The organism is Pontivivens nitratireducens (genome assembly GCF_014235845.1).
Lineage (GTDB): Bacteria > Pseudomonadota > Alphaproteobacteria > Rhodobacterales > Rhodobacteraceae > Pontivivens > Pontivivens nitratireducens.
The window spans coordinates 56261-111281 of the sequence record NZ_JACJUQ010000001.1; the positions used below are offsets into that span (position 1 = coordinate 56261).

A 55021-nucleotide genomic window follows, 5' to 3' on the forward strand; every position below is an offset into this window, starting at 1 on the left:
AGGATTCTGGCCGCCCGCAATGTGTCGAGCCGGGCGAGTGGCATCTCCGCCATTCTGCCCGATATCGCGTCGCGCAGGGCGCGCGCGCGGGCATCGCGCTGCGGATCCGGCGCGGCCTCGGCCAGCAGGGCCAGCAGTTCCAGTGCAGACCCTTCGCCCGAGGGCGTCGCGCCGTCCTCCGTTTCCAGAACGGCTCCCAGCGGCCCATCGGTGCTGAGTGCAAGCCGTGCATCAAGGGTAAAGCGATCGAGGATCAGGTCTGCGATCACCTGTGCCACGTCTATCCGACCCAGCGCAAAGGCGCCCAGACCCAGCCACGCATAATCCGACAGGTTCGCCTCCTCCCGCCGCCGTCCGTCCATGTCGAGCCGGGCCAGCGCCCCAACCGGGCCCAGGCGTTCGAGCACGGCATCGAAGGCCCGTCCGGCTGCATCCATCCAGTCCGGCCGGTCGAAGGCCACTGCCGCCTCCGCCATCGCGCGGATCATCAAGCCGTTCCAGCCGCCGATGACCTTCTCATCGCGCAGGGGGCGCGGACGCGCGTCGCGCCGGATGCGCAGATCGTCCAGCGCTGCATCCAGCCGCGCGATGTCCTGCACCTCGCCGCGCAGATGGGCCACCGGACCTGCCTCCAGCGTCGCAGCCTCGCGCAGGCCCAACGTTTCGATCACCCAGTCATCCGCGATTTCAGCCGGGGGCCAGACGTAGAACGCGCCTTCCTCCAGCTTGCCCAGATCGTTCAGACTGTCGGCATCCTCCGCCGAATAGAACGCGCCGTCCGGCGCAGTCATGTCGCGCAGGACATAGCTGATGCAACGGGCGACGGCGCGGCGCATCATCGGATCGTCGCTCACTTGCCAGCCCTGCACCAGCGCACGGGTCATCAGCGCCTGATTATACAGCATCTTCTCGAAATGCGGGGTGCGCCAGTTCACATCGACGGTATAGCGATGGAATCCGCCGCCGATCTGGTCGTGGATGCCGCCCGCGACCATCGCGGAGAGGCTGTTTCTGGCCATGTCGCGCGCCCCGGCGTCCCCGGTGCGCCGCCAGTGATCCAGCAGAAACAGCAGGTGCCCCTCCTGCGGGAATTGTGTCCCGTGGGAAAACCCGCCCTCAACCGGATTGTAGCTGCGCACCAGATCGGTCAGCGCGGCTGCGGGGGCCTGATCCAGTGCTGCGGGCGGGGCTGTCTGGGCGGGAATGCGCTGCATCGCCTCGCTCAGCTGATCGGCGACACTGGCAAACTGGCTGCGCTGCGCGCCCAGCCAGCCTTGGGTGATCGCGCCCAGAACCTGCATGAACTGTGGTTTCGGGAAATAGGTGCCGGTGTGGAAGGGCCTGCCGTCGGGCATCAACCACAGCGAGTTCGGCCACCCGGCGTGGCGGTGTTGCAGCATGGTGGCCAGGATATAGACCTGATCGACATCGGGGCGCTGCTCCCGGTCCAGCTTTACAGGGATGAACCCGGTGTTGAGCAGGGCGGCGACCTGCTCATCATCGAAACTTTCCTCCTCCATCACGTGGCACCAGTGGCAGGTGGCATATCCTACGGACAGGAAGATCGGCAGATCGCGGGCCGCGGCCTCGGCCAGGGCTTCCGCGCCCCAGGGTCGCCAGTCCACCGGGTTGTGGGCGTGCTGCACCAGATAGGGCGAGGCCTCGGCGATCAGGCGATTGGTATAGCGGGGGGCGTCGCCATCCATCAGATGCGTGCGCGGCGTATAGTCGGAGCCGCGCGCGGCCAGCGCCGCATCCAGTTCCGCCTGCAAGGCCGCGTCGCGGGTGCTGCCGGGAGGAATCGCCATCAGGAGGTCACCGCAGCACCGCAGGCGAAACCGCCCTCAACGATGGTGCCATGTTGCAGTGTGTCCGGGATCGGCGTGCCGTCCGTATCGACCGAGGGGAAGGCGAGCCGCCCCTCACCCAAGTCCAGATGCCGGGCACAGACCAGCGATCCGGGCCATGCGAAACAGTAGACCGCATCCTTGAACGTCCACCGCCCGTCCTGACAATTGCCGAACGCATCCTCATAGCGGACGGATTGCCCATCGGGCAGATAGAATTCGCGGCCGATATAACTCCCGTCAATGGAGTAATGCACCGAATTTCCCAGCGCTCGCTCCAGCCATTCGGCACGGGGGATGTCACGCGGTTCGGCAGGGCCATCCTCCTGCGCGGTCAGGGGCGCCACCGACAGGCAGAGCGAGAACAGGACCATCAGGCAAGGCGAAAACAGACGCATCGAAAACTCCGTCAAATGGATATGTGGGTATGTTCGGGGGGCCCTCAACTTGTAACCGCGGGCCCGCAGGACAGGGGAACGGTGGCGATCCGCTCAACCCTTTGCGGCAGGTCGCCCTTGGGGGTCCCGTCCGGATCGACGGCGAGGATCAGGGTCTCCTCGTTCCGATCCACATGGCGAAAGCACGACAGCGATAAAGGCCATAGGAAGCAATAGGCCGAGGCCTCCTCACGATAGAACCACTCCCCCTCCATGCAGGTGCCATCGACATGCTGAAACACGACACCTTGCCCGTCCGGGGCGTAGTACTCGCGCCCGAACGCGGTCCCGTCGATGGTGTAGTAGACGGTGCGGCCCAAAGTGCGATCCATCCATTCGTCCAAAGGTATGTCGCGCAGGGCGGGGGCCTTGGGCGCAGGTTCGACCTGCTGGGCGGTCGCGGGGCCGAGTGTCGCGATCATCACAGCCGCCATTGTGCAGATCACCGCTCGATACGAAACCGCCATGTCGTCCTCTCCCCCTTGAACCGCCGCTTTTGCGCTGTCCTGTATAACTATGGCGGCTTACTCTGTTTGCGACAATGCAGGGCTGCGAAATAGCGGATGATCGAAAATCTGGCCGCGAAAAACCGGGGGAGGTGGGGCGATGGCGTCGCTCGACAAACGTAAGGGTGTCTGGAAATCGGGGCGCGGCAAGGGGCGGCGCACGCCCAAGGGCCGGCAATACGAGGATCAGGCCCTGGCCGAGGTTCAGGCCCTGCTGGCGGATGCCCCCCGTCGTGCCGACCTGCTGATCGAGTTTCTGCATTTGATTCAGGATACTTACGGCCATCTGTCCGCCGCGCATCTGCGCGCGTTGGCCGAGGAACTGCGCATGGCGCAGGCGGAGGTCTACGAGGTCGCCACCTTCTACGCTCATTTCGACGTGGTAAAGGAGGGGGAGGTTCCGCCCCCCGCCCTGACCATCCGGGTCTGCGACAGCCTGTCCTGCGAACTGGCCGGGGCGCAGGCGTTGATGGCGGCCTTGCAGGACGGGCTGGATGCATCGCAAGTCCGCGTCCTGCGTGCGCCCTGCATGGGCCGCTGCGATGCCGCGCCTGTGCTGGAGCTGGGCCATGCGCATATCGAACACGCGACCTTGGAAAAGGCCGAGGCAGCTATCGCCGCCGGTGCGACCCACCCGACCATTCCCGAATACGAAGGGTTCGACACCTACCGCGCGGCGGGCGGCTACGACACGCTGATGACCTTGCGCAACGGGGCAAAGACCCCCGATCAGGTGCAGGAGGAGATCCTCGCCTCCGGCCTGCGCGGCATGGGCGGCGCGGGCTTTCCCTCGGGTCGCAAATGGTCCTTTGTGCGTGCAGCACAGGGGCCGCGTTATCTGGCGGTCAACGGCGATGAGGGGGAGCCGGGAACCTTCAAGGATCGCTACGTGCTCGAACGCACGCCGCACAGCTTCCTCGAAGGAATGCTGATCGCCGCCTGGGCGGTGGAGGCTACGACCTGCTATATCTACATGCGCGACGAATACCCCGCCGTGCTGCATATCCTGGCCGAGGAAATCGCTGCGCTCGAACAGGCGGGTCTGGTGGCACCGGGCTATATCGACCTGCGTCGCGGTGCGGGCGCCTATATCTGCGGCGAGGAATCCGCGATGATCGAGAGCATCGAGGGCAAGCGCGGCCTCCCCCGGCACCGCCCGCCCTATGTGGCTCAGGTCGGCATCTTCGACCGCCCGACGCTGGTGCACAATGTCGAGACGTTGCACTGGATCGCGCGCATCTGCCGTGAGGGGGCAGGGGTCTTCGCCGATCACGGTATCAATGGTCGCAAGGGGCTGCGCGCCTACTCCGTCTCGGGCCGCGTTGCCGTTCCCGGTGTCTATATCGTCGAGGCGGGCCATACCATCGCGCAACTCATAGACTTGGCCGGCGGCATGGCCGAGGGGCACGAATTTTATGCCTATCAACCGGGCGGTCCGTCCTCCGGCCTGCTGCCGGCGCATATGAACGACATCCCGCTGGATTTCGACACGCTACAGGATCACGACACGTTCATCGGCTCCGCCGCTGTGGTGGTTCTGGGGCACCGGGACAGGGCGCGCGATGCCGCCCTGAACATGCTGCGGTTTTTCGAGGATGAAAGCTGCGGGCAATGCACCCCCTGCCGCGTCGGTTGCGAAAAGGCGGTGAAGCTGATGCAGGCGGAGAGCTGGGACCGGACCCTGCTCGAAGACCTGTCCGCCCTGATGGTCGATGCCAGCATCTGCGGTCTGGGACAGGCCGCCGCGAATCCGATCCGGCTGGTGATGAAACACTTCCCGCAGGAAGTCTAACCCGGTTTCACTCTCCCGAAATATCCCCGCCGGAGGCATCCGACAGGGATTTCCTGCACATCACTGAAGGTCAGAAAACGCTTTCTGAATCCGCTCCACCGCCTCGACCACCCGCGCGCGGGGGGTGGCGACGTTGAAGCGCAGGAAGGTCTCCCCACCCTTGCCGAAACTGTCGCCATGGTTCGGGGCGACCTTCGCCTCATCCTGAACCCGGCGCTGGACCTCCGCGGCTTCCATTCCGGTCCCGGCGAAATCGACCCAGCACAAATAGGTGGAATCGAGCGGCATCGCCTGCACGCCGGGAATGGCGCTGAGGCCTTCCTCCAGAATGCGGCGGTTCCCGTCGATATAGCCGATCAGCGCGTCCAGCCAGTCGTCACCCTGCGAATAGGCCGCCGTGGTCATCAGCATTCCGAACCGGTTGGGTGAGGCACCCGCCGCCAGATGCACCTTCGCGAACTTCGCCCGCATCTCGTCATCCGCGATGACGACGTTTCCGGTCATGCCGCCAGCGAGGTTAAATGTCTTGGACGCCGCTGTCAGCGTGATCAGCCTGTCCGACAATTCCGGCATCAGGTTGGCGAGGACATGGTGCTTTTGCCCGGCGAACACCAGATCGTGGTGGATCTCGTCGCACAGCAGGATCAGGTCGTTTTCGACGCAGAACGCCGCGATGGCGCGCAGTTCCGCCTCGGTCCAGACGGTGCCGCCGGGATTGTGGGGGGAGCACAGGATGACCATCGACACCCCGTCGACCTGCGCTTTCGCTTTTTCCAGATCAATGGAGTAGCGGCCATCCACGACGTCCATCTGACATTCCACGACCTTGCGATCGTTCGCTCCGATCATCTTGGCAAAGGCATGATAGACCGGCGTGAACAGCATGATACCGTCGCCCTTCTGGGTGAAGGCCTGCAGGCATAGCCCGACACCTGCGACCAGCCCGTGCGTGGTGGACAGCCATGCCGGGTCCACGTCCCAGTCGTGCCGCCGCTTCATCCAGCCGGTTATGGCGGCGGCATAGTCCGAGGGGTCGCCGTAATAGCCGTGGATACCGTGCTGCACCGCCTGCGCCAGCGCATCGTTGACGGCTTGCGGCGGCCGGAAGTCCATGTCCGCCACCCACATCGAGATGCCGTCCTCAGCGGGGACGCCGTACAGCGCCTCCATCGCGTCCCACTTGACGGAGTGGGTGCCACGGCGGTCGATGATTTCGTCGAATGTGCTGGGGTCGATGGTCATGGGGCAGGCTCCTTCTGGCTCGACCACAGACTAGGCACAGGGCGGGCGGGGGCAAGTCCGCTTTTGTACCAGCCGATTGCACCTTTGTGCCGCTTCGCCTACATGATTCGGCATGATTAGACCGATCCTTATCCACCCCGACCCCCGCTTGAAGAAGGTCGTCCCGCCGCTCGCCGATTCCTCGGACGCGCTGCGCAAACTTGCGGACGATATGCTGGAGACGATGTATGACGCGCCGGGCATCGGCCTCGCCGCACCGCAGGTCGGTGTGCTGAACCGGATGTTCGTCATGGATTGCGCCGACGCCGAGGACGAACCGAACCCGATCGTCATGCTCAACCCCCAGATCGTCGCCGCGTCGGATGCGCTTGGCGTTTATGAGGAAGGTTGCCTGTCGATCCCCGACATCTATGCCGAGGTGACACGCCCGGCCGAGGTGACGATGCGCTGGCTAGACCTGAACGGAAACGAGCAGCAGGCCGATTTTGATGGGTTGAGCGCCACCTGCGCGCAGCATGAACTGGACCATCTGGATGGCAAGCTGTTCATCGACTACCTCAGCACGGTCAAACGCTCGATGATTACCAACAAGATGAAAAAGCTGAAAAGGGCGCGGGCCTCCTGATGGCGCGACGCCCGTTTCTGCAATGGCCCGACAAACGTCTGCGCACGGTCGCCACCCCGGTGGAGGCGATTACGGATGAGGTGCGCGCGATCTGGGATGATATGCTCGACAGCATGTATGCGATGCCGGGGGTCGGTTTGGCCGCGCCGCAGATAGGGCAAATGCAGGCATTGGCCGTGGTGGACTGTTCCCCCGGAATGGATCAGCCGGTGCGCATGGCCAATCCGCGCGTGCTGCACGCGTCCGGCCAGATGCGTGAGCATGAGGAGGCATCACCGAACCTGCCCGGCCTGTCCGCCACGATTTCCCGGCCCCGCGCCGTTACGGTGGCCTTCATGGATGAGAGTGGTGCCGAGGTGGAGCGTGATTTCGTGGCCCTGTGGGCGACCTCGGTGCAACATCAGATCGACCACCTGAATGGCAAGGTGTTCGTCGATCGCCTGGGCCCGGTGAAGCGCAAGATGTTGCTGGCCAAGCACCTCAAGGCGAAACGGCGGGGCTGACCCCGCCGTTTCCCTAAATCGTTTCCTTGAATCGCGGCGCTGCCGGATCAGCCGTACCAGTTGCCGCGCAACACATTGGCATGGTCACCAACCATCGCGGTGAACGCGTCGATATCGCTTTCGCCGTAATGGTAGGGGAAAACATAGGTCGGGCTGAAGGCCATGACCGCATCTGCCGCTGCGTCGATATCCATCGTGTAGGGCAGATTCATCGGCAGGAACGCGATGTCGATATCCTGCAGGGCCCGCATCTCCGGCGTATCCTCGGTGTCGCCTGCGATATAGACACGCGTGCCGAAGATATCCAGGATATAGCCGTTGTCGCGCCCCTCGGGGTGATATTCCAGACGGTCCTCGGTCATGTTGTAGGCCGGGATCGCGAAGATATCGTATTCTCCGGCCAGTGTGACGTCGCCATTGTCCATAACCTCGGCACGGGTCTGGAACTCCTCCAACCCGTCATACACAACCTGATTGGTGATAAAGACGGTTTTCGGGGTCGCCACGCCGCGCAGGGTCGCCATATCGAAATGGTCGCCATGGTGGTGGGTAATCAGGATCAGATCGGGCGCCGGCTTGTCCGCGTAGAGCGCTGGCTCACCGACCGGATCGACATAGATCACCATGCCCGGCACTTCCATCACGAATGAGGCGTGGTTGATCGGATGCACCTGAATGGGGCCGCCATCCGTATCGAACGAGAAGGGGCTGGAATGCGCCTCAGCGAATGCGCCGAAGGGCAGGAAGGTCGCACCGCTCAGCGCGGCGGAGGTGATGAGGAACTTGCGTCTATCCATGATGGTACTCCTGTTTTTAGGTTTCCGCGTGTAAGATAGCGCGGAAAACGAGCCTGTCGCGGGTTGCGAGCCTTACCCGATCGGTGACAAGACGTCATTTTGATGTGTTCGGGTTGAGTGAGGGAACGCTATGCGACTTGTTTTCATGGGAACTCCGGAATTTTCCGTCACCGTTCTGGACGCGTTGATTGATGCGGGTCACGAAATCGTGTCTGTCTATACTCAGCCCCCCCGGCCTGCGGGGCGGGGAAAGAAGGATCGTCCGACGCCCGTTCACCTGGCGGCGGAGGCGATGGGACTCGACGTGCGCCACCCGCGCAGTCTGCGGGGGCAGGAGGAGCGTGAGGCCTTCGCGGATCTGAATGCCGATGCCGCCGTTGTCGTGGCCTATGGCCTGATCCTGCCTCAGGCGGTGCTGAATGCGCCGCGTCTGGGATGCTTCAACATCCATGCCTCACTGCTGCCGCGCTGGCGCGGGGCCGCGCCGATCCAGCGGGCGATCATGGCGGGCGATGCCGAAAGCGGTGTGTGCATCATGCAGATGGAGGCAGGTCTGGACACCGGCCCGGTCCTGATGCGTGAGGCGACACCGCTGACGCCGCACGATACCGCCGCGACCCTGCACGACCGTCTGGCCGATATCGGCGCGCGTCTGATGGTGGATGCGCTGGCCCGGCTGCCGGACCTGACGCCCGCACCGCAACCCGAGGACGGCGTGACCTATGCCGCGAAGATCGACAAGGCCGAGGCCCGCATCGACTGGACCCGCCCCGCCATCGAGGTCGATCGGCAAATTCGCGGTCTGTCCCCCTTTCCCGGTGCCTGGACGACGCATGGGGGCAAACGCCTGAAATTGCACCTGAGCGTGTTGACCGATGGTCACGGTTCACCGGGCACCGCGCTGGACGATGCGCTGACCATCGCCTGCGGCGACGGGGCGGTCCGTCTGATCCGGTTGCAACGTGAGGGGCGCGGCGTGCAGGATGCGGATGAATTCCTGCGCGGACATCCTATATGTACCGCTGACAGATTGGGAGAATGACATGGGCTTCTTCGCCTTTTTCGGATCGATGATGCTGGGCGGAATCGTCGGATATGCGGCGGAGCGTCTGGGCTTCACGCATAACGGCTACCTGCCCTCCATCGTCATTGCGTTGGGCGGTGTCGTGCTGTTCTTCATGGTCCGTGTGATGTTCGGCATCAGCTTTGGCAGTCACGGGTTGAACGCGATCATCTCCGCCGCTGGGGCGCTGATCCTCATCCCGACGGAGGCCGCGACCCGCGCCCGGTCACGCAGCCGCACACGCAACCGGCGCAGATAGGCTACATGCGCGGCGGTCGGGAGCGATAGACCGGCGCGCGCCAGCCAAGCGCGAGCGATCCCGCCCGGATGAAAAAGGTCAGCCCCGCACAGGCCAGCGCGGAGAAGAGCGCGTTGCCCGTCGCCCAGAAGACCACCACGTCGATCGCCGCCCCGGCCAATGCCGCCGTGGCGTAAAGGTCCCGTGCCTTGAGGACCAGCGGCACCTCGTTGCACACCACATCGCGGGCCAACCCGCCAATACATGCCGTGACCATTCCCATGATCAACAGGACCGGCCAGTCGAACTCCATCCTCCGCGCCACCGCGACACCCACCGGCACGGCAACCGCCACGGCCAGCGCGTCCAGCCAGTAGAGCGCCTTTAGCCGGCTTTCCAGCATGTGGGCCGTAAAGAACACGAAGATCGCGGCCACCATCGCCACGGCGACATAGCGCGGATCAGCGATCCAGAACACGGCCTCTCGGTTCAGCAGGACGTCGCGAGCGGTCCCCCCGCCCATCGCCGTGAGGCAGGCAACGAATACGAAGCCCACCACATCCAGTTGCGCGCGGCTGGCCGTCAACGCCCCGGTCAGGGCAAAGATGAACACGGCCAGCAGATCGAGAACGACGACCAGCATGTCATGGCACCCGTGGCGCGGGACAGGCGAGGATGCCTCCGGCGGGGATATTTCGGGAAAGTGAATTGGGCACTGTCATTTCGGTTTGAAGGGCTCCATCCCCGCGCGGGCCAGTTCATCGGCGCGCTCGTTTTCCGGGTGGCCGGCGTGGCCCTTGACCCATTCCCATGAAACCTGATGGCGCTGCTGTGCGGCGTCCAGACGTTTCCACAGCTCCTCGTTCTTCACGGGTTTTTTCGCCGCTGTCTTCCATCCATTGCGTTTCCAGCCGTGGATCCACTTGGTCAGGCCATCCTTGACGTAGGACGAGTCCGTGACGATCGTGACCTCGGTCGGGCGGCCCAGCGTTTCCAGCGCGCTGATCGCGGCCATCAGTTCCATTCGGTTGTTGGTGGTCTGCGCATCGCCGCCGCTGAGTTCGCGTTCCTTGACGACCTTGTCGCCCTGCTTTGCCTGCATCAGCACGCCCCAGCCACCGGGGCCGGGATTGCCCGAGCACGCGCCGTCGGTATAAGCGAAGAATTCAGCCACGGGTCGCCTCCACATACAGGTTCGCGGTCGGTGTGCCGTCGAAGCTGACACCCTCACCCCGGGTCAGGGCGGTTACTTCGAAGCCGCCGTGGTCCAGCCTGCGGCTCAGTTCCGTTTCGGTATAGTAGGTGTAGAGACGGCCCTGCGGATCACGTGCGGCGCCCTCACCCTCCTTCAGGCCAAGATATAGCCGCCCGCCGGGGACCATCGCGTCATAGATGCGGCGCAGATGATCCGGCATCCGATCACGCGGCGCGTGCATCAGGCTGAAGAACGCCCAAACCGCATCGAAGCTGGCCTTCTCGACCAGTTCACCGAAGCTGACGAGCTCTACCTCGACGCCGTGGCGCTGCTTTGCCTGTTCCGCCAGTCCACGCGATCCGTCCATGGCGCGGGCGGCGAACCCGCGCTGACGCATCTGCGCGGTGGCCCAGCCGACCCCGCAGCCCAGATCGAGGAGTCGCGATCCCGGCGTGAGGGTGTCGAGCCATGCGCTCAACCTGGGATGAGGTTCCTCCCGTTCGGAATAGTCCGCATAGCGCGCGGCGTTGTCGTCATAAAAGGCGAGAGTTTGCCCGCGCCGCCAATCGCTCCACGCTGCGCGCAGGGCCTCGTGATCCTGAGGCTGACCGGGATATGTCGGCACGTCCGCAATCAAAGGCACCCAGGGCAGGGCCGAATCCGTCCAAAGCTCCGCCCGTGGCATCAGGTCGTGACCGGGGTCCAGCGTACCGGCCTTGAGCGACAGGAAATCGCCCCCCTCCGCCCGGCGGTTCATCAGGCGGGTGCCACAGGTGGGGCAGAAATCGCGGATCACCTTGCGACCGCTGGCGGCGACGTCGTTCCATTGCGACATTTCACCGGTCCACACTATATCACCGGGCGCCACGTAAAGGGACAACCCGAAGGCCGAACCGCTTTGCCGCTGGCAATCGGTGCAATGGCAGCGGGCGAAGCCCAGCGGCTCGCCGTGGATTTCGTAGCGTATGGCGCCACACTGGCACCCTCCGGTCAGGCTCATGCGAACGCTCCGATCAGCAGGCATATGGAAACGACGACGGTCAGCGGGATGCGCAGGCTCAACCACCACCACACCACGACGGCGCGGCGGGCGAACCAGCATTCGATCAGCAGCAATCCTGCAAAGGCATAGGTCAGGATCAGGCACGACGTCGCATCGTCCGCGACGAAGAAGAAGACGAACAGCGGGGGCAGCACGCTTGCCCCCAGTTCCATCCAACCCGGTTTGCGCCCGTGGCGAGAGGCGAACCCCCACAGGCATCCCGACATGAAGCACACGATTACGGTGCCATAGAGTGCCAGCAGCGCCCGCCCGTCCGCAGCCGTTCCACCAAATCGCCCGATCCGGGGCAGAAATTCAGGCAACGCCACGCTCATCGCCCCGGCAAGAAAGGGGATCAGCCCGGCCAGCGCAAGAATGAGCGCGGGCCTTGGAATGTCGTTCATGTCTTGCCTCCCACTGTCAGCCCCTTCGCTACACGCCCCCCCGGGCGTGGACAAGAGCGGCCGCCGCAGGATCGCGATCTGCACGGTGGCCACACGATGGCTGCAAGTGACTGAAAGTGATGGCTTCGGGGCATTCCCCCTCGCTGCACGTGAACGGCATTCTTGCCGGACATCCTTCCGAAAATACTGCCCAACGCTCCCCAGCCTGGCCAGTTTTGCGGACGTGACAACGTCCTTTCGACCTGCACCCGGTGCTCCCCAGCGCCGATCCCCTGTGCGGTCGTTGCAGGCGACCCCTCGCCTGTGCAGCATCAACCGCGGGGGGGCGATTTCGTTGCAGGTAAGATAGTTTCAATCTTTCTTAATTTGTGTGAATCTCTGGAGAAGAGCTTCAGAGCCGCACCTGTTTGCAATTGTCATCAGGGCATCCGCACCTGTGACGGGCACAATGAGGGACCGGCTTCGCGCAGGCTGGTCGAGCGGTCAGGCGGCGCTCTCGCGCAGGACGCGGGGCACCTTGAACTCCACGTTTTCCTGTGCCGTCTCCACCACTTCGACGGTCACGTCGTAGCGGGCGCGAAAGGCGTCGATCACCTCATCTATCAGCACCTGCGGCGCACTGGCCCCGGCGGTAATGCCCAATGCGGTGATGCCGTCCAGGGCACGCCAGTCGATCTCCACCGCGCGCTGGACCAGTTGCGAATAGGCGCAACCGGCGCGGGCTCCGACCTCGACCAAACGGCGCGAGTTCGAGGAATTGGGCGCGCCGATCACCAGCAGGGCGTCCACCCTGGGGGCGACGGCCTTCACGGCCTCCTGCCGGTTGGTGGTGGCGTAGCAGATGTCCTCCTTGTGCGGGCCGATGATATCGGGGAATCGCGCGTTCAGCGCCTGCACGATTTCCAGCGTGTCATCCACGCTCAACGTGGTCTGCGTGATATAGGCCAGCCGCCCCGCGTCACGTGGGGTCAGTCCGGCGACGTCCGCAGGGGTTTCGACCAGCAGAACCTCACCGGGGGGCAGTTGGCCCATGGTGCCGATGGTCTCAGGATGGCCGGCATGGCCGATCATCACCATCTGAAGGCCGTTGGCATGGTGGCGCTCCGCCTCGATATGCACCTTGCTGACCAGGGGGCAGGTGGCATCGACGTAGAGCATCTGCCGCGCGGCGGCGGCCTCTGGCACGCTCTTGGGAACGCCGTGCGCCGAGAAGATGACGGGGCGATCCAGCGGACATTCGTCCAGCTCCTCGACGAAGATCGCGCCCTTGTCGCGCAATTCGTCCACCACGTATTTGTTGTGCACGATTTCATGCCGCACATAGACGGGCGCGCCCCATTTTTCGAGCGCCATCTCCACGATCTTGATCGCGCGGTCCACACCGGCGCAGAAACCGCGCGGCGCGGCGAGGTAGATTTTCAGGGGCGGCATCGGCTTCTCCGTCATTCGCTCGGCTACATATAGCGTGCCGTGGCGGTCAGATAAACCGGGGGTCAGTCCTCGGGGCGGGGATCGCGGGGGGGGCGGCCGATCACGTCCTTGAGTTCCTCCAACTCGATGAAGTTGTCCGCCTGCCGGCGCAACTCATCCGCGATCATAGGCGGTTGCGAGCGGATGGTGGACACCACCGACACCCGCACGCCCTGCCGTTGGATGCCCGCGACCAGCGGCCGGAAATCGCCATCGCCCGAAAACAGGACCATGTGATCGATATGCGGCGCCATTTCCATCGCATCGACAGTCAATTCGATGTCCATGTTGCCCTTTACCTTACGTCGGCCCATGGAGTCGGTGAATTCCTTCGCCGGTTTCGTGACCATCATGAATCCGTTGTAGTTCAGCCAGTCCACCAGCGGCCGGATGGGGGAATATTCGTCATTTTCCAGCAATGCGGTGTAGTAGAAGGCGCGCAGCAGCTTTCCCCGGCGCATGAATTCAGTGCGCAACAGCTTGTAATCAATGTCAAAACCCAGGGCCTTCGACGCGGCATAAAGGTTCGCGCCATCAATGAACAAGGCGAGCTTTTCATCGCGATAAAACATTTTCTCTCCAATCCGATAGGCGTGTCCGCGTGAAAAATCCGGGCGGACGACTTGTGCAATATGCACACACTATGAAAAAGGGGTTGACCTGCAAAGACATATTGGAAGGGAGAGCGCCGTGATGCATCTGATCGCCCTCGGCGCCAATCTTTCCGGTCCGTTGGGCACCCCCGCGCAGACGCTGAACCGCGCCATGGATCAGGTTCAGGCCGCAGGTTTGCGCGTGACCGCGTGCAGCCCCACCTACACCACACCCGCATGGCCCGCCGGTTCCGGCCCGGATTTCGCAAATGCGGCACTGTGCGCCGAATCCATCCGGTCGCCCTATCAGGTTCTGGACATCCTGCACGGGATCGAGGCCGAGCTGGGCCGTGTGCGCGGGCGCCGGTGGGGCACGCGGATCTGTGATCTGGATCTGTTGGGCAGCGATGATTTGATCCTGCCGGATCGGGCGGAGGTTCAGAGGTGGATGGACCTTGATACGGCGAACGCACCGCCACCGGTTCCGACGGGTCTGATCCTGCCACATCCGCGCCTGCATGAACGCGCATTCGTCCTGGTTCCGTTGGCCGATGTGGCGCCCGACTGGGTGCATCCGCTGACCGGTCATACGGTGGCGCAGATGTGTGCGGCGCTGCCTGCGGATGCGCGCAGCGCCATACGTCGCGTCTGACCCGGAAATTTGGCCTTTCACCCGCCTTGCATCCCGCCCCGGCGCGCGTTACATGCATGTTTTCCCCGACCACGAAATCAGTGGAGGCCACCCCATGGCACGCGTTACAGTCGAAGATTGCGTAGACAAGGTTCCCAACCGGTTCGAGCTGGTCATGCTGGCCGCCCACCGCGCGCGTGAGCTGAGCACCGGCGCACCGCTGACCGTCGATCGCGACAACGACAAGAACCCGGTCGTCGCCCTGCGTGAGATCGCGGATGAGACCCTGACCGCCAACAAGCTGCGTGAGCAGGCGATCGAGTATTACCAGCGCCAGATCGAGGTGGACGAGCCCGAGGAAGATCAAATGGCTCTGCTGATGGGCGATGGCGGCGACAAGCCCACCGAGGACGACATGTCCGAGGAATCGCTGCTGCGCGCCCTGATGGAAGCGCAAGGCGAGAAATGATCACGATGAGAGGGCATCATGGCTGACGGCAGCACCGAAGGCCGCTCTCTCTTCCAGCCTGCTGCGGCGGACCTCGCCGCGCGGGCACGTGAATACAACCCGAACTCCAATTCCGCCCTGATCGAGGCCGCCTATGCCTATGCGCAGAATGCCCATTCCGATCAGCGCCGCCGCTCGGGCGAGGCGTATTTCACGCATCCCCTTGCCGTGGCGGAAATGCTGGTGAACCAGCAACTCGACGATGCCACCATCGTTACGGCCCTGCTGCACGACACGGTTGAGGATACAGGCTCCACCCATCAGGAGGTGACGCGCCTGTTCGGGCAGGAAATCGCCGATCTGGTCAATGGCGTGACCAAGCTGACCAAGCTGGAGCTTTCCTCCGCCGAAACGAAGCAGGCGGAGAACTTCCACAAGCTGCTGATGGCCGTGGCAAAGGACCTGCGGGTTCTGTTGGTCAAGCTGGCCGACCGCCTGCACAACATGCGCACCATCCGCCACATGCGTCCGGCAAAGCAGAAGCAAAAGGCGCAGGAGACCATGGACATCTACGCGCCGCTCGCCGGGCGGATGGGGATGCAGTCCATGCGTGAGGAGTTGGAGGATCTCAGCTTCCGCGTGCTTCAGCCCGAGGCGCGATCCTCGGTCATTCGCCGTTTCATCACGCTGAAATACGAAACCGGTGAGATCATTCCCAAGATCACCGACGATATCGAGAAGGCGCTGGCGCAGGCCGGCATCCCCGCCCAGGTCACGGGGCGTGAGAAGCGCCCCTTCTCGATCTGGCGCAAGCTCAACGACAAGAACGACCCCGAGGGCGATTTCTACCGCCTCTCCGACATCTTCGGATTTCGGATCATCGTGCAGAGCGAGGAAGACTGCTATCGCGCGCTGGGTGTGGTTCACCGCCGCTGGAACGCCGTGCCGGGGCGGTTCAAGGATTATATCTCGCAACCGAAATCCAATGGCTACCGGTCGATCCACACGACGGTTTCCGGCCGCTCCGCCCGGCGGGTCGAAATGCAGATCCGCACGCGTGAGATGCATGACGTCAACGAAAGCGGTGTCGCCGCCCACTGGACCTATCGCGACGGTGTGCGGTTCGAGAATCCGTTCGCGGCCGACCCCTTGGCCTGGCTCAAGGACCTCAGCGAGGGGTTGGCCAACTCCGACAATCCGTCCGAGTTTCTGGAGCACGCCAAGCTGGAGATGTTTCAGGATCAGGTGTTTTGCTTCACCCCCAAGGGCAAGGTGGTCAAGCTGCCGCGCGGGGCTACTCCACTGGATTTCGCCTATGCGATCCACACCAATCTGGGCAATTCCTGCGTCGGTGCGAAGGTGGACAACCGGCGCGTGCCGCTATTTACCCGCCTGCGCAATGGCCAATCGGTGACGATCATTTCCGCACCGGGGCAGAAACCGCAGGCCAGTTGGGCCGAACTGGTGGTGACGGGCCGGGCCAAGACCGCGATCCGCCGCCACGCAAAGGAAGAGGAGCGCGAGGCCCAGATCCGTCTGGGACAGGAATTCGCCCGCGTAGCCTTCGCCAAGGTTGGCAAGAAGGCCACGGACAAGGCGCTCGACACCGCGGCGGAGAGGCTGAATATCCAGGGCGGCTCCGACGAATTGCTGCGCGCACTGGGCGCGACCGACCTGTCGGGCGATGCGGTGGTTGCGGTGCTGTATTCCGAACTGGTCGATATCGGTCCCGAGGAGCGTGGAGGCGCCGATGGCGTCATCGGACTGGATCCCGGTCAGGCCGCGCGCGCGGCGCTGTGCTGCGAACCCTTGCCGGGTGAACGGATCGTTGGCATCACGTTTCGCGGGCAGGGGGTGGAGGTTCACGCCATCGACTGCCCCCGGCTGGGCGAATACGAGGAACAGCCCGAACGTTGGGTCGATCTGAAATGGGGGGTGGGCGAAAGCCTCGGCACCCATTCGGCCCGCCTGTCGATCACCATGGCGAACGATGCCGGGGTGCTGGGGCGTTTGTGCTCACTTGTGGGGGAACATAACGCCAATATCTCGGATGTGCGCATCGTTGATCCGAAACCGGATTTCTACGTTGTGGAATTCCGTGTCGATGTGCGGGATCTAAAGCACCTTTCGCGGATCGAGACGGCGATCAAGGCCGATTCGGCGGTGACAGATGTTCTGCGTCAGCGTAACCCGGGGGTCAGGCAATCCGCCTGAAACGGCCTTTGCCGACATCCGCGAAACCCCTGACCGAGGACAGGCGACATCATGGTGTTCAAGCGCAGAAAACCGCTGAGCATCCTGCAATGGGTGCGTGAGGGCATCCTGCCCCGCGCAGGTTGGCGACGGGTTGTCGAATACCTCGTCCACCGGCTGCGCCGCCTGCCGGACAGTCCGCACAAGATATCGCTGGGAATAGCCTGCGGGGTCTTTACGTCGTTTTCTCCGTTCTTCGGGCTGCACATCATCGTTGCGATGGGGCTCGCGTGGATATTGCGCGGCAATGTCCTCGCCTCGGCCATCGGCACGTTTTTCGGCAATCCCATCACGTTTCCATTTATCGCCTATATCTCGCTGGAGGTCGGACGCTGGTTGACCGGGGCGGGGGGGACCAGTGATTTCGGCGTCATCGCCCGATCCTTCGCAAATGCGGCAGAGGGGGTCTGGCTGACGACCAAGAGCTTCTTCGGCTACGGGCCGTCCTCCTGGGACAGGCTGGCCGCGTTTTTCTACGATCTTTTCCTGCCCTACCTGATCGGCGGGATCATACCGGGATTGATCGGCGGCGTGCTGGCCTATTACCTCAGCCGACCGCTGGTGCGGGCCTATCAGACCCGCCGGCGTGAGAAGAAGCTGAAACGGATCGCCGCACGCACCGCGGCGAAACAGCGTATCGCAAACGTCAACCAGCAGACCGACTGACATCAGATTATCGTAAGGAGCGATCATGCAGGACGACCGCCTCAGACTGGGAATCAACATCGACCACGTGGCCACCGTGCGCAATGCCCGGGGCGGCTACGTTCCCGATCCGCTTCGCGCCGCGAAGCTGGCCGAGCGGGCCGGTGCCGACGGTATCACCGCGCATCTGCGAGAGGATCGACGCCATATCCGGGACGCCGATATTGACGCTCTTGTCGCGGAACTCAGCGTGCCACTGAACTTCGAGATGGCCGCGACCGATGAGATGCACGCCATCGCCCTGCGTCACAAGCCGCACGCAATCTGCCTGGTGCCTGAGCGGCGCGAGGAACGCACGACCGAGGGCGGGCTGGAGGTCGCGGGCGATACCGAGCGTCTGGCCGCCTTTATCGCTCCGCTGGCCGAACATAGCCGCGTCTCGCTGTTCGTGGCCGCCGACCCGACGCAGATCGAGGCCGCGTCCCGCGTCGGTGCCGCCGTGGTCGAGATTCACACAGGCGCCTATTGCGATGCCCATAACGAGGGCCGGTTCGAGGATCGCGACTTCGAGCTTGCCCGCATTCGCAACGCCGCCGAACAGGCACATGCGGCAGGGTTGGAGGTTCACGCCGGTCACGGTCTGGCGTTCGACACGGTCGGTCCCATCGCCGCGATCCCCGAAATGCGGGAGCTGAATATCGGGCATTTCCTGATCGGTGAGGCGATCTTTCTGGGCCTCGAAGGGGCCATCGGTCATATGCGCCGCCTGATGGACGCCGCACGGTGAGCGGTGCCTTGCCGCCTGCGCCGGGTGGGTTCTCTCGCTCGCCAATCGGGCGGGACAGTGCATCTGCCGCGCACACCCAGGTTCGTGTGCGCTTATGATCCTGGGCATTGGCACCGATCTGGCGAATATCGAACGGATCGCCGGTACGATCGAGCGGTTCGGTGATCGGTTCCTGAACCGCTGCTACACCGATGTCGAACGGGCCAGATCCGAACGGATCGCCAATCGCGTGGAAAGCTATGCGAAGCGTTGGGCAGCCAAGGAAGCGTGCTCCAAGGCCTTGGGCACCGGCCTGCGCATGGGCATCGCATGGCGCGATATGGAGGTGCGAAACCTGCGCACCGGCCAGCCCACCATGCGCGTGACCGGCTGGGCGGCGGATCGGCTGGAAACCATGGTTCCACCGGGGTTCGAGCCGTTCATCCACGTGACCCTGACCGACGATCACCCCTGGGCCAGCGCCTTTGTCGTGATCGAGGCGCGACCGATGGAACGCCCAGTCTCAGTTGACATTCCGGGGGCTTAGCGCAAAAACCGCACAAGCGTCAAAACCAGTAAGGATAGCGTTTCATGGCCAGCAAGAAATCCGAGGGCGGCGTGCTCGACACGCTCAAGACCGTCGTCTACGCCCTGCTTCTGGCCGGATTGATCCGCACACTGTTCTTTCAGCCGTTCTATATCCCCTCGGGTTCGATGAAGCCGACGCTTCTGGTCGGCGATTTTCTGTTCGTGAACAAGTTCGCCTACGGCTATTCCGCAGAATCCTGCCCGCTGGGCCTGTGCCCCTTTGACGGGCGCATCTGGTTCACCGAGCCGAAGCGCGGCGACATCGTCGTGTTCGCGCATCCGGCGAACGGCACGGACTACATCAAACGCCTGATCGGCCTGCCCGGCGATACGATCCAGATGCAGGGCGGCCGTCTGATCATCAACGGTGAGATGCTGCCCCTCGCCCCGGCGGAGACGTTCGAGGAAATCTACGAGGATCAGCAGGCCACCCGACCGCAATGCGCCAATGGAACCGTTTCGCTGGGCGCGATCTGCCAGAAGGAACAATTCGTCGAGACCCTGCCCAACGGGGTGGAGCATATGGTGCTCAACATCGCGGACCGTTCGTCTGACAATACGCCGGTCTATACCGTGCCGGATGAGCATTACTTCTTCATGGGCGACAACCGCGACAATTCCATCGACAGCCGCTTTTTCAACCGGATGCAGATCTCAGAGTTCCGCACCTCGCTGAGCGGACCGCCCGCGTTCAACGGCGGTGGCGTCGGCTTCGTGCATCGCGATCTGCTGATCGGCAAGGCGAACCTGGTGGTTCTGTCCGCCGCCGGCACCTCGCTGTTCAAGCCGTGGAACTGGCGTCTCGACAGGTTCTTCGAGTGGGTGGAGTGAGCGCGAAGGAAGCACGCGCCGCCCTGATGCGGGCGCTGGGCCATCAGTTCACGGATATGGCCCTGTTGGAGCGTGCGCTGACGCATTCTTCCATCGCGAACCGGGCGCGCCCGGACAACCAACGACTGGAATTTCTGGGCGACCGGGTTCTGGGACTGGTCATCGCGGAGGCATTGCTGAAGGAAGACAAATCCGCCGCCGAGGGGCAGATCGCCCCGCGTTTCAACGCCCTGGTGCGCAAGGAAGCCTGCGCCGCGATCGCCTCGCATATCGGCATAGGCGACGCGCTGATCCTGGGTCGGTCCGAGGCCCAGACCGGAGGCCGGCGCAAGACCGCCCTGCTGGGTGACGCGATGGAGGCCGTGATCGCCGCCGTCTATCGTGACGCCGGAATGGACAAGGCCCGGGAGGTCATCCTGCGCCTGTGGGCAGACCGCATCGCCGAGGCCGAGGAAGACGCCCGCGACGCGAAGACCCGGCTTCAGGAACTGGCGCAGGCGCGTGGTGAGGCGTTGCCCGTCTACAAGATCGTCAACCGGCGTGGGCCGGATCACAAGCCGGTCTTCACGGTCGAGGTGACGCTCGAATCCGGTGGGACCGCATCGGCGGAGGCGAGCAGCAAACGCGACGCCGAACAGCAGGCCGCCCGCCGCCTGCTTCAGGAGATTTCGCCCGATGAGTGAGCAAACATGAGTGAGCAAAAACAGACCCGCGCAGGCTTTGTTGCCCTGATAGGGGAGCCGAATGCAGGCAAGTCCACGCTGACCAACGCGATGGTCGGGGCCAAGGTCTCGATCGTGACGCACAAGGTACAGACCACCCGCGCGCGCATTCGCGGCGTCGCGATGCAGGGCGACAGCCAGCTGGTGCTGGTGGACACGCCCGGCCTGTTCCGCCCGCGCCGCAATCTGGACCGCGCGATGGTCAAGGCGGCGTGGTCCGGTGCGGCGGACGCGGACATCGTCGTGCTGCTGATCGAGGCGCACCGTGGAAAAACCGACGGCGTCGATGCGATCCTTGCCGCACTGAAGGAACGCAACGTCGAGGGGCAGAAGGTCGCGCTGGCCATCAACAAGATCGACCGCATTCCCCGCGACCGGCTGCTGGCCCTGACGGCGGAAATGTCGAAGGAGTTCGACTTCGCCCAGATCTTCATGGTCTCGGCGGAGAAGGGCTACGGCGTGGATGACCTCAAGGTCTGGCTGGCGGGCCGCGTGCCTGAGGGGCCGTGGATGTATCCCGAGGATCAGATCGCGGACCTGCCGCTGCGCATGATCGCGGCGGAGATCACCCGCGAAAAACTGACCCTGCGCCTGCACCAGGAACTGCCCTACCAATTGACGGTGGAGACGGAAAGCTGGGAGGAGCGCAAGGACGGGTCCGTGCGGATCGACCAGCTCATCTACGTCATGCGCGACGGTCACAAGGGCATCGCCCTGGGCCCGAAGGGTGAGACGATCAAGGCGGTCAGCATGGCCGCGCGTGAGGAATTGACGGAATTTCTGGGCCGCAAGGTGCATCTGTTCCTGCAAATCAAGGTCCGGCCGAACTGGCTGGATGAGGCCGAGCGTTTCACCGAAATGGGGCTCGACATCAAAGATGGCGGCTGAGCCGCGCCTCACCTCCGATTTCTGGGTCCACGCCTATCTGGCGCGGCTGCGTCTGAACGACATCCCGGTATTCGTGACAGCAAAGGGCGATCCCACCGCCGGTGCCGTGATCGTGAAGCTGAACACGCTGGACGGGGCCGCGCAGGCGTTCCACCGCTCCTACGACACGGATTACCGGCGGGTGTGGACGGAACTGGTCGCCGGTGACGATGCGGTGGTGGAGGCGGAACTGGCGCGCCAGCGCGCCGCCGATCCCGATCTGTGGATCGTGGAGGTTGAGGACCGCGCCGGGCGTCACCTGCTGGATCAGGAGGGCCTGCGGTGAGGCCCCGTGCCGCATGATCGAATGGCGCGAACAGGGCATCCTGCTGTCTGTGCGCCGGCACGGTGAGGCGAACGCCATAATCGAGGTTTTGACCCGTGACCACGGCCTGCACGCGGGCGTCGTGCGCGGCGGGGCATCACGCAGGCAGGCGCCCCTGTTGCAGATCGGGGCGCAACTGGACCTGACATGGCGCGCGCGGATCGAGGATCATATCGGATCGTTCGTGGCCGAGCCCGTGCGGTCGCGCGCGGTTCCGATCATGGCGGACCGGGCGGCGCTGGCGACCTTGCAATCCGTGGCGGGTCTGCTGACCTCCTGCCTGCCCGAGCGTCAGCCGATCGAGGAACTGCATGACAGGACGCTTGATCTGCTGGACGCGCTGGCGCGGCAGCCGGACTGGCCGCAGCTTTACGCGCAATGGGAGTTGTCGCTTCTGGCGGATCTGGGATTTGGCCTTGACCTGAGCACCTGCGCGGTGACGGGGGGCACACAGCAGCTGCGCTTCGTATCTCCGAAATCGGGGCGGGCGGTGTCGCAGGCAGGTGCCGGTGACTGGGCGGATCGTCTGTTGCCGCTGCCGCTGTTCCTGCTGATGGGCGGCGATGCCTCGGCGGACGATACGCGCGATGCCCTGCGCATGACCGGGCATTTCCTGCGTCGCTGGCTGGCCCCGACGTTGAGCCGGACGACCGTGCTGGACGCACGCGATCAGGCGGAGCGTGCCATCGTGGCGCAGTTGGTCAGAGGGGCAGAAACTCCAGACGGATGACCCCCGCCGCATCGCGCACGACCAGCACGCCGTTTTCCACCACGGCGGAGCGGGCGTCGATCATCGCGATGGCGATTTCCTCCTGCAGGTTCGACCGCTCGCAATCGGGCAAACGGGGCACGATGATCGTCTCGACGACGAAAATCGGACCGGTGCCGAAATAATTCCCCCGGATAGCCTGACACGGCCCGGTGCCGTCGATCAGGCCGCCGGACAGGTCTACCTCCATCACCTGGCCCACCAGACGATCGTTGAGCACGGTGAGCGACCAATCTACGTCACCGATACGGGTGGGGATCACATCGGGTGTGACGTCCGGGGTCTCCAACGCCGCGATCTCCGCCCCGCGGGAGGGGGCAGGGCGTGGCGCAGGTGGCGTGACGACCTCACGCGGGGTGGTGTCACAGGCGGCGAGGGCGAGCAGCAGCAGGGGCACGAGGCGCAGCATGGGCGGGGTATCCGTTGATTGGGTTCGCATAGAGCTACCCCGCACACCCCGCCGGGGCAAGTCGCCGCTTGCACATCACGCCTGCCGCGTGTCCAGCAGGCGGCGCGCGATGACATGCGCCTGAATTTCCGCCGCTCCCTCGAAGATGTTGAGGATACGCGCATCGCACAGCACGCGGCTGATGGGATATTCCATCGCAAAGCCGTTGCCGCCGTGGATTTGCACGCCGTTATCCGCAGCAGCCCACGCGACGCGGGCACCCAGCAGCTTGGCCATGCCGGCCTCCAGATCGCAGCGCCGCTCCGCGTCCTTTTCCCGGGCGGAAAAATAGGTGAGCTGACGGGCGATCATGATCTCGACCGCCATCATCGCCAGCTTGGCATAGACACGTGGCTTATCGATCAGCGGTTTGCCGAAGGCGGTGCGGTCCAGCGCATATTGCAGGCTGAGTTCCATCGCGGATTGCGCGACGCCGATCGCCCGCGCCGCAGTCTGGATCCGCGCACTTTCGAAGGTGCGCATCAACTGGCGGAAACCCTGGCCTTCCTTGCCACCCAGCAGGGCAGTGCCCGCGACGCGGTGATCGTCCAGCGCGAGGGTATATTCCTTCATTCCGCGATAGCCCAGCACCTCGATTTCGCCCCCATCAATCGTTGCGTCGGGAAATGGATCGCTATCCGTGCCACGTGTCTTGGGAGCGAGGAACATCGACAGGCCGGAATAATCGTTCGTATCGGGCACCGTCCGGGCGAGCACGGTCATCAGATCGGTGCGGCCGGCATGGGTGATCCAGGTCTTGTTGCCGCGCAGGATCCAGTCATCACCGTCCTTGATCCCCCGCGTCTTGAGCGCGCCCAGATCGGAGCCGGTATTGGGCTCGGTGAACACGGCTGTCGGCAGGGTTTCACCGCTGGCGAGGCGGGGCAGCCATTCCGCCTTTTGCGCATCGGTGCCGCCGCCCAGGATCAGCTCCGCCGCGATCTCCGAGCGGGTGCCCAGCGAGCCGACGCCGATATAGCCGCGCGAAAGCTCCTCGGACACGACACACATCGCCGTCTTGCCCAGCCCGAAACCGCCATGCTCCTCGGGAATGGTCAGGCCGAAGACGCCCAGTTCGGACATCTCCTCGATCACACTCATCGGGATCAGTTCATCGTTCAGATGCCATTGATGCGCGTAGGGCAGGACCTTCTCATCCGCGAAGCGTCGGAATTGCTCGCGGATCATCTCGAATTCTTCGTCCAAAGCCGTCGCACCGAAGCTGGCGATGCCCTGCCGTTCGACCATCAGCGTGGCGAGGCGCTGGCGCGCCGCATCGGTGTTGCCGGACATCAGGGCGGTCAGGGGTTCGGGCAGGTGCAATCCCAGTTCGGAAAGGCGGAATATCTCGCCCTGGCTCATCGCGATGCCGCTGCCCAGTTGCGACAGGTATTCGCCCAGGCCGATGGTCAGGATCAGCTCCTCCATCTCACCAAACGCGCCCTGCGCGTCCAGGCGGGATGCCCAATCGATGAGCTGAACCAGAGCTTCGCAATAGGTGGACACCCACGCGACGCCGTGGGCATCGTATTGCACCGAATCGACGCTGGCTGTTTCCGTGAGTTTCCCCAGCGCGTCCACGGCATCGGCACGAAGGGCCTGAAGGGGGGCGACAGCAGCCTGTGCTTTGGGGATAATGCGATCCTTGGTCATCGGCGTGTCTTTCATGAGTCGGGCCTCTTGATGGTGCGGCGCACAATTATTTTGCGATTGCGCGGACATTATGAGGCGGCGCGCGCAGGGTCAAGATCGCCTCGCAACAATCGTGCGCCGTGCGGCGGTAAGGCGCACTCTTATTAGCATTGCGTTTTGCGTGCTGGAAATGCCAACTCCGCCGCATGATTTTCTTCACACCGGTTTTCACCAGCATCGACCTTGATTTGATTCTGATCGCAATGTCGATCATGTTCTTCGCAGGATTTGTGAAGGGCGCGGTCGGTTTTGCGCTGCCCATGCTGGCGGTCAGCGGCATCGGCTCGATGCTGCCGGCCCCTGTGGCCGTCGCGGCGGTCATGCTGCCGGCGATGCTGACCAATGTCTGGCAGGCGTTCCGCGACGGGCCCCGCGCGGCGTGGCGCAGCTTCTGGGCGTTCCGGCTCTACGTTCTGCTGATCATCTGTGTTATGGGGCTGGTCGCGCCGCTGGTCAGCATCCTGTCGACGGAGGTGCTGTTTGTCATCCTTGGCGTCGGTGTCACGTTCTTCGCGATCGTGCAACTGGCGGGATGGCGGCCCGGCCCCGTGATCGGGGCGAGCCGGATCGCGGCGGTGATCTCCGGCGTTCTGGCAGGTATATTCGGCGGTCTCGCGGCGGTAACAGGGCCGCCGGTCGTGTTGTATCTGCTGGCGCGTGAAGTCCCCAAGGTCGAGATGGTGCGCGTGCAGGGCGTGATCTTCCTGCTGGGGCTGCTGGTCGTGATCTCGGTCCACGGTTCGACCGGCGTGTTGAACGCGACGACATTGCCCTTGTCCGTAATGTTGATCGCACCTGCATTCGGCGGCATGGCGGTGGGCCTGTTGGTGCAGGACCGGCTGGAGCAGGAAACCTTCCGCAAGGTGACCCTGCTGGTCCTGATCGTGGCGGGATTGAACCTTCTGCGGCGCGGCCTGCTGGGCTAAGTCAATGCCACACCGTCGCGCCGGGGATCCGCGACAGCCGTGACGCCACCCCGGGTGCTGCGTACCGCATGGACGCCGCCGAAATACATTGAGCGTTCGGGCCAGATCGTCACGTCCGCAGGCAGAACGCGCAAGGCGTCGGTCCAGCACTCGTTTCCCGGCTCCGCCATCACGGCGCCATTCGCGATATCCAGGTGCAGCCGAGGGGCCATCACCGCGTCCTCCAGCGGTTGACCCGCGATCAGGTGCAAAGCCGTTTGGCTGAGCGCAGTGCGGATGCGGCTGGACCCGCCCGACCCCATCATCGTGACCGAACCGTCCGGCGCGCGCAGGCACATCGGGCACATGGCGGAGGCAAGACGGACATCCGGCGCCCAGCTTTCCGGCCCGCCCGGCAGCAGGTCCTCCTCACCCAGCATGTTGTTGGGCATGATGCCGGTGCCGGGCACGATGACACCCGCACCCGTGCCATTCGACAGCGTCAGCGCCGCGCCCATTCCGCCCCGATCGGTGACGGAAATATGCGTGGTGCCGCGTTGGCGGGCTGCATGACCGGCCAGCGTGCGCCGCAACTGGGCCACCAGCGCCGGATCGAAGGTCAGTGGATCGGACGACTGCGCGCGCAGATCCAGCAATTCCGTTTGCGCCCTGAACAGCAGCGCGGGGGTCACCCCCTGCGGCATAGCATCGAGCATAAGCGCGATTTGCGTTCCCCCGATGGAGGGGGAGGGCGTCAGCGCCATGTCCCAGCCGTGTCGCGACATGTGCAGCGCTTCCCGCCATCTGGGCGCATAGCGGCGCAGATCCTCGCCGGTCAGTGCGATACCGTCCAACGACAAAAGCGCCTGCGCGACCTCACCTTCGGTGAACAGGCGCGCGCCTTCGATTGCCAGAACCTCCAGCGCGTCGGCCAGATCGGGCGTGCGCAGATGATCGCCGGCCTGCAGGGGCCGCTCCGCCATGCCGAAGCGTTGCGCGGTGGCTGGAATGTGGCTGAGGATCGGGCGGGTGATGCGCGCGACCTCCGCCTGAAAGGTCGTGACGACATGGCCCGCGCGGGCGGCGGTGACGGCCGGTTGGGCAAGGTCGGTCATCGACATCCGGCCCGCGCGGGCATGCGCCTCGAACAGCATCGGTATCAGGCCGGGCGTCGCGATCGTGCCCGGACCGATGTGGAATATCTGACGGGTATCCCCGAAATCAGCCTCGATGCTGTGAACCTCCACCGGGATGCGCCGACGGGGTGTCTGGACGAAGCCATCAAGCACCCGCGCTGACCCTTGCGCCGGGCACAGCATCATGAAGCCGCCGCCCATCGGACCTGCCAGCACAGGCTCCACCACGCAGGCCATCAGGGCGGCGGCGATGCACGCATCCACGGCGCTGCCGCCCGCGCACAGCACATCATGGGCGGCCTGTGTGGTCAGCGGGTGGCCGCAGGCGGCGGCGACAGGGTGGCGATCAGCTTTCATAATTCAGCGGATGCCAGTAGCGTAGGGTCCGGTCAAGCTTTGTCGGAGAACGCCATGCCGCTCGCCCTGTCCATAGATCATGTCGTGCTGACCGTGCGCGATATCGACGACGCCGTGGCATTCTACACCCGCGTTCTGGGGGTGCAGGCCGTGACCTTCGCGCAGGGGCGGCGGGCGCTGCAAATCGGGGATCAGAAGATCAATTTGCAGGTTCTGGGGCAGGAGCAACGCAACAATGCCGCCATTGGCAGCGGCGATCTGTGCCTGGTGCGTGAGACCGGCGATGCCGACGTGCTGGCGCATCTGGCGACGCAGGGTGTGGAGGTGGTGGAAGGTCCGGTGACCAAATCGGGGGCGCGTGGGCCTATCGTCTCGATCTATTTCAACGATCCGGATGGCAATCTGATCGAACTGGCGCGCTATGATGAATAGCGCCTCCGGCGGGGATATTTGAGGACAGAAGAATACGGGCGCACCGGTCAGGATGCGCCCGTCATGTTCAGGATGCTCAGGCGGCGGTGACGGCGATCTGCATCACCTCATCGTCCACATGGGCCTCGTACTGGGCGAAGTTCTGCGCGAACATCTCCGCCAGTTTGCGGGCCTGCGCATCATAGGCCGACTTGTCGTCCCAGGTGCGGCGCGGGTCCAGCAGCAGGTCGGACACGCCTGCGACCGCGACCGGCACTTCGAAGCCGAAATTCTCGTCGCGGCGGTATTGCGCATCGTCCAGTTTGCCGGTCAGTGCCGCCGTCAGCAAGGCGCGCGTGGCGCGGATCGGCATCCGCGATCCGATGCCATAGGCCCCGCCGGTCCAGCCGGTGTTTACCAGCCAGCAGGTCGCGCCATGTTCAGCGATCTTCTCCCGCAGCAGCGCGCCATAAACCTCGGGGCGTCGCGGCATGAACGGCGCGCCGAAGCAGGTGGAGAATGTGGGCGAAGGCTCGGTCACGCCCTTTTCGGTTCCGGCCACCTTGGAGGTAAAACCGCTGAGGAAGTGGTACATCGCCTGCGCCGGCGTCAGCCGTGCGATGGGGGGCAGCACGCCGAACGCATCGCAGGTCAGCATGACGATATTGCGCGGCATTCCGCCCCGCGCCGTGTCGGATGCGTTCGAGATGTAGTCCAGCGGATAGGCGCAGCGCATGTTCGGCGTCAGGCTGTCATCCTTGAAATCCAGCGCCTTCGTATGCGGATCGAAGACCATGTTCTCGATCACGGTGCCGAACATCTTGGTCGTGCCGTAGATTTCCGGCTCTGCCTCGGGGTTCAGGTCAATGGTCTTGGCGTAGCAGCCACCCTCGAAGTTGAAGACGCCGTTGTCCGACCAGCCATGTTCATCGTCACCGATCAGGATACGGCCCGGATCCGCGCTGAGCGTCGTCTTGCCCGTGCCTGACAGTCCGAAGAATACCGCGACATCGTCGGAATCCCCCTGTGCGTGGTTGGCCGAGCAGTGCATCGGCATCACGCCCTTCGCAGGCAACAGGTAGTTGAGCAGCGTGAACACGCTTTTCTTGTTTTCGCCCGCGTAGGAGGTGCCGCCGATCAGGATCGTCTTGGTCTCGAAGCTGAGCGCGATCACCGTTTCGGACCGGCATCCATGTCGCTCGGGGTCCGCCTTGAACGACGGGCAGTTGATGATCGTGAATTCGGGAACGAAGCTTTCCAGCTCCTCCATCTCCGGCCGGCGCAGCAGGTGGCGGATGAACAGGTTGTGCCAGGCAAGTTCCGTCACGACGCGCACGTTCAGGCGATGATCGGGATCCGCGCCGCCGTACAGGTCCTGCACGAACAGTTCGCCCCCCTCGACATGGGCGAGCATGTCGGCGCGAAGGCGTGCGAATGCGTCGGGCTGCATGGGGGGGTTGTTCTCCCACCAGATGCTGTCCTCGACCGAGGGTTCGGCCACGACGAACTTGTCCTTGGGCGACCGACCTGTGTGCTTGCCGGTGGAGACGAGGAACGTCCCCCCCTCACCCAGCGTGCCCTCGTCGCGTTTTACAGCGGCTTCGACCAGCGCCGGTTCGAGCAGATTGTAATGTACGGTGCCGACATTTTTGATGCCGTTCCGTTCGAGTGTTTGGTCCGGGTTGACCTTGCCAGTCTCCATTTCGGACTGTGCTCCTGCGGATATGAGGCGCGCGAATACCTTGGCGGCGCGCCCCGCGTCTCTATCTGCATGATACCGCCGGAGGGCCAGTCCGACAGTGCGCGAGCACCTGAATCATGCGATGACGCTTTTCCTTAACCGGCAACATTGCGCAATTCCAGCCCGCATTTTTTGTTACTTTATTCCGCAACCGCTTTGGATTGTCCTGCTTAACCTGAAATGAAGCAAATACGTGACACTGCGTTTGTGTTCGACGATAGTCCAGAAACGAGAGTCTCAGGCTTGGGGGCCACCACATGCACCGGATTACACTGGTTGACGACGATCAAAATATCCTGACTTCCGTCGCGATGGTTCTGGAGGGGGAGGGGTTCGAGGTAACGACCTTCTCGGATGGCGCCTCCGCTTTGCCAGCCTTGTCCCAAGGCGAGGCCGATCTGGCCGTGCTCGACATCAAGATGCCGCGCATGGACGGCATGGAATTGCTGCGGCGGTTGCGGCAGAAGAACGATATGCCCGTGATCTTCCTGACATCCAAGGATGAGGAGATCGACGAGGTTCTGGGTCTGCGCATGGGCGCGGACGACTACGTTCGCAAGCCATTTTCGCAGCGTTTGCTGCTGGAGCGTATCCGCGCCGTGCTGCGTCGTCGTGCCGCACGGTTGGAGCCGGAAAACGAGGCCGACACGATCATGCATCGCGGCAAGCTGACCATGGATTCGCTGCGCCACATCGTTAGCTGGGACGGCAACCCGGTGTCCCTCACCGTGACAGAGTTCCTGATTCTCGAAGCGCTGGCCCAGCGACCGGGCTTTGTGAAGAATCGCGATCAGTTGATGGACGCCGCCTACGACGATCAGGTCTACGTCGACGACCGCACCATCGACAGCCATATCAAGCGGGTGCGCAAGAAGTTCAAGCGCATCGACGATGGCTTCTCCTCGATCGAGACCTTGTACGGAATCGGGTATCGGTTCACCGAGGTCTAGCGTGCGGGATCGAAACAAGCGCAGGGGGCTGTCGCTGCCACGACTGGAGCGTGGAGGCGGTCTGACCATCGCCGCGTCGCAATCAGCTGACCGCGATCAGGACGATACGCCCGACGAGTTGTATTCCACATCGCCCATCGCGCGAAAGATCGTGTTCTTCAACCTGTTGGCGCAGGCGACACTGGTAATCGGGATATTGTTCCTCAGCCAGTTCGAGCGGTCGCTGGTGGAACAACGCGCGCAGGGCCTGGTTCGCGACGGATTGCTGATCGCCCGCACCATCCATCAATTCGGCGTTCAGGCCGACGGGACGGTCCTGAACATGGATGTCGCGGATGAGGTGGTCCGGTCGGTCGGCCCTGTCACTGGCTCGCGGGTCCGGCTGTACGGTATGGACGGTGATTTACTGTCCGACAGTCTGAGCGCGGCGGAACAGGCGCGGCCGCAGGTGGAGGAAGGCGAGGTCACATCCGCCGGGCAGGTCGCCGTTTATCTGTTCGATACGGTGATAGACCGTATCTCCGCACTGCTGCGGCGCAGGGAGGGGTCGGGCGCGACCCTGACGCGCGAAGTCCTCGATAATATGGTCGAGGACGCGTTGTCCGGGCAGGCCCGGCAGATCGTCAGCAGCGATGATGCCGGCGATTATATCCTGTCGGTGTCGCTGCCCGTGATCTCGCGGAACCAACCGGTGGGCGCTTTGGTGATGTCCACGCGCAGCGGCGATATCTCGCAACTGGTCTCCAACGAGCGGCGACAGATGATGACGATGTTCCTGCTGGCGCTGACGGTCTCGATTGCGCTGTCGGTTGTTCTCGCGAATTCGATCGCCCGCCCGCTGCGGGCCTTGGCGAATGCGGCGCAGCGGGCCAGCCGCTCGACCCGTGACATGGCGCCGGAGCGTATTCACTTCCCCGATCTGACGGGACGCCCGGATGAGATCGGGAACCTCAGCCGTGCGCTGATCCTGATGACGCAGGCGCTGTACGAACGGATCGAGGCAAACGAGGTTTTTGCCGCCGACGTCGCGCATGAGATCAAGAATCCCCTCACCTCGCTGCGATCCGCGGTGGAGACGATGGAATATGCCAAGACGGACGAGCAGCGCAAACGCCTGCTGGACGTGATCGCCAGTGACGTGCAGCGGCTGGACCGGCTGGTCACCGATATCTCCAACGCGTCGCGGCTGGACAGTGAACTGGTGCGTGAGGAGATGGAGCCCTTCGATCTGAACGCTCTGGTAACCGCGCTGGTCGAATACAATCAGGGTGAGGCGAGCAAGCGCGAGGTCGTCCTGAGCGCCGAAACACCGGAGCCAGCCGTTATCGTGCAGGGGCTGGAGGGGCGGCTGGCGCAGGTCGTGGTCAACCTGATTACCAACGCGGTCAGCTTCACACCGCCGGGGGGGCGCGTGACGGTACGGGTTTCGATCGCGGACGGGCAGGCCATCGTCACCGTGTCGGACACGGGGCCGGGCATTCCCGCCGACAATTTGACGGATGTCTTCAGCCGTTTCTATTCCGAACGGCCGGGGCAGACATTCGGCACCCATTCGGGCCTCGGCCTCGCGATCTCGAAACAGATCGTCGAGGCGCATAACGGGCATATCTTCGCCCGGAACCTGACCGATGCGGCAGGTGAAGTTACAGGGGCGCAATTTACCGTGGAACTGCCATTGTGACCGTGCACGGCACTGTTATAGCAGGGCCGCAACGGGCGGTCCTGATCGTCGGGGCCGCAGGGTCGGGCAAGAGCGCCCTCGCGCTGGACCTGATGGCGCGCGGGGCCAGGCTGGTGGCGGATGACAGGGTCAGGATCGAACCGCGCGACGGTCAACTGATCGCCTCCGCCCCCGATACGTTGCGTGGGTTGGTCGAGTTGCGTGGCATCGGCATCGGACGTGTGATACCGCGTCCATACGCGGCGCTATCGCTGGTGGTGGATCTGGACGCGACACCGGATGGGCGGCAGCCGGATCCGCTGACCTGGCATCATCGCGGCATTACATTGCGTCGGATCGCTGGCAGGTCGGTCTTGCAACTTTGCAGTGTGATCGAACTATGGCTACGTGACGAAATCGAATTGATCGACGAGGGCGGACGCGAACATGACAAAGGGGATTCACGATAGAACGCCGATGGTGCTCGTGACCGGCCCATCCGGTGCGGGGCGCACGACGGCGATCCGGGCGCTGGAGGATTTGCGTTTCGAAGTGATCGACAATCTGCCCCTGTCTCTGATCGAACAGGTCGCCACTGGTGAGGCCCGAGGGCCGCTGGCCATCGGTGTGGATGTCCGCACGCGGGGCTTTTCCGCCGGCAACCTGCTCGACATCGTGTCCTGGATGCAGGAGGAGCCGAGCGTCGCGGGCAAGCTGCTATATCTCGACTGCACGCAAGAGGTTCTGTCACGCCGGTTTTCCGAAACCCGCCGCCGCCATCCGCTCGACGATGAGGCCGCCGCCACCGCCGTCGCGCGTGAGGTGGACATGCTCAGCGGTCTAAAGGATCGCGCCGATATCGTCATCGACACCACCGACCTGTCGCCGCACGATCTGAAGGCGGAGATCGCCACGTGGTTCGGCCCCGAAGGGCGCACCGGCCTGTCCGTAAGCGTCCAGTCGTTTTCCTACAAACGTGGCATCCCGCGCGGTCTGGACATGGTGCTGGACTGCCGGTTCCTGCAAAATCCCCATTGGCAGCCCGAGCTGCGCGCCCTGACCGGACTGGATGAGGCAGTGGCCCGCTATGTTCAGTCCGACCCGCGCCACGATGCGTTCCACGATCAGGTCTGTGCCTTGCTCGACCTGCTGATTCCCGCCTATCGTGATGAGGGCAAGGCATATTTCAGTCTGGGATTCGGATGTACCGGGGGGCAACACCGCTCCGTCTATATGGCTGAGGCGATCGGGAAACGTCTTGCGCAGGCGGAAACACGCGTGTCTATTCGTCACAGGGAACTCGACCGGAAAACGGCATCCGAAGCAACGGTCGCCGCTTCGGGCAAAGAAGGGTGAAACCGGGTTTGATCGGTATCGTCATTGTGGCCCATGGTGGGCTCGCTCAGGAATATCTCGCTGCGCTTGAACATGTCGTCGGGCCGTTGAAGGGTGTGCGCGCCATTTCCGTCGGCCCGGATGACAAGCTGGAAACCCGACAGGATCAGATCGCGACCGCGTCGGATGAGGTCAATCAGGGGCAGGGCGTGATCCTGGTGACGGACCTGTTCGGCTCCACCCCCTCGAACCTCGCGATGAAGGCGTCCATGCGCCACGGGATGGATATGCTATACGGGGCCAACATGCCGATGCTGGTGCAACTGGCGAAGTCGCGGCACCTGCCACGGGCCGATGCGATCAACGCGGCGGTCGATGCGGGGCACCGTTATCTGGATGCCCGTCACGCGCCCGCCCCTTCCTCTGTCGTTGCCTGCTGAGCCTATGAAATTCACACTTGATATAACCAACCGCAAAGGGCTGCACGCCCGCGCCTCCGCCCGCTTCGTCGAATGTGTCGAGGCCCGCGACGCGACCGCTTCGGTCACACGCAACGGTGAAACTGTTTCCGGCGACTCAATCATGGGTCTGCTGATGCTGGAGGGCGCGCAGGGAACCCGGATCGAGGTGGTGACCCACGGCCCCGAATCCGCACTGCTGGCAGAGGATCTGAAGGCACTGGTCCTCAACAAGTTTGGTGAGCCTGACTAGGTTTTGGCAAGGCTACGCCCCGACGGGCCGGAACCTCCCAAACCGCTGTTAATCCAGCGCCGGCCTGTCCCGACCGAAGGTCATGCGTCGCAGGACATCGTCCCGAATGACGAAGCCGTGCAATATAGCGCCGCCGACATGCGCAAACAGCGTCACGCTCAGCACGATGCTCGACCAGAAATGAATGCCTCGCGCCAGCTTCTCGACCCATGAGACACCGGGAACCCAGGGGTCCGGCATCGCGAACCAGTCAAAAACCATGTTGTCGATATTCAGCAGATCCTGCAACGGCGCGGCAGCCGACATGGCCCAACCGCTCAACGGCATCAGGAACAGCATGACGTACAGGATCAGATGAGACGCCTTGGCCACGCGCGCCTGCAATCTGGGCGTATCGGCAGGCAGGCCGGGCCGCTTGCGCGAAAAGCTCATCCATACGACCCGGATCACGGCCAGAACGAAAACCACAAATCCCCAGCTCTTGTGAATTTGCGTCAGCGCGAACTGGTCCAGCGGATCGGGCACGAAGTTCGTCATGTAGACGCCCAGCCCCAGCATCCACAACACGATGCCAGCGGTAATCCAGTGTATCAGACGCGTGGGCATGCCCCAGCTTCGTTCGGAATTCAGAAACGGCATGATGTGTTCCAGATGTGGCCGGGGCGGGCCATTGCCGCCCCGGGCAGCATTCTACTGCTTGATCATTTCCAGATTGACCGTAACCGGAATGACGGCCGGGATCACCGGAGCGCCAAAGTCCATTCCGAATTCCGTGCGATCCACGCTGCCTGTCGCGGTGAAGCCCGCGACCTGCATTTCGGGATTGAACGGGAACGGGCCGATCTGGTTGAGCGTGGCGGCAAAGACCACTTCCCGCGTCTGCCCCAGCATCGTCAGATCGCCGGTGATGTCGGCGGTGTCCTCACCCGTTTGCGCAACGGAGGTGGACACGAAGGTGATTTCAGGAAATTCCTCAGCGTTCAGAAAATCCCCCTGCGTAAGATGCTCGTCACGGCTCTCCCACCCCGAATAGACGGAACTGGCGTCGATGGTGACGGAAATTTCCGTCGCTTCGATATCCTCGGGGTCGAACGAAACGACGGGGTCGATGTTCTGGAACCGTCCGTGCAGAACGGAGAAGCCCAGATGATCGACCTCGAACGTGACGGAGGTATGCGAGGGATCGGCCTGCCACTGGGCGAACGCCGCCAGCGGGGCCAGGGTCAGGGCAGTGGCAAGGGATACGCGGCGCAGGAACATTGGAAAATCCTCTCGTTTCCAGTTGAATTTTCCTACAATGGGCGCGACAGGCCATGCTTGTCACCTACGATTGCGACAAACAGATTGTATCTTTATCCAGAACAGTCACGGGCGCGTTACCACGTTGTTCCTGAAATCCGGCCAAATCTGCCCCGGTTCACCGTGTCGGAACCGGCATTTCGCCCCGATAATCGTAGAATCCGCGATCGGTCTTGCGTCCCAGCCAGCCCGCCTCGACATATTTCGTCAGCAAGGGGCAGGGGCGATATTTCGTGTCGGCCAGCCCGTCATGCAGGACGTTCATGATGGCCAGGCAGGTGTCCAGACCAATGAAATCGGCCAATTCCAGCGGCCCCATCGGATGGTTCGCGCCCAGCTTCAGCGAGGTGTCGATGCTCTGAACGGAGCCGACGCCCTCATATAGTGTATAGATCGCTTCGTTGATCATCGGCATCAGAATGCGATTGACGATGAAGGCGGGGAAATCCTCGGCGCTGGCGGAAGTCTTGCCCAGCTTTTCCACCACCGCTTCGAGCGACCTGTAGGTTGCATTGTCCGTGGCGATGCCGCGGATCAGTTCCACCAGTTGCATCACCGGAACCGGGTTCATGAAGTGGAAGCCCATGAATCGTTCCGGCCGGTCGGTCTGGGACGCAAGGCGCGTGATGGAAATCGAGGACGTGTTGGAGGTCAGTATCGTCTGTTCGCCCAGATGCGGCAGCAACTCGGCGAAAATGGCGTGCTTGACGGCTTCCTTCTCGGTCGCGGCCTCGATGACGAGGTCCAGCTTCGCCAGATCGGTCAGGGTGCCGGTCGTGGTGATTCGCGACATGGCCGCGTCCCGCTCGGCCTGTGTCATTTTCTCCCGCGTGACCTGCCGATCCAGGTTCGCGGCGATCTTGTCCACGGATGCGGTGAGCGCCTCTGGCGAGATATCCGTCATCGTCACGTCGAACCCGGCGAGGGCGAAGACATGGGCGATTCCGTTGCCCATTTGCCCGGCGCCCACGACGCCAACTGTTTTGATATCCATCGGCAAGCCCCTCACATGTTGCACCGCGACAATAGGCATTCCGAAGCATTGTCCGCAAGATGTTGAGGGTCCGTTAATATTTCTGCCTTACGCAAATCATTGGATTGTGGGGGGAGTGGATGATGAATTTTCAGTCGGTGCTGGCGACGGGTCTGAATTATCGGGAATATCGCTGGGGACGCTCGCGGCAGGTGTTTCGCGGGCCGAAACCCAACCTCAAGAAACCCTATATCGCCTGTATCGGCGGCTCGGAGACATATGGACGGTTCGCGCAGGAGCCTTGGCCAGTTCAGCTTGAGGATCATTTCGGCCATGTCTGTGCAAATTGGGGAACGCCGGGCGCCGGGGCCAGCTTCTTTCTCAAGGATCCTGTCCTGCTCGAAGCCTGCTCGAATGCCCGTGCCTGTGTGATCGCGGTCATGGGCGCGCATGTCGTGTCCAACCGGCTGTATTCCGTCTATACGCGGCGGAACCTGCGGTTGCGGACGGTCAGCCCCATGTTGCAGGCCTTGTATCCTGAGGTGGAGTTTTCGCAGTTCCGGTTCGTGCACAACATGCTGATCGCCCTGCACAAGGTCAGCAAGGACCGGTTCGCCGTCGTCGAATTGGAAATGCGACAGGCCTGGCTGGCACGGATGCGCGAACTGATGACGGATATCGAAACGCCGAAGATTCTGTTCTGGTTCTCCGATTCCTCTCCCGACGATGCAGATAGGATGCAGCCGTCCATTGCCCGTGAAATGGCACCGCCCTTTGTGGATCGTGCGATGATCGACGAATTGCGCCCCTATGCGGACATATATGTCGAATATGTCGCCTCGGCGGAGGCGGCGGACGGGCCCCGTATTCCGGGTTTGAAACCACCCCGCGTTGCGCGCCGTTGCCCCTCGCATGTCATGCATTACGAGGCAGCGCAGCTGCTGTCCGATCCATTGTCCCGATTGCTCGGTTTGTCCTTGATGTAAGTTGCTCAGTCGGGTTTACGGGCTACCTGTTTCGAACCTGACCCATACTGGTGTAATCATGGCTGACTCCCTCAAACTCGCGGTTCTGATTGACGCGGACAACACGAATCACAATGTCGCACAGGCGCTGTTCGATGAAATCGCACGCCTGGGTGAGGCGAATGTGCGCCGTATCTACGGTGATTATACCCGATCCGAAATGCAGGGGTGGGAGAAGAAGCTTGCCACGCATGCGCTGATCCCGACGCATCAGCCGGCATATGTGAAGGGGAAAAACGCCTCTGACATCACGATGGTGATCGATGCGATGGACCTGCTGCACAAGGGCAATGTGGACGGGTTCTGCCTGATCTCCTCCGACAGTGATTTCACCCGTCTTGCGCAACGGATCAAGGAGGAGGGCGCAGTCGTCTACGGCTTTGGCGAGCAGAAGACTCCCGAAGCGTTCCGCGCGGCCTGCACCCGTTTCATTTACAACGAAAACCTGATGAATGGCGCGGCCGATGCGGGCACGCCTGAACGGCGCAAGACGCAGGCACCCTCCGCCGCCGTGCCGATCATCCGGTCCGCGATGGCGGAGCTTGAGGGTGAGGACGACTGGGTGTCGCTCGGCGTATTGGGACAGCGGATCAGCAATGCCCGCCCGGATTTCGACGCGCGGACCTATGGGTGCCCCAGCCTGTCCAAACTGGTGCAGAAGACCGGCGCGTTCGAGTTGAGCCGCGACACCGGCAACCACGTGGTCGTGCGTCGGATAGACTGATCCGCACTTGCCTGAACTGCGGTCGCCATTCGGAGAACCTGACCACAAAAGAAAAGGGGGCGCCAGTTGGCGCCCCGTTCCGTCTGATGGTTCTAACGGATCAGGAGAGAGCCTTCTCCAACTCGGGCACGGCGTCGAACAGGTCTGCGACAAGGCCATAATCCGCAACCTGGAAGATCGGTGCTTCCTCGTCCTTGTTGATCGCAACGATGATCTTGGAATCCTTCATCCCGGCCAGATGCTGGATCGCACCCGAGATGCCGATCGCGATGTAGAGGTCCGGCGCCACGACCTTGCCGGTCTGGCCGACCTGCCAGTCATTGGGGGCGTAGCCCGAATCGACCGCCGCGCGCGAGGCACCTACAGCCGCGCCCAGTTTGTCCGCCAGCTTCTCGACGATGGCGAAGTTTTCCTCCGACCCCACGCCGCGTCCGCCGGAGACGACGATCTTGGCCGAGGTCAGATCGGGGCGATCGCTCTCGGCGATCTTGTCCTCGACCCATTCGGATAGCCCGGATGCTGCCGGTGCGTCGACCGTCTCGACAGGGGCGGAGCCACCGGCGCCCGCCGCATCGAAGGTCGAGGTGCGGATCGTCACGACCTTGGTCGCGTCGGAAGACTTCACGGTCTGGATGGCATTGCCCGCGTAGATCGGACGCTCGAACGTATCGGCATCGACGACGCCTGACACGTCGGAGATCACCATGACGTCCAGCAGGGCCGCGACGCGCGGCATGATGTTTTTCGCATCCGTGGTCGCGGGGGCAAGGATGTGGGAATAATCCCCGGCCAGCGACACGATCAGATCCGCCGTCGCCTCGGCCAGGCGGTGACCCAGCGATGCGTCCTCCGCGACCAGGACTTTGGCTACACCGTCGATGGTCGCGGCGGTTTCACCCGCTGCGGCGGCAGAGGCGCCCGCGCACAGAACCGTCACATCGCCCAGCGATTTCGCGGCCGTGACAGCCTTCGCGGTGGCGTCCATGGACAGTTCGCCAGAATTGACTTCTGCAAGAAGAAGAACGGCCATATCAGATGACTCCCGCTTCGTTTTTCAGTTTTCCGATCAGTTCCTCGACGGATTCGACCATGACACCTGCCGACCGCTCGGGCGGTTCGGTGGTCTTGACGACACTCAACCGGGCGGCGACATCCACGCCGTAATCGGCGGGGGTCTTTTCCTCCAACGGCTTTTTCTTGGCCTTCATGATGTTGGGCAGCGAGGCGTAGCGCGGCTCGTTCAGGCGCAGATCGACGGTAACGATTGTGGGCATCTTGACCTTGATGGTCTGAAGACCGCCATCGACCTCCCGCGTGACGACGGCGCTGTCGCCCTCGATCGCCAGTTCGGATGCGAAGGTCGCCTGCGACCAGCCCAGCAGCGCCGACAGCATCTGACCGGTGGCGTTCATGTCATTGTCGATTGCCTGCTTGCCGGCGATGACCAGATCAGGCTCTTCCTCCTTCACCACTGCGGCGAGCAGTTTGGCGACGGCGAGCGGTTCGATATCGTTGTGAACATCGTCGGAGGCATTGATCAGGATCGCGCGATCCGCACCCATGGCCAGCGCAGTGCGCAACGTTTCCTGCGACTGCTTCACACCGATGGAAACGACGACGACTTCCTCGACCGTACCCTTTTCACGCAGGCGGATCGCCTCTTCGACGGCAATTTCGTCGAACGGGTTCATCGACATCTTTACATTGGCGAGATCGACGCCGCTGCCATCCGCCTTCACACGGACTTTAACGTTATAGTCGATCACGCGCTTGACCGGTACCAGGACCTTCATTGCGTCTCTCCACTGCTAGGGCCGGATTGCCCGGCGACTCTTTCGCTGCCTGTTTAACGGGGGCTTTCCCGCGCGACCATGGCAAATGCGATGTTTTCATATGCAAACGCGCACGAATATGTCGCGCCCGTCCTCAGGATCTCGTGTTGGATCGCGCATAGGTCAAATTCAACGTCACGTCAGCGGTTCGCTCCCGGCACCCACAAAACGTCGTCGCGCCCGTCATCGTTGGCGATCCGGCCTGCGACGAAGAACCAGTCGCTCAACCTGTTGAGATATTTTACCGCCGCTGGATTGACCGCCTCCGCCGCGGCCAGTTCCACGACCAGACGTTCCGCGCGCCGGGCCACGGTGCGGCACATATGCATCTGCGCTGCCAGCGCCGACCCACCGGGCAGGATGAAACTGCGCAGGGGGTCCAGGCGGGCGTTCATAGCGTCGATCTCTCGCTCCAGCCGGTCCACCTGGGCGGCGACCATGCGCAGGGGGGGGTATTCACGCTCCGTGTCCTGCTCCATATCGGGGGTGCACAGGTCCGCGCCCAGATCGAACAGGTCGTTCTGGATGGCGGACAGCATGGTATCCATGTCGCCCTGCGCGACCTGCCGGGCCAGACCGACGGTGGCGTTGACCTCATCCACCGTGCCATAGGCGTTGACCCGGTGCGAATGTTTTGCGACCCGCGTTCCGTTGCCCAGGGCGGTTTCGCCGGCATCGCCGGTGCGGGTGTAGATCTTGTTGAGAACGACCATCAGCTTCCTCCGCGTGCGATCCAGACGCCGATCACGATGATGATTACGGCGACGAACTGCAACAAGATCCGCAGGCGCATGATCTTGTTGGCATATTTCTTGTTGAAATCGCCGCCCTTGGCAAAGCCGCCGACGCCGATGAGAAGGACGACAAGTACCGCCAAGCAGGCAATGCCGATCACGTAGAGTAAGGGTCCCTGTACCATGCCCCATCAGTTAGCTTTCCCGGGCACACATGCAAAGGGGCCATCGCGTCGCGGGCAGGTATTTGGCGGGCGCGATCATGTGAGGCGTGGCGTTTGGCACTTTACCGTCCTGTAGCGCCGCCATAGACCTTGTGCATGGCAGATATCGACGACATGACAGACGGCCCGGCGGATGCGAACGGCGGGCATATCACTTCGGAACCGCTCGCCCGGGCGATCGGGGACCGTTACCTGCAATATGCGCTGAGCACGATCATGCACCGCGCATTGCCCGATGCGCGCGACGGGTTGAAGCCCGTTCACCGTCGTATCCTCTACGCGATGCGCGGCTTGCGGCTGGACCCGAACGGCGCGTTTCGCAAATGCGCCAAGATCGTGGGTGAGGTGATGGGCAACTATCACCCGCATGGCGATCAGTCGATTTACGACGCCCTCGCGCGGTTGGCGCAGGATTTCAACGTCCGCTATCCGATGGTGGACGGGCAGGGGAACTTCGGCAACGTGGACGGCGACAACCCCGCCGCCCAGCGATACACCGAGGCCCGCATGACCGCCGCCGCTGTCGCGATGATGCACGGTCTGGCCGAAAACGCCGTCGATTTCCGCCCCAATTACGACGGTTCCGAAAGCGAGCCGGAGGTGCTGCCCGCCGCCTTTCCCAACCTGCTGGCGAACGGGTCCACCGGCATTGCCGTGGGCATGGCAACCAACATTCCGCCGCACAATGTAAGCGAGGTGATCGACGCCGCGCTCTACCTCATCAAGACGCCGAACGCGGGCATCGAAAAGCTGGTGGAGTTCATCCCCGGTCCCGATTTCCCCACCGGCGGCACCATCGTTGAGGCCCCCGCCGCCATCCGCGACGCCTACGCCACCGGGCGCGGTGCCTTTCGCCTGCGCGCCGTCTGGGATGTGGAGGAGCTGGGCCGTGGCCAGTGGCAGATCGTCGTCACCGAAATCCCCTATCAGGTACAGAAATCCAAGCTGATCGAGCGGATCGCGGACCTGATAAACTCCAAGAAACTGCCGATCCTCGCCGATATCCGGGATGAGAGCGCCGAGGATATCCGCATCGTTCTGGAACCGCGCGCGAAAACGGTGGAGCCGTCAACCTTGATGGAGGCGCTGTTTCGCCAGTCGGATCTGGAAACGCGCTTCTCGCTCAACATGAACGTGCTGATCGACGGCCGCACGCCGCAGGTCTGCAACCTGCGTGAGGTGCTGCGCGCCTTTCTCGACCATCAGCGGGACGTGCTGCTGCGTCGCTCGCGCCACCGGCTGGAGAAGATCGCCCACCGGCTCGAAGTGCTCGAAGGCTACATCACCGCCTATCTCAACCTGGATCGGGTGATCGAGATCATCCGCACCGAGGATGAGCCGAAACCCGTGATGATGGCGGAATTCGAGCTGACCGACGTTCAGGCCGAGGCGATCCTCAACATGCGCCTGCGGTCCCTGCGCAAGCTGGAGGAGATGGAGCTGCGCAAGGAACGCGACGCCCTGATCGCGGAGCGTGCGGAGCTGGAGGAGATGCTCGCCTCGGACGATCTGCAATGGGGTCGGATCTCCGACCAGCTTCGCGACACGCGCAAGACCTTCGGCGCGCCGGCGAAGTACAAGGGCCTGACCGCCGCCGAAAGCCTCGCCGATATGAAGCGGGCCGATGGGGCCGACTATCCCACAGGTGCACGTCGCACCGGCTTTGCGGATGCGCCCGTCGTCGCGGATATCCCCCTGGAGGCGATGATAGACCGTGAGCCGATCACCGTCGTCTGCTCCGAAATGGGTTGGATCAGGGCGATGAAGGGGCATATCGCCCTCGATTCCGAGCTGAAGTTCAAGGATGGCGACGGCCCGCGCTTCATCTTCCACGCCGAAACCACGGACCGGCTTGTGATGTTCGGCACGAACGGGCGGTTCTACACCCTGTCCGCCGCCAGCCTGCCCGGCGGGCGCGGCATGGGCGAACCCGTGCGCCTGATGGTCGATCTGCCGAACGAAGCGGAGGCGCTGGCCCTGTTCAAACACGACCCCGCGCGCAAGCTGTTGGTTGCGTCCTCCGCCGGGGATGGCTTCATCGTGCCCGAGGCTGAGGTGATCGCGCAAACCCGGTCGGGCAAGCAGGTGCTGAACGTGCGCGATGCGAAGGCGATCGTGTGCAAGCCGATCCAGGGCGATCACGTCGCCGTCGTGGGCGAAAATCGAAAGGTTCTGGTCTTCGGTCTGGACGAATTGCCCGAAATGGTGCGGGGCAAGGGCGTCAGGCTGCAAAAGTACAAAGATGGCGGCCTGTCTGACGCGATCACCTTCACCCTGTCCGACGGGCTGCAATGGAAGGAAAGCGGCGGGCGCACCCGCACGCAATCCGATCTGACGGACTGGATCGGCAAACGGGCGGGCACGGGCCGCATGGCCCCGCGCGGGTTCCCCCGCAACAACATGTTCTGAGCCGAAACGAGGCCACATGACGATTGCAGCCGCCCGCGCCCCAACCGATTCAGCGCCGAGCTATCACGGCAGCGGCGCTGCGCTGTTCTGGCTGATGGTGCGCACGACGATCTACAGCCTTCTGACGCTGGGGATCTATCGGTTCTGGCAGCGCACGAAGATGCGCCAGCATTTCTGGAACGGAATCCGGGTCGGCGGCAGCCCGCTGGAATATACCGGTACGGGGTTGGAAAAGCTGCTGGGCTTTCTGATCGCGGTGGTCTTTCTGGCGGTCTATCTGGGGCTGTTCCAGATCGGTTTCTTCTTTCTGGGTCTGCAACTGTCAGGGGGGTCCGAACTGGTCGGGCTGTTCACCTCCCTGCCGGTGGTGCCGTTGATCTACTACGCGCAATACCGCTCTCGTCGATATGTGCTGTCGCGTACGCAACTTCGCGGTATCCGCTTCGCGATGGATCGGGATGCGCTGGGTTATGTCTGGCGGGCGCTGGGGCATCTGTTGCTGACGGCGATGACGCTGGGCGTGCTGTATCCACGGATGCATTGGTATCTGGAGAGGTACAAGGCCAACCGCACCTGCTACGGCGATGTGCGACTGTTGCAGGGCGGACGCTGGCAGATGCTGATGCGGCCCTGGTCGGCGGTGATTGCGACCCTGATCCTTCCGTTTGTCGCCGCAGCGGTTTTCGTGGCTCTGGACAATGGGTTTCTGGCCGGGTTGAGCTTGCTGGCCCTGCTCGCCGCGCCGATTGCGTGGATCCACTACACCGTTTCGTCCTTCAGGATCCTGACCGATACGAAAAGCGCTGCGGGCATGTCGTTCATGTCCCGCGCGCGCACCGGCAGTGTGATCGCGATCTATCTGCTGGGATATCTGCTGATCGGGGTCATCGTATTCCTTGTGACGACGACCTTGATGAGCGGTGCCGCCGTCGTGACGGGCGAGGTGTTGAAGATGCCGAGAGATCTTGACGGTCTGGCCGATTTGCTGCCCTTCGTGACGTTCTGGGTGGTGATGCTGGGCTATCTGGCCCTGTTCCTCATGTGGTCGGCGTTGAATGCGGTCTTCATCACGCAGCCGTTGCTGGCGCACTATGTCACGACCCTGACGATCCACAACGCGGACGAAATCGACACCGTGCGTCAGCGCGAGCAGGACGATTTCGTGGAGGCCGAGGGCTTCGCTGACGCGCTGGATGTAGGGGGCGCATTCTGATGATGGCCAAGGGGCGGTATTTCGACGGACACGCGGCGCGCGGTCGGCCGGTGGATCTGACGCTGGGCACCTCCACGCTGGCGATCAGCGATTCCGATACGGGGCGTGTGATCGTCGCATGGCCGTTCGCGGATTTGCGTGCGCTGCCCGGCGGGGTCAAGGACGGCATGTTTACGCTGGCCCGGATGAAGGAAGCGGCCCGTGTCGAATGCAGCGACGCGGCCCTGTTGCGTGACCTGCGCCGTCAGGTGCGCGGTTTGACGCGCGGCCCGGCCCGGCGGCGCGGCGCAGGGCGTGTGGCGCTGTGGGCGGGTGCCGCGGTGGGGGCGCTGGCGCTGATGATCTTCGGTCTGGTGCCGCGTCTGGCGGAGAGGTTGACCGTACTGATCGATCCTCAGGTTGAAATCGCGATGGGCGATCAGGTTCGCGCCCGGCTTGGCGATATCTCCCCCATGCTGCTGGACGATCGGGCGCGGGCCTGCGTCGATCCTGCGGGGCAGAAGGCGCTGGACCGCATGGTCGCGCGGATCAGCCGCAATCTGGACCTGCCCTATCCCCTGCGAGTGGAGGTTTGGGACGCGAACATGGTCAACGCGATTACGCTGCCCGGCGGACGCATCATCTTCTTCAACGACCTGATCCAGCAATCCGACACGGCGGAGGAAGTCGCCGGCGTTCTGGCGCATGAGATCGGGCACGTCGCACATCGCGACGGCCTGCGGCTCAGCCTGCGGGCGGCGGGATCTGCGGGATTGCTGGGCCTGATCGTGGGGGATGCGACAGGCGGGGCCGCCGCCGTGATCGCCGCGGAACAACTTCTCAACGCATCCTATACGCGCGGGGCGGAGACGGCGGCTGATGGCTTTGCCTTCGATCTGCTGGACGGGGCGAATGTCGATGTTTCAGCCTTTGCCGGGTTTTTCGAGAAGATCGGCCAGCAAGCAGGTGAGCCGCCCGCCATCATGGAGCATTTTGCCACCCATCCCGATCTGGACTTGCGCGCGCAACAGGCGCGCGATCATGGGAATACAGGCCCGATCCGCCCCGTGTTAACCCCGGAGCAATGGTCGGACCTGCGCAATATCTGCGACAGCACGCGGCGGCTTTAGGCTTCGTCAGCGACCAGTTGTCCGTAGATCTCCGTGGTGAAGATGGCAAAGAAGGCCAGCACCAGTGAGGATACGACTGTGTTGATCGCCAGCAATGCACCGATGCTGCTTCCGACCACGCCGATAACGGCACCCGATACCATCATCGCCGCGAACAGCAGCGCGATCGTGCCGGTGAAGCTGAACGCGATCCGCCAGCGACGCCCGCGGCTCATCTCGATGCATCGCATCAGAGCCTCGAATCCGCGCCCCTCGATCACGATGACAGGGACCAGTACAGCGAAGATACCAAAGGCATAGATGCCCGGAAAAATCAGCAGCATAAGGCCGAGCCCGACCACCACGCCGACGACAATGGACAACAGGAACAGCGGCAGGATCATCTGGGCGGCGCGGTTGATATAGGCCATGGGGTGTGGCGGCGCACCGCGCATCACGTCCCACGCGGCCAGATGCAGCACCGCAGACAACGCGCTGAGGATGATCTGGCTGAACAGACCCCACAGCACCATGCCCGAGGTCAGGTTGATGACCGCTTCATCGCCGTCGCCCTGTATCGTCGCGCCATAGACGGTGTATTCAATCCCGAACAACACCGCCTCGATCACCGTCACGGCTACGATCCCGGCAAATGCCAGCGTAAAGAACAGCAGGAAGTTTTCACGCAACAGCGAGAATGCTCTGCGATACGCCAGCATCACGTTCATTCGAACGCCTCCGGCTTCATCTCGCGTGCCATGTGATCCAGCACGGCGTTGACGAATTTGGGTTCCTTTCCATCGGAAAAGAACGCCTTGGCCACATCGACATATTCAGTGATGACCACACGCGGCGGGGTGGAGGAGGCGAGGATCTCCGCCCCGGCGGCCCGGAACAGGGCGCGCAGGGTGGGGTCGATACGGCCCAGTGGCCAGCGTTGGACCAACGCGCGATCCGTCGCCTTGTCGATATCGCCCTGACGATCCAGCGCGTCGGACAGCGTCTTGCGAAACAGATCGACATCACCCTCGCTATAGGTCTCACCATCCAGTTCCGCCCCAAATCGGTGGGTTTCGAACTGCTCGCGCACCTCGGGCATGGGCTGGCCGGACTGCTCCATCTGGAACAGCGCCTGCACGGCGAACAGGCGCGAGGTGGAGCGCATCTGCCGCTTTTCCTCGCGGCTGGGTTTGGGAACGGGTCTGGGCATGTCAGGCAGTGTCCTTCGGTGCGGGCATTCCCGCCATGAGTATATCGTCGCGCGGGTCACCGACAGGGGCGGGCGCATGGTATTCACGGTCGATGGCAATCAGGTGAAGGGCGGCAATGGCTGCGCCCGCGCCCTTGTTCATCTGCGCAGGGTCCGCACGTTCGACCGCTTGATCCATGTTTTCCACAGTCAGGATGCCGTTGCCGATGCAAATCCCGTCCAGGCCCAGCAGGGTGATCGCGCGGGAGCTGTCGTTGCACACCGTCTCGTAATGGGTGGTCGCGCCCCGGATCACGCATCCCAGCGCGACGAAGCCGTCATAGCGATGCGAGCGGCTGACGAGGCGGATCGCGGTCGGAATTTCCAGCGCGCCGGGAACCTCGATCGCGTCGCAGGTCGCACCGGCATTCGCGATCGCGGTTTTCGCGCCTTCGATCATCCAGTCGGCAATGCCGCGATAGAAGGGGGCCGTGACCAGCAACAGATGCGGGGCAGGGGTCAGGCGCGGGGCGGCCATGCTGAAATGTTCCTCGTGGCTCGCCATGTCAGACCTCCTGACCCTTGTCCGGGATCGGTTGCGTTCCGGCGATGCTCAGCCCGTATCCCTCAAGCCCGACAACCTTGGGCGTGGCGGAGTTCGTGAGCAGAACCAGCTCATGCACCCCCAGCGCATTGAGGATCTGCGCCCCGGTCCCGTAATTGCGCAGCGTCTGGTGCGAGACTTCGTCACCCATCGCCATCTTGGCGGACATGTCGCGCAGCAGGACGATCACGCCGCGGCCTTCCTCCCCGATGATCTTCATCGCCTGTTCCAACTGGTGCGCGCGGCCCGGAACCAGCGCCAGCATATCCTCCAGCGGGTTTGCGGAATGCATCCGCACCTTGACCGGGCCGGAGGTGACATCGCCCTTGGTCAGCGCGATATGCTCCGCCCCGCCGGTCACGTCCGAGAAGACGCGCAGGGTCCAGTCGCCGCCGTATTCCGATGTGACATCGCGGGTCGCGATCTGCCGCACCAGATTGTCATGTCGCCGGCGATAGGCGATCAGGTCGCTGATGGTGCCGATTTTCAGCCCGTGCGTCTGGGCGAAGCCGATCAGATCGGGCAACCGGGCCATTTCGCCATCATCCTTCATGATCTCGCAGATCACGCCAGATGGGTCGAGCCCGGCAAGTCGGGAAATATCGGTCGCGGCCTCGGTATGACCGGCGCGGATCAGAACGCCGCCCGCGCGGGCGCGCAGGGGAAAGACGTGGCCGGGCGTGGCGATGTCCTGTGGGCCGCTCTCGGGGTCGATGGCGACCTTGACGGTCTGCGCCCGGTCGGCGGCGGAGATGCCGGTCGTCACCCCCTCACGCGCCTCGATCGAGACGGTGAATGCGGTTTCGTGCCGCGAAGAATTGCTCTGCGCCATCATCGGCAGGCCCAGTGCGTCCAGCCGTTCCCCCGACAGGGTCAGACAGATCAGCCCGCGTCCGTGCGTCGCCATGAAGTTGATCGCGGCGGCATCGGCATGAACGGCGGGGATCACCAGATCCCCCTCGTTCTCACGATCCTCATGATCGACGAGGATAAACATCCGCCCCGCCTTGGCGTCGGCGATGATATCCTCCACGGGGGAGATGACGTCGGCGTAGTCGGTCATGTGCCGTCCTTCAGTTTCTGGCCTGAATGTCGTTCAGGCGGGCGACATAGCGCGCCAGCGTGTCGATCTCCAGATTGATCATATCGCCGGTCGTGACGTCACCCCAGGTGGTTTGTTGCTTTGTGTGGGGAATGAAGTTGATTCCGAAATCGCAGCCATCGACATCGTTCACGGTCAGCGAGGTGCCGTTCAGCGCGACGGAGCCCTTGGGCGCGATGAACTTCGCCAGGTGCACGGGCGCGCGCAGGGTGACGCGGGTGCTCTCCCCCTCATCCTCGATGCGGATCACCTCGGCCAAGCCATCGACATGGCCTGAAACGATGTGCCCGCCCAGCTCGTCACCGACCTTCAAGGCGCGTTCCAGGTTCAGCCGCTTGCCCTCAGCCCAGGTGCCGGCCGTGGTCTTGTCGATGCTTTCGGCGCTGATGGTCACGTCGAACCAGTTCTGGCCGGCGGCCGCCCCACGGTCCACCACTGTCAGGCAACAGCCGTCACAGGCGATGGACGCGCCCAAATCTATTCCCTGAACGTCATAGCTGGTCGCGATGCGCACATGCAGATCACCCCGCATTTGCGCAGAGGCGACCCGTCCTATATCCGTAACGATACCGGTAAACATTGCACCGTGCCTCACTATCTGCCGTCTTCGGGATCGACAGCTATGCCCGGCACGCCCGATTGGCAAGATGATTGGCACGATGACCGACGCGTGCAGCACCGCAATCATGCGTGTCTCGGCAGGGGGATGACGGCCAGAATATGCGACATTTTCTGCTTCTTCAGGGGCCGCACGGACCATTCTACGCCAATTTGGCCGACAAGTTGCGGATCGCCGGGCATGAGGTCTGCCGCGTCGCCTTCAATGCCGGTGATTGCTTCGAATGGGGGCGCAGGCCGGGCCTGCTGCGCTATCGCGATCCGCCGAATGAATTTCCCGACTGGCTGAAGACGCGGATCGCGGAGCGCGGCATAACGGACCTGATCCTGTACGGCGATCACCGCTGGATGCACCGCGCCGCCGTCACGACCGCGAAACAGGTAGGTACACGTCTGCATTTTCTGGAGGAAGGCTATCTGCGGCCGCACTGGATCACGTATGAGCGTGAGGGTGTGAACGGGGGGTCGTGCCTGATGAACATGACGATCGAGCATGTTCAGGCCCTGGCAGACGCCATCCCCGATCGCGATCGCCCCGCGCCGGACCAGTGGGGCGCGATGGGGCGACACCTGTTTCATGGTCTGCGTTATCATCAGGCCGTGGCGCGCGGGGCGCGGGACTGGCCTGCCACACCTGCGGCGCGTGATATCCCCCTGCGGCAGGAGGGCCGCCACGCCCTGCGCGCGCTGATCGACCTGCCGGCCCGCGCGCAACGCCGTCGCTGGGCGGAACGGCGTCTGCACAACAGCGGCGCGCCCTATCACGTCGCATTGCTGCAACTGGGCCATGACGCTTCGGTACAGGCGCACAGCCCCTATTCGGACATGACGAGCTATATGCAGGACGTTGCCGCCGCCTTCGCGCAGGGGGCTCCCTCCCACCACCATCTGGTGTTCAAACTGCATCCCTTCGAGGATGGGCGTGAGGGGTTGCACAAGGTCGCACGCCGGGTAGCGGTCAATTCGGGCCTGACAGGCAGGGTGCATCTGCTGGAGGGGGAGCGTCTGGCCTCCCTTCTCGACACGGCGGACAGCGTGGTCACGGTCAATTCGACCGCCGCGCAACAGGCGCTGTGGCGCAATCTGCCGGTTCACGCCTCGGGGCAGGCCATCTTCGCGAAGCGGGGGCTGGTCTCGCAGCAATCCTTGCGCGACTTCTTCGCGGACCCGATGCCGCCCGATCACGACGCCTATCTGACCTTTCGTCGGATGCTGCTGGCCACGTCGCAGATCAAGGGCGGGTTCTATACACGGTCGGGCCGCGCCACCTTGCTGCGCGCTCTGGTGGACCGGATCCTGGCGGAGGAAGGGCCCTATGCGGTTCTGGACCGCGACCTTGCGGCCACAGAGGCGATCATTCTCCCACTGCGTCGGGGCGAACGGGCATAAAGCGTTTGGACCGGGCGATGCGCACACGGTAGGGTGCAGGCAGACCGGCATCAGCCGGCATGACACCGGACGGGCAGAGGATTTTCGCATGGTATTTTCCACATCGCGTGGTCTTCTGGCGCTGGGCGTCCTGATCTTTCTTTCCGCCTGCGACAGCCTGCCCCGATCCGGCCCCACGATCGACGAAATCACCGCTCAGCCCACCGATGGAAGCCCTGCGGTCGAAATCGTGCCGATCACTGAAGAAATCGCCCGCCTGACAAGGCTGGACGAGTCTCGCAGCTTCTCCCCCGCGTTCCAGAATGCATCGGTCGAGAATATCGAGCTGATCCGCCCTCTGGACGTGCTGAACATCACCGTCTGGGAAAGCGGGGAATTTCCGCTCTATGGCGGGGCCGGTGGCGGGGCCTCGGGTCTGGTGGACATGCGGGTCGGGCTGGATGGCACGTTCTTCATGCCGCAGGTCGGAACCGTTCGTGCGGCGGGCAAGACGATCGAGGGGCTGCGCCGCGAATTGACCGCGCGCATCGCCCCGATGACGCCGGAACCGCAGGTGGAACTGCGTCTGGAATCCTCGGGGACCAACACCGTTCGCATCTTCGGAAGCGAGGGCGCGCTGGGCGAGGTTCCCATCGGTCCCGGCACGCGCACCCTGACCGGCCTGATCGCGAACGCGCCATCCGCGGGTGTCAATCCGACCATTTCGCAATTGTCCATCCGGCGAGGTAATCTGGTCGAGCGGGTGTGGGTTTCGGACATCTTCAACGACCCCACACTGGATATCGCGCTGCGCGGGGGCGACGTCATCAATATCGAGCGTGATCCGCGCAGCTTCATCGCCCTGGGTGAACTGGGTGCGCAGGCACAGGTGGAATTTACCGGGCGCGACATCTCCCTGATGGAGGCCCTGGCCACGATCGGCGGCCTCAACAGTTCCACCGCCGATCCACGGGGGGTCTTTGTTCTGCGTGAGGAACGTCCGGAGGTCTATCAGCGCATCACCGGCCAGGCCACCGACGGTCCGGTGCGCACGGGCTACGTGATGGACCTGACCAAACCCGCCGCGTTCTTCGTCGCCTCGAACTTCTCGGTCCGCGATGAGGATATCATCTTCGTGTCCGAGGCACCTTACGTGCAGTTCCTCAAGATCATCGGCTCCATCACACCGCCGATCACCAGCGTGAATTCGACCGCCCAACTGCTGACCGGCGGTCTGGGCGGCTGACGCGTGCGCGGCGCGGGCGTGGACGACCTGCGCCGCCTCGGCGTGCTTTCGCTGGGATTCTGGCGGCAACGCTGGCTGCGCGATGCGCTGCGCGGGCAGGGCTGGCAGGTGGTCCCCGGCTGGCAGGACTGCGAGGCGATCGGTGTCTGGGGGCGCGGGGGCGTGGCCGCGCGCGGTATCGCGATGGCGCAGCGTCGCGGCCTTCCCCTGCTGACGATCGAGGACAGCTTCCTGCGCTCGATCCATCCCGGGCATGGTCCCGCTGCTGGCCTGATCCTCGATCCCGGTGGCGTGCATTATGACGTGACCAGTGACAGCCGGGTCGCGGCGATCCTGAACGCGGGCCCCGTGCCGGATGGGGATACGGCAGATGCGCTCGACCTGCTGCGGCACCATCGTCTGTCGAAATACAATCACTGGCCTGATCTGCCCTGTTCTGATTTGGCACATGGGGCCGTCTTGCCCGACCGCTTCGTTCTGGTCGTCGATCAGGTTGCTGGCGATGCGGCGCTGTCGGGGGCCGGGCGGGCGGATTTCGCGCAGATGCTGGCGGTCGCGCGCCAGCGCAATCCCGAAACGCCCGTTCTGGTCCGACCCCATCCATCGGGGCGGGGATTGCTGACGCCCGCGCCCGCGCTGCCCCTTGCCGTGAACCCCTGGGACATCTGGTCGAGAGTGAGTGAAGTGCACGTGCATTCCTCGCAATTGGGGCTGGAGGCGATCCTCGCCGGTCATCGCCCAGTGGTGCACGGACGCCCGATCTATGCCGGATGGGGGTTGAGCGAAGATTTGCATCCCCCCGCCGGACGAACTGCCCAACTGGACATGGCGCAGTTGTTTGCCGGTCTGATGCGCGATGCCAGCATCTGGCCCGATCCCGTGAGTGGCCGGGACCGTGGCCTGTTGCGCGCGGTGGAGGATTTGGCCGCTGTGGTGGAGGCGCATCGGCGCACGACGGGGCGCAGCAGATTGCGCAACGTCTCGGCCTGGAAGCGCGCCCGTGTGGCACGCATGCTGGGACGCACAGGTGCGCCCGTCACAGTGGGCTGGGGGCCAGATCCAACGGCGGATGCCAGGATCGAGGACGGCTTCATCCGCTCCCGCGGTCTGGGCGCGGCGCTGGTGCCGCCGGTCTCTCTGATCCATGATCGGCGCGGCATCCATTTCGACCCGACGCGCCCCTCGGATCTGGAGGCGTATATCGCTGCCAGCACCGACCTGCCAGCGGCGGCGCTGCGCCGTGCTGCCAGATTGCGTCAACGGCTGGTGGCCGGGGGCATCGGAAAATACAATCTGTCCGGGCCGTTTCCTGCATTGCCGCAGGGCCGCCGTATCCTGATCGCGGGACAGGTGTCCGGCGATGCCTCCGTCCGCTGCGGCGGCCCGAACGTGACCGATGCCGATGTGATCGCGATGGCACGTGAGGCGGAGCCGGACGCGGTGCTGTTGTACAAGCCCCATCCGGATATTGTCGCGGGTCTGCGCAGCGGCGCGCCAGCAGAGGGTGCCGACATGGTCGTCGGTCAGGTGCCCCTGCCGGCCCTGCTCGACCAAGTGGAGGGGCTGTGGACGAACACCTCCCTCGCCGGGTTCGAAGCGTTGTTGCGGGGGGTTCCGGTCACGTGCCTCGGCCTGCCGTTCTATGCCGGATGGGGGCTGACGGACGATCGCGCCGACATCTCGGTTTCGCGGCGAAGGGCCCGCCCCGATCTCGATATGCTGACCCATGCCGCGCTGATAGATTATCCGATCTATATCGACCCGCAAACGCTTCGCCGTTGCGGCCCGGAACAGGTCGTGAGCTGGTTGGAGGCAGGAGGGATGGAGCCTTCTGTGCCGCTCGCCGGACCGGGGCGAATGCTGTCGCGGCTGGTCAGATACGCCACTCGGACATGACGTCAGGCCCGATGGGCGTGCTGCGCACCAGCGTCCAGCGCGCCATGTCGGGCAGCGGCTCATCCGGCAATGCCGCGATCGAGGCGAGTGCCTCAGCGCCCATCACCAGTCCGGCATGAAAATAGACGAGCCGGTCCACCAACCCGGCGCGCAGCAGCGAGGCGGCCAGCCTTCCACCTCCCTCACACAACACGCGCGTGACGCCGTTTTCTCCCAGCAGGTCCAACAGGCCTGCCGGGATCAGGGCGCCGGTATCGTCCGTGGGACAGGCGAAGGTCAGGGCACCCAACCCCTCCCACGCCTTGCGCCGCGTCCGGTCGGCATTGCGCCGGTGCATCAGCCAGACCGGCTGCGACGGTATACTGCGGGCCAGCCGTCCCGTCAGGGGCAGGGACAGACTGCCATCCGCAATGACGCGCAAGGGGCCGGCATCGCCCAGACCCGGGATCCGCACATCCAGCATCGGATCATCCGCCCGCGCGGTACCGGCACCGATCAGCAGGGCATCGCTCTGCGCGCGCATCAGGTGCACCGCTGTGCGGGCCTCCGGCCCGGTGATCCACCGGCTTTCCCCGCGCGCGGTGGCGATCCGGCCATCCAACGAGGCGGCCATTTTCAACGTGACGAGCGGTCTGCCCGTGGCCTGTCGCATCAGGAAGCCTGCATTCGCCTCACGCGCGGTGTCGGCCATATCGTGGGCGATGACGACCTCGACCCCGGCGGCGCGCAGCCTGCGCAGTCCCTCACCCGCGACGCGTGGGTCGGGGTCCTGCATCGGCACGACCACACGGGCCACACCGGACGCGATCAGGGCATCGCAGCAGGGCGGGGTGCGGCCATGATGGGCGCAAGGCTCCAGGCTGACATAGGCAGTGGCGCCGCGTGCCGCAGGGCCGGCCTGCGCCAGTGCGATCGTTTCCGCATGTGGCCTGCCGCCCGGCTGGGTCCAGCCGCGCCCGATGATGCGGTCCCCGGCGACAATCACGCATCCCACAGCCGGGTTCGGCCAGGTCCGACCCAGTCCGCGCTGTCCCAAGCTTATCGCGTGGATCAGATGGCGGCGATCCCCCTCAAGCATCCGTATCGGGTTCGGGGGCTGGTGGACGTAATTCCTGCACGAAATCCTCGAAATCGTCGGCTTCCTGGAAATTCTTGTAGACGCTGGCGAAGCGGACATAGGCAACGGTATCGATCCGGGCGAGCGTTTCCATGACGATCTCTCCGATCGTGTCCGAGGCGATATCGCTGTCCCCCATGCTTTCAAGCCGCCGCACGATGCCGCTGATCATCTGATCGACCCGCTCCCCCTCGATCGGGCGTTTTTGCAGGGCGATGCGGATCGAGCGTTCCAGCTTGTCCCGATCGAACCCCTCACGCCGACCGTTTTTCTTCACGACCACCAGATCGCGCAGCTGCACGCGTTCATAAGTGGTGAAGCGCCCGGCGCAGGCAGGGCAGTAGCGTCGCCTGCG

General features: G+C 63.7%; 61 protein-coding genes (2 of these 61 cut by a window edge). 32 read left to right on the plus strand and 29 right to left on the minus strand.

What is annotated here, in order from left to right; translation table 11 throughout:
* The 3 genes in view from H1S03_RS00285 to H1S03_RS00295 are tightly spaced (at most 44 nt apart) and all read right to left on the minus strand, a layout consistent with a single transcriptional unit that may run on beyond the window.
* Positions 1–1808: the 5' portion of a thioredoxin domain-containing protein gene (locus H1S03_RS00285; RefSeq protein WP_185802653.1), read on the minus strand. 325 nt of this gene lie to the left of the window's left edge; the window shows 1808 of its 2133 coding nt (coding positions 1–1808); the start codon lies at positions 1806–1808; the stop codon falls past the left edge of the window.
* A complete protein-coding gene (locus H1S03_RS00290; protein ID WP_185802654.1) occupies positions 1808–2245 on the minus strand; it encodes a hypothetical protein in 438 nt (145 codons plus the stop codon). Before H1S03_RS00290 ends, H1S03_RS00285 begins: the two co-directional genes overlap by 1 nt.
* A gap of 44 nt (positions 2246–2289) precedes the next feature.
* On the minus strand, positions 2290–2751 hold the full coding sequence (locus H1S03_RS00295) for a hypothetical protein (protein WP_185802655.1): 462 nt from the start codon (positions 2749–2751) through the stop codon (positions 2290–2292).
* A gap of 139 nt (positions 2752–2890) precedes the next feature.
* Between H1S03_RS00295 and H1S03_RS00300 the strand changes: the two genes are divergently transcribed.
* Entirely contained in the window at positions 2891–4582 is a 1692-nt protein-coding gene (locus H1S03_RS00300) for an NAD(P)H-dependent oxidoreductase subunit E (protein ID WP_185802656.1), read from the plus strand.
* 60 nt (positions 4583–4642) lie between these two features.
* Here the strand turns inward: H1S03_RS00300 and H1S03_RS00305 are convergent, their stop codons facing one another.
* Entirely contained in the window at positions 4643–5824 is a 1182-nt protein-coding gene (locus H1S03_RS00305) for a MalY/PatB family protein (protein ID WP_185802657.1), read from the minus strand.
* Positions 5825–5936: 112 nt separating this feature from the next.
* Here H1S03_RS00305 and def (H1S03_RS00310) point away from each other — a divergent pair, with 112 nt between their 5' ends.
* On the plus strand, positions 5937–6449 hold the full coding sequence (gene def / locus H1S03_RS00310) for a peptide deformylase (protein WP_166193056.1): 513 nt from the start codon (positions 5937–5939) through the stop codon (positions 6447–6449).
* A complete protein-coding gene (gene def, locus H1S03_RS00315) occupies positions 6449–6952 on the plus strand; it encodes a peptide deformylase (protein ID WP_166193052.1) in 504 nt (167 codons plus the stop codon). Before def (H1S03_RS00310) ends, def (H1S03_RS00315) begins: the two co-directional genes overlap by 1 nt.
* Positions 6953–6999: 47 nt before the next feature.
* Here the strand turns inward: def (H1S03_RS00315) and H1S03_RS00320 are convergent, their stop codons facing one another.
* Entirely contained in the window at positions 7000–7749 is a 750-nt protein-coding gene (locus H1S03_RS00320) for an MBL fold metallo-hydrolase (protein ID WP_185802658.1), read from the minus strand.
* A 130-nt stretch (positions 7750–7879) separates the two neighbouring features.
* Between H1S03_RS00320 and fmt the strand changes: the two genes are divergently transcribed.
* Together fmt and H1S03_RS00330 are read left to right on the plus strand one after the other, a co-directional pair.
* The gene (gene fmt / locus H1S03_RS00325; protein ID WP_185802659.1) at positions 7880–8791 is read left to right on the plus strand and encodes a methionyl-tRNA formyltransferase; all 912 of its coding nucleotides are present in this window, start codon (positions 7880–7882) and stop codon (positions 8789–8791) included.
* Position 8792: 1 nt separating this feature from the next.
* Positions 8793–9071: a hypothetical protein gene (locus tag H1S03_RS00330; protein WP_185802660.1), complete on the plus strand. Its 279-nt coding sequence runs from the start codon at positions 8793–8795 to the stop codon at positions 9069–9071.
* Position 9072: 1 nt separating this feature from the next.
* Here H1S03_RS00330 and H1S03_RS00335 read toward each other — a convergent pair whose 3' ends face one another.
* From H1S03_RS00335 to H1S03_RS00360, 6 genes are all read right to left on the minus strand, one after another.
* A complete protein-coding gene (locus H1S03_RS00335; protein WP_166193043.1) occupies positions 9073–9693 on the minus strand; it encodes a trimeric intracellular cation channel family protein in 621 nt (206 codons plus the stop codon).
* 75 nt (positions 9694–9768) lie between these two features.
* Positions 9769–10224, minus strand: a complete 456-nt coding sequence (rnhA, locus tag H1S03_RS00340) for a ribonuclease HI (protein WP_185802661.1) — start codon at positions 10222–10224, stop codon at positions 9769–9771.
* Positions 10217–11245: a GFA family protein gene (locus H1S03_RS00345; RefSeq protein ID WP_221892546.1), complete on the minus strand. Its 1029-nt coding sequence runs from the start codon at positions 11243–11245 to the stop codon at positions 10217–10219. Before H1S03_RS00345 ends, rnhA begins: the two co-directional genes overlap by 8 nt.
* The gene (locus H1S03_RS00350) at positions 11242–11691 is read right to left on the minus strand and encodes a DUF3429 domain-containing protein (protein WP_166193034.1); all 450 of its coding nucleotides are present in this window, start codon (positions 11689–11691) and stop codon (positions 11242–11244) included. Before H1S03_RS00350 ends, H1S03_RS00345 begins: the two co-directional genes overlap by 4 nt.
* A 483-nt stretch (positions 11692–12174) precedes the next feature.
* A complete protein-coding gene (gene ispH, locus H1S03_RS00355; RefSeq protein WP_430700868.1) occupies positions 12175–13122 on the minus strand; it encodes a 4-hydroxy-3-methylbut-2-enyl diphosphate reductase in 948 nt (315 codons plus the stop codon).
* Between the two features lie 62 nt (positions 13123–13184).
* Positions 13185–13733, minus strand: a complete 549-nt coding sequence (locus H1S03_RS00360) for a LabA-like NYN domain-containing protein (protein ID WP_185802664.1) — start codon at positions 13731–13733, stop codon at positions 13185–13187.
* Positions 13734–13854: 121 nt separating this feature from the next.
* Between H1S03_RS00360 and folK the strand changes: the two genes are divergently transcribed.
* From folK to recO, 11 genes are all read left to right on the plus strand, one after another.
* A complete protein-coding gene (folK, locus tag H1S03_RS00365) occupies positions 13855–14406 on the plus strand; it encodes a 2-amino-4-hydroxy-6-hydroxymethyldihydropteridine diphosphokinase (protein ID WP_185803045.1) in 552 nt (183 codons plus the stop codon).
* A gap of 94 nt (positions 14407–14500) precedes the next feature.
* Positions 14501–14854, plus strand: coding sequence for a DNA-directed RNA polymerase subunit omega (rpoZ, locus tag H1S03_RS00370; RefSeq protein ID WP_166193025.1), 354 nt, complete (start codon positions 14501–14503; stop codon positions 14852–14854).
* 18 nt (positions 14855–14872) lie between these two features.
* Positions 14873–17047 (plus strand): RelA/SpoT family protein, encoded by a 2175-nt coding sequence (locus tag H1S03_RS00375; RefSeq protein WP_185802665.1) that lies wholly within the window; start codon positions 14873–14875, stop codon positions 17045–17047.
* 54 nt (positions 17048–17101) lie between these two features.
* Positions 17102–17752, plus strand: a complete 651-nt coding sequence (locus tag H1S03_RS00380; protein ID WP_185803046.1) for a DUF2062 domain-containing protein — start codon at positions 17102–17104, stop codon at positions 17750–17752.
* Between the two features lie 25 nt (positions 17753–17777).
* Positions 17778–18518: a pyridoxine 5'-phosphate synthase gene (locus H1S03_RS00385; protein WP_185802666.1), complete on the plus strand. Its 741-nt coding sequence runs from the start codon at positions 17778–17780 to the stop codon at positions 18516–18518.
* 94 nt (positions 18519–18612) lie between these two features.
* Positions 18613–19044 (plus strand): holo-ACP synthase, encoded by a 432-nt coding sequence (gene acpS / locus H1S03_RS00390; protein WP_166193016.1) that lies wholly within the window; start codon positions 18613–18615, stop codon positions 19042–19044.
* 44 nt (positions 19045–19088) lie between these two features.
* On the plus strand, positions 19089–19916 hold the full coding sequence (lepB, locus tag H1S03_RS00395; RefSeq protein ID WP_185802667.1) for a signal peptidase I: 828 nt from the start codon (positions 19089–19091) through the stop codon (positions 19914–19916).
* A gap of 26 nt (positions 19917–19942) precedes the next feature.
* On the plus strand, positions 19943–20599 hold the full coding sequence (rnc, locus tag H1S03_RS00400; RefSeq protein ID WP_185803047.1) for a ribonuclease III: 657 nt from the start codon (positions 19943–19945) through the stop codon (positions 20597–20599).
* Between the two features lie 6 nt (positions 20600–20605).
* The gene (gene era, locus H1S03_RS00405) at positions 20606–21526 is read left to right on the plus strand and encodes a GTPase Era (RefSeq protein ID WP_185802668.1); all 921 of its coding nucleotides are present in this window, start codon (positions 20606–20608) and stop codon (positions 21524–21526) included.
* On the plus strand, positions 21516–21851 hold the full coding sequence (locus tag H1S03_RS00410; protein WP_185802669.1) for a DUF1491 family protein: 336 nt from the start codon (positions 21516–21518) through the stop codon (positions 21849–21851). Before era ends, H1S03_RS00410 begins: the two co-directional genes overlap by 11 nt.
* 13 nt (positions 21852–21864) lie before the next feature.
* Complete coding sequence (recO, locus tag H1S03_RS00415) at positions 21865–22620, plus strand: DNA repair protein RecO (protein ID WP_185802670.1); 756 nt, start codon at positions 21865–21867, stop codon at positions 22618–22620.
* On the opposite strand, the gene H1S03_RS00420 is transcribed toward recO, so the two are convergent.
* A complete protein-coding gene (locus tag H1S03_RS00420) occupies positions 22592–23068 on the minus strand; it encodes a hypothetical protein (protein ID WP_185802671.1) in 477 nt (158 codons plus the stop codon). The genes recO and H1S03_RS00420 overlap by 29 nt on opposite strands.
* Before the next feature lie 75 nt (positions 23069–23143).
* A complete protein-coding gene (locus tag H1S03_RS00425) occupies positions 23144–24775 on the minus strand; it encodes an acyl-CoA dehydrogenase family protein (RefSeq protein ID WP_249777755.1) in 1632 nt (543 codons plus the stop codon).
* 170 nt (positions 24776–24945) lie between these two features.
* Between H1S03_RS00425 and H1S03_RS00430 the strand changes: the two genes are divergently transcribed.
* Positions 24946–25725 carry a sulfite exporter TauE/SafE family protein gene (locus tag H1S03_RS00430; protein WP_185802672.1) on the plus strand — a complete coding sequence of 260 codons (780 nt, stop codon included), beginning with the start codon at positions 24946–24948 and terminating at the stop codon, positions 25723–25725.
* On the opposite strand, the gene H1S03_RS00435 is transcribed toward H1S03_RS00430, so the two are convergent.
* Positions 25722–27197, minus strand: coding sequence for a gamma-glutamyltransferase (locus tag H1S03_RS00435; protein WP_185802673.1), 1476 nt, complete (start codon positions 27195–27197; stop codon positions 25722–25724). The genes H1S03_RS00430 and H1S03_RS00435 overlap by 4 nt on opposite strands.
* Before the next feature lie 54 nt (positions 27198–27251).
* Between H1S03_RS00435 and H1S03_RS00440 the strand changes: the two genes are divergently transcribed.
* On the plus strand, positions 27252–27629 hold the full coding sequence (locus H1S03_RS00440) for a VOC family protein (RefSeq protein ID WP_185802674.1): 378 nt from the start codon (positions 27252–27254) through the stop codon (positions 27627–27629).
* Between the two features lie 76 nt (positions 27630–27705).
* Here H1S03_RS00440 and H1S03_RS00445 read toward each other — a convergent pair whose 3' ends face one another.
* Complete coding sequence (locus H1S03_RS00445) at positions 27706–29310, minus strand: phosphoenolpyruvate carboxykinase (protein ID WP_185802675.1); 1605 nt, start codon at positions 29308–29310, stop codon at positions 27706–27708.
* 296 nt (positions 29311–29606) lie between these two features.
* Here H1S03_RS00445 and H1S03_RS00450 point away from each other — a divergent pair, with 296 nt between their 5' ends.
* The 6 genes from H1S03_RS00450 to H1S03_RS00475 are packed head-to-tail and all read left to right on the plus strand — an operon-like array spanning position 29607 to position 34005.
* On the plus strand, positions 29607–30299 hold the full coding sequence (locus H1S03_RS00450) for a response regulator transcription factor (RefSeq protein WP_185802676.1): 693 nt from the start codon (positions 29607–29609) through the stop codon (positions 30297–30299).
* A 1-nt stretch (position 30300) separates the two neighbouring features.
* Positions 30301–31980: a stimulus-sensing domain-containing protein gene (locus H1S03_RS00455; RefSeq protein ID WP_185802677.1), complete on the plus strand. Its 1680-nt coding sequence runs from the start codon at positions 30301–30303 to the stop codon at positions 31978–31980.
* A gap of 2 nt (positions 31981–31982) precedes the next feature.
* Positions 31983–32429: an HPr kinase/phosphorylase gene (locus H1S03_RS00460; RefSeq protein ID WP_347339190.1), complete on the plus strand. Its 447-nt coding sequence runs from the start codon at positions 31983–31985 to the stop codon at positions 32427–32429.
* Positions 32407–33315 (plus strand): RNase adapter RapZ, encoded by a 909-nt coding sequence (rapZ, locus tag H1S03_RS00465; protein ID WP_185802678.1) that lies wholly within the window; start codon positions 32407–32409, stop codon positions 33313–33315. The genes H1S03_RS00460 and rapZ overlap by 23 nt, the downstream gene beginning before the upstream one ends.
* 8 nt (positions 33316–33323) lie before the next feature.
* On the plus strand, positions 33324–33734 hold the full coding sequence (locus tag H1S03_RS00470) for a PTS sugar transporter subunit IIA (RefSeq protein WP_166194263.1): 411 nt from the start codon (positions 33324–33326) through the stop codon (positions 33732–33734).
* A gap of 4 nt (positions 33735–33738) precedes the next feature.
* A complete protein-coding gene (locus H1S03_RS00475; protein ID WP_185802679.1) occupies positions 33739–34005 on the plus strand; it encodes an HPr family phosphocarrier protein in 267 nt (88 codons plus the stop codon).
* Positions 34006–34053: 48 nt separating this feature from the next.
* Here H1S03_RS00475 and H1S03_RS00480 read toward each other — a convergent pair whose 3' ends face one another.
* The 3 genes from H1S03_RS00480 to H1S03_RS00490 form a co-directional block, all read right to left on the minus strand.
* Positions 34054–34611, minus strand: a complete 558-nt coding sequence (locus tag H1S03_RS00480; protein ID WP_185802680.1) for a cytochrome b — start codon at positions 34609–34611, stop codon at positions 34054–34056.
* An 84-nt stretch (positions 34612–34695) separates the two neighbouring features.
* Positions 34696–35265, minus strand: coding sequence for a YceI family protein (locus H1S03_RS00485; RefSeq protein ID WP_185802681.1), 570 nt, complete (start codon positions 35263–35265; stop codon positions 34696–34698).
* Positions 35266–35422: 157 nt separating this feature from the next.
* Positions 35423–36298, minus strand: a complete 876-nt coding sequence (locus tag H1S03_RS00490) for a 3-hydroxybutyryl-CoA dehydrogenase (RefSeq protein WP_185802682.1) — start codon at positions 36296–36298, stop codon at positions 35423–35425.
* A gap of 122 nt (positions 36299–36420) precedes the next feature.
* Between H1S03_RS00490 and H1S03_RS00495 the strand changes: the two genes are divergently transcribed.
* Positions 36421–37263 carry a DUF6473 family protein gene (locus tag H1S03_RS00495; RefSeq protein WP_185802683.1) on the plus strand — a complete coding sequence of 281 codons (843 nt, stop codon included), beginning with the start codon at positions 36421–36423 and terminating at the stop codon, positions 37261–37263.
* A 58-nt stretch (positions 37264–37321) separates the two neighbouring features.
* Entirely contained in the window at positions 37322–38026 is a 705-nt protein-coding gene (locus tag H1S03_RS00500; RefSeq protein ID WP_166192964.1) for an NYN domain-containing protein, read from the plus strand.
* A gap of 100 nt (positions 38027–38126) precedes the next feature.
* Here the strand turns inward: H1S03_RS00500 and H1S03_RS00505 are convergent, their stop codons facing one another.
* The 4 genes from H1S03_RS00505 to H1S03_RS00520 all read right to left on the minus strand — a co-directional run bounded on the left by H1S03_RS00505 (position 38127) and on the right by H1S03_RS00520 (position 40777).
* Positions 38127–39056, minus strand: a complete 930-nt coding sequence (locus H1S03_RS00505) for an electron transfer flavoprotein subunit alpha/FixB family protein (RefSeq protein WP_185802684.1) — start codon at positions 39054–39056, stop codon at positions 38127–38129.
* Position 39057: 1 nt separating this feature from the next.
* On the minus strand, positions 39058–39819 hold the full coding sequence (locus H1S03_RS00510; RefSeq protein ID WP_185802685.1) for an electron transfer flavoprotein subunit beta/FixA family protein: 762 nt from the start codon (positions 39817–39819) through the stop codon (positions 39058–39060).
* Positions 39820–39998: 179 nt separating this feature from the next.
* Positions 39999–40571 (minus strand): cob(I)yrinic acid a,c-diamide adenosyltransferase, encoded by a 573-nt coding sequence (locus H1S03_RS00515; protein WP_185802686.1) that lies wholly within the window; start codon positions 40569–40571, stop codon positions 39999–40001.
* Entirely contained in the window at positions 40571–40777 is a 207-nt protein-coding gene (locus tag H1S03_RS00520) for a twin transmembrane helix small protein (protein WP_185802687.1), read from the minus strand. The genes H1S03_RS00515 and H1S03_RS00520 overlap by 1 nt, the downstream gene beginning before the upstream one ends.
* A gap of 135 nt (positions 40778–40912) precedes the next feature.
* On the opposite strand from H1S03_RS00520, the gene parC reads away from it, so the two are divergent.
* Genes parC through H1S03_RS00535 form a run of 3 tightly spaced genes read left to right on the plus strand, consistent with a single transcriptional unit; the run spans position 40913 to position 45547 of the window.
* Positions 40913–43225 (plus strand): DNA topoisomerase IV subunit A, encoded by a 2313-nt coding sequence (gene parC / locus H1S03_RS00525; protein ID WP_185802688.1) that lies wholly within the window; start codon positions 40913–40915, stop codon positions 43223–43225.
* A gap of 16 nt (positions 43226–43241) precedes the next feature.
* On the plus strand, positions 43242–44438 hold the full coding sequence (locus tag H1S03_RS00530; protein WP_185802689.1) for a DUF898 family protein: 1197 nt from the start codon (positions 43242–43244) through the stop codon (positions 44436–44438).
* Positions 44438–45547, plus strand: a complete 1110-nt coding sequence (locus H1S03_RS00535) for a M48 family metallopeptidase (RefSeq protein WP_185802690.1) — start codon at positions 44438–44440, stop codon at positions 45545–45547. Before H1S03_RS00530 ends, H1S03_RS00535 begins: the two co-directional genes overlap by 1 nt.
* On the opposite strand, the gene H1S03_RS00540 is transcribed toward H1S03_RS00535, so the two are convergent.
* From H1S03_RS00540 to H1S03_RS00560, 5 genes are read right to left on the minus strand one after another with little or no spacing between them, the layout of a single operon-like run.
* Positions 45544–46254 (minus strand): hypothetical protein, encoded by a 711-nt coding sequence (locus H1S03_RS00540; protein WP_185802691.1) that lies wholly within the window; start codon positions 46252–46254, stop codon positions 45544–45546. The two genes, H1S03_RS00535 and H1S03_RS00540, sit on opposite strands and share 4 nt — an antisense overlap.
* Positions 46251–46736, minus strand: a complete 486-nt coding sequence (gene nusB, locus H1S03_RS00545; RefSeq protein ID WP_166192938.1) for a transcription antitermination factor NusB — start codon at positions 46734–46736, stop codon at positions 46251–46253. The genes H1S03_RS00540 and nusB overlap by 4 nt, the downstream gene beginning before the upstream one ends.
* Position 46737: 1 nt before the next feature.
* Positions 46738–47280: a 6,7-dimethyl-8-ribityllumazine synthase gene (locus H1S03_RS00550; RefSeq protein ID WP_185802692.1), complete on the minus strand. Its 543-nt coding sequence runs from the start codon at positions 47278–47280 to the stop codon at positions 46738–46740.
* A gap of 1 nt (position 47281) precedes the next feature.
* Complete coding sequence (gene ribB, locus H1S03_RS00555; RefSeq protein ID WP_166192932.1) at positions 47282–48382, minus strand: 3,4-dihydroxy-2-butanone-4-phosphate synthase; 1101 nt, start codon at positions 48380–48382, stop codon at positions 47282–47284.
* Between the two features lie 10 nt (positions 48383–48392).
* Positions 48393–49001: a riboflavin synthase gene (locus tag H1S03_RS00560; RefSeq protein ID WP_185802693.1), complete on the minus strand. Its 609-nt coding sequence runs from the start codon at positions 48999–49001 to the stop codon at positions 48393–48395.
* Between the two features lie 140 nt (positions 49002–49141).
* Between H1S03_RS00560 and H1S03_RS00565 the strand changes: the two genes are divergently transcribed.
* From H1S03_RS00565 to H1S03_RS00575, 3 genes are all read left to right on the plus strand, one after another.
* Entirely contained in the window at positions 49142–50428 is a 1287-nt protein-coding gene (locus H1S03_RS00565) for a capsule polysaccharide biogenesis protein (protein ID WP_185802694.1), read from the plus strand.
* A gap of 88 nt (positions 50429–50516) precedes the next feature.
* Positions 50517–51653, plus strand: a complete 1137-nt coding sequence (locus H1S03_RS00570; RefSeq protein WP_185802695.1) for a polysaccharide biosynthesis/export family protein — start codon at positions 50517–50519, stop codon at positions 51651–51653.
* A gap of 3 nt (positions 51654–51656) precedes the next feature.
* Positions 51657–53549: a capsule polysaccharide biogenesis protein gene (locus tag H1S03_RS00575; protein ID WP_221892548.1), complete on the plus strand. Its 1893-nt coding sequence runs from the start codon at positions 51657–51659 to the stop codon at positions 53547–53549.
* Here H1S03_RS00575 and ribD read toward each other — a convergent pair.
* Both ribD and nrdR read right to left on the minus strand, forming a co-directional pair.
* Positions 53527–54627 (minus strand): bifunctional diaminohydroxyphosphoribosylaminopyrimidine deaminase/5-amino-6-(5-phosphoribosylamino)uracil reductase RibD, encoded by a 1101-nt coding sequence (gene ribD, locus H1S03_RS00580; RefSeq protein WP_185802697.1) that lies wholly within the window; start codon positions 54625–54627, stop codon positions 53527–53529. The genes H1S03_RS00575 and ribD overlap by 23 nt on opposite strands.
* A protein-coding gene (gene nrdR / locus H1S03_RS00585; RefSeq protein WP_166192914.1) for a transcriptional regulator NrdR crosses the window boundary here: on the minus strand, positions 54620–55021 show its 3' portion. 75 nt of this gene lie beyond the right edge of the window; only the last 402 of its 477 coding nucleotides appear in the window; the start codon falls outside the window, past its right edge; it ends in the stop codon at positions 54620–54622. The genes ribD and nrdR overlap by 8 nt, the downstream gene beginning before the upstream one ends.

Coding starts and splice junctions, on each gene's coding strand:
- H1S03_RS00565 (WP_185802694.1), top strand. CDS start 49,142: ATGCGACATTTTCTGCTTCTTCAGGGGCCGCACGGACCATTCTACGCC.
- H1S03_RS00520 (WP_185802687.1), bottom strand. CDS start 40,777: ATGGTACAGGGACCCTTACTCTACGTGATCGGCATTGCCTGCTTGGCG.
- H1S03_RS00350 (WP_166193034.1), bottom strand. CDS start 11,691: ATGAACGACATTCCAAGGCCCGCGCTCATTCTTGCGCTGGCCGGGCTG.
- nusB (WP_166192938.1), bottom strand. CDS start 46,736: ATGCCCAGACCCGTTCCCAAACCCAGCCGCGAGGAAAAGCGGCAGATG.
- recO (WP_185802670.1), top strand. CDS start 21,865: ATGATCGAATGGCGCGAACAGGGCATCCTGCTGTCTGTGCGCCGGCAC.
- ispH (WP_430700868.1), bottom strand. CDS start 13,122: ATGCCGCCCCTGAAAATCTACCTCGCCGCGCCGCGCGGTTTCTGCGCC.
- rapZ (WP_185802678.1), top strand. CDS start 32,407: ATGACAAAGGGGATTCACGATAGAACGCCGATGGTGCTCGTGACCGGC.
- H1S03_RS00335 (WP_166193043.1), bottom strand. CDS start 9,693: ATGCTGGTCGTCGTTCTCGATCTGCTGGCCGTGTTCATCTTTGCCCTG.
- H1S03_RS00300 (WP_185802656.1), top strand. CDS start 2,891: ATGGCGTCGCTCGACAAACGTAAGGGTGTCTGGAAATCGGGGCGCGGC.
- H1S03_RS00570 (WP_185802695.1), top strand. CDS start 50,517: ATGGTATTTTCCACATCGCGTGGTCTTCTGGCGCTGGGCGTCCTGATC.
- H1S03_RS00490 (WP_185802682.1), bottom strand. CDS start 36,298: ATGGATATCAAAACAGTTGGCGTCGTGGGCGCCGGGCAAATGGGCAAC.
- H1S03_RS00360 (WP_185802664.1), bottom strand. CDS start 13,733: ATGTTTTATCGCGATGAAAAGCTCGCCTTGTTCATTGATGGCGCGAAC.
- H1S03_RS00485 (WP_185802681.1), bottom strand. CDS start 35,265: ATGTTCCTGCGCCGCGTATCCCTTGCCACTGCCCTGACCCTGGCCCCG.
- H1S03_RS00515 (WP_185802686.1), bottom strand. CDS start 40,571: ATGGTCGTTCTCAACAAGATCTACACCCGCACCGGCGATGCCGGCGAA.
- H1S03_RS00480 (WP_185802680.1), bottom strand. CDS start 34,611: ATGCCCACGCGTCTGATACACTGGATTACCGCTGGCATCGTGTTGTGG.
- H1S03_RS00560 (WP_185802693.1), bottom strand. CDS start 49,001: ATGTTTACCGGTATCGTTACGGATATAGGACGGGTCGCCTCTGCGCAA.
- rpoZ (WP_166193025.1), top strand. CDS start 14,501: ATGGCACGCGTTACAGTCGAAGATTGCGTAGACAAGGTTCCCAACCGG.
- H1S03_RS00440 (WP_185802674.1), top strand. CDS start 27,252: ATGCCGCTCGCCCTGTCCATAGATCATGTCGTGCTGACCGTGCGCGAT.
- era (WP_185802668.1), top strand. CDS start 20,606: ATGAGTGAGCAAAAACAGACCCGCGCAGGCTTTGTTGCCCTGATAGGG.
- H1S03_RS00375 (WP_185802665.1), top strand. CDS start 14,873: ATGGCTGACGGCAGCACCGAAGGCCGCTCTCTCTTCCAGCCTGCTGCG.
- H1S03_RS00550 (WP_185802692.1), bottom strand. CDS start 47,280: ATGGCGAGCCACGAGGAACATTTCAGCATGGCCGCCCCGCGCCTGACC.
- ribD (WP_185802697.1), bottom strand. CDS start 54,627: ATGCTTGAGGGGGATCGCCGCCATCTGATCCACGCGATAAGCTTGGGA.
- H1S03_RS00505 (WP_185802684.1), bottom strand. CDS start 39,056: ATGGCCGTTCTTCTTCTTGCAGAAGTCAATTCTGGCGAACTGTCCATG.
- H1S03_RS00435 (WP_185802673.1), bottom strand. CDS start 27,197: ATGAAAGCTGATCGCCACCCTGTCGCCGCCGCCTGCGGCCACCCGCTG.
- H1S03_RS00410 (WP_185802669.1), top strand. CDS start 21,516: ATGGCGGCTGAGCCGCGCCTCACCTCCGATTTCTGGGTCCACGCCTAT.
- folK (WP_185803045.1), top strand. CDS start 13,855: ATGCATCTGATCGCCCTCGGCGCCAATCTTTCCGGTCCGTTGGGCACC.
- ribB (WP_166192932.1), bottom strand. CDS start 48,382: ATGACCGACTACGCCGACGTCATCTCCCCCGTGGAGGATATCATCGCC.
- H1S03_RS00420 (WP_185802671.1), bottom strand. CDS start 23,068: ATGCTGCGCCTCGTGCCCCTGCTGCTGCTCGCCCTCGCCGCCTGTGAC.
- H1S03_RS00295 (WP_185802655.1), bottom strand. CDS start 2,751: ATGGCGGTTTCGTATCGAGCGGTGATCTGCACAATGGCGGCTGTGATG.
- H1S03_RS00535 (WP_185802690.1), top strand. CDS start 44,438: ATGATGGCCAAGGGGCGGTATTTCGACGGACACGCGGCGCGCGGTCGG.
- H1S03_RS00320 (WP_185802658.1), bottom strand. CDS start 7,749: ATGGATAGACGCAAGTTCCTCATCACCTCCGCCGCGCTGAGCGGTGCG.
- lepB (WP_185802667.1), top strand. CDS start 19,089: ATGGCCAGCAAGAAATCCGAGGGCGGCGTGCTCGACACGCTCAAGACC.
- H1S03_RS00475 (WP_185802679.1), top strand. CDS start 33,739: ATGAAATTCACACTTGATATAACCAACCGCAAAGGGCTGCACGCCCGC.
- H1S03_RS00540 (WP_185802691.1), bottom strand. CDS start 46,254: ATGAACGTGATGCTGGCGTATCGCAGAGCATTCTCGCTGTTGCGTGAA.
- H1S03_RS00445 (WP_185802675.1), bottom strand. CDS start 29,310: ATGGAGACTGGCAAGGTCAACCCGGACCAAACACTCGAACGGAACGGC.
- H1S03_RS00430 (WP_185802672.1), top strand. CDS start 24,946: ATGATTTTCTTCACACCGGTTTTCACCAGCATCGACCTTGATTTGATT.
- H1S03_RS00510 (WP_185802685.1), bottom strand. CDS start 39,819: ATGAAGGTCCTGGTACCGGTCAAGCGCGTGATCGACTATAACGTTAAA.
- parC (WP_185802688.1), top strand. CDS start 40,913: ATGGCAGATATCGACGACATGACAGACGGCCCGGCGGATGCGAACGGC.
- H1S03_RS00290 (WP_185802654.1), bottom strand. CDS start 2,245: ATGCGTCTGTTTTCGCCTTGCCTGATGGTCCTGTTCTCGCTCTGCCTG.
- H1S03_RS00450 (WP_185802676.1), top strand. CDS start 29,607: ATGCACCGGATTACACTGGTTGACGACGATCAAAATATCCTGACTTCC.
- H1S03_RS00305 (WP_185802657.1), bottom strand. CDS start 5,824: ATGACCATCGACCCCAGCACATTCGACGAAATCATCGACCGCCGTGGC.
- H1S03_RS00530 (WP_185802689.1), top strand. CDS start 43,242: ATGACGATTGCAGCCGCCCGCGCCCCAACCGATTCAGCGCCGAGCTAT.
- fmt (WP_185802659.1), top strand. CDS start 7,880: ATGCGACTTGTTTTCATGGGAACTCCGGAATTTTCCGTCACCGTTCTG.
- H1S03_RS00345 (WP_221892546.1), bottom strand. CDS start 11,245: ATGAGCCTGACCGGAGGGTGCCAGTGTGGCGCCATACGCTACGAAATC.
- H1S03_RS00425 (WP_249777755.1), bottom strand. CDS start 24,775: ATGAAAGACACGCCGATGACCAAGGATCGCATTATCCCCAAAGCACAG.
- rnc (WP_185803047.1), top strand. CDS start 19,943: ATGCGGGCGCTGGGCCATCAGTTCACGGATATGGCCCTGTTGGAGCGT.
- H1S03_RS00330 (WP_185802660.1), top strand. CDS start 8,793: ATGGGCTTCTTCGCCTTTTTCGGATCGATGATGCTGGGCGGAATCGTC.
- acpS (WP_166193016.1), top strand. CDS start 18,613: ATGATCCTGGGCATTGGCACCGATCTGGCGAATATCGAACGGATCGCC.
- H1S03_RS00385 (WP_185802666.1), top strand. CDS start 17,778: ATGCAGGACGACCGCCTCAGACTGGGAATCAACATCGACCACGTGGCC.
- H1S03_RS00495 (WP_185802683.1), top strand. CDS start 36,421: ATGAATTTTCAGTCGGTGCTGGCGACGGGTCTGAATTATCGGGAATAT.
- def (WP_166193056.1), top strand. CDS start 5,937: ATGATTAGACCGATCCTTATCCACCCCGACCCCCGCTTGAAGAAGGTC.
- def (WP_166193052.1), top strand. CDS start 6,449: ATGGCGCGACGCCCGTTTCTGCAATGGCCCGACAAACGTCTGCGCACG.
- H1S03_RS00500 (WP_166192964.1), top strand. CDS start 37,322: ATGGCTGACTCCCTCAAACTCGCGGTTCTGATTGACGCGGACAACACG.